Source organism: Achromobacter sp. 1011811831 (genome assembly GCF_059760905.1).
Genome location: NZ_JCBANG010000045.1, coordinates 1 through 49,172 on the forward strand (window position 1 = coordinate 1; position 49,172 = coordinate 49,172).

Below are 49,172 nucleotides of genomic sequence, written 5' to 3' on the forward strand. Positions count from 1 at the left end.
CGCCAGGCCCGCCGGCGCGATACAGGGCGCCGGGCGGGCGACGCGCCGGCGTCAGGCGCCCGGAACGCGGGCTTCGTAGTCTTGCGACAGCGTTGCCAGGACGGACCAGAACGGGCCGGGCTGGCGTCCTTCCAGCCGGGCCGACAGCACGCGCAGATGGGCATGCCAGCCGGAGGCCACGTCGACCATGGCGGCGCGGTCGGCCAACTTGCGGTGGGTCAGCGTCAGCAACGTTCCTTTGTCTTGGGCCGTCAATTCGAACAGGACTTCCGACGGCTGCCCGGGCGAGCCGCCCCAGGTGTATGCCAGCGCTCGCGGCGGCTCGCAGAGCGTGATCACGCCTTGCGTGGTCACGCCGTTCTCATAGGCGCGGAAGGGCTCGGGCGTGGGTTCGTCCACCGACGATAGCTGGTTGTGCAGGAAGCGCAGCGTGACGCCGCCGCCCACGCGCAGCTCCATGTCGCCGCTGGCCAGCCACTGGCCGCGCTTGCCGGATTCGGTCAGGAAGGCCCAGACCGTCTCGATATCGGCCGGCAGCAGGCGTTGGAAGCGGATGGTGGCGGGGTCCAGCACGGTGCCGTGGTCATTCATGGCGTTCTCCTGTTTGCGGTGTCGGACGTGGGTTCGCCAGCAGCGCGGTTTCCAGCGCGTCCAGCTTGTCCGACCAGAATCGTTCATAAAAGCGCAGCCATTGCATGGCCTCGGCCATGGGTTCGGGATTCAGGCTGCAGACGTGGTTGCGGCCGCGGATCGACCGCCGGATCAACCCTGCGCGCTCCAAGGCCTGGACATGCTTGGAGGCGCCGGCGAAGCTCATGCGCAGGGGCGCGGCCAGCTCGCCGATGGTCAGGTCGCCCTGCGACAGGCTGCGCAGCATGTCCCGGCGCGTGGGGTCGGCCAGGGCGCGGAACACGGCATCCAGATCGGGAGTGGGGAGAGCTTCAACCATGGGGTTGAATATAGTGGAGGGTCAGCCGCAAGCTCAACCATTTGGTTGAATTAATTTGTAAATGGCGCTGAGGCTCCACGCGGTCGGGCGAGACCCGTGTTGCGGCGAGGTCGCTAGGGATTGGATTCGGCCGCCGCTTCCAGCGCGCCTTCGTGCCTGGGCAGGTCGTCGGTGATCTCGAACCAGGGCGCGCGATCGGCCACGTGGCAATGCGCCGACGGTCGCACGCCGGGATCATCGTCCAGCGCGCCCAGCGGCAGCCCATAGACCTCCGGCGTCTGGTCCAGGCGGCTCAGCAGGGGCGTGCCGCAGGCCTCGCAGAAGCCGCGGTAGTTGCCCGGCGATGAGCAATACCAGGTGATGTGGTTTTCGCCGCGCGTCCATGTGAAGTCGGCCGCCTGGACCGTGGCGCGGGTGCGGAAGGCGGCGCCGTGCGCCTTGCGGCACATGCCGCAATGGCAATTGACGACGTCGGTGAGCGGGCCGGCGATTTCATAGGCCACGCGGCCGCAGAGGCAGGAACCTTTGATCATGATGTTGCCTCGCTCAGGTGTGTAAGGGCACGTCTTCGAATATACCCGCGGCGCGTGGCGCCGGCGTGGCGGCAAATGACAAGAGTCTTTCAGTCGGTTGCCTGACCCCGATTTTCGGCCAATTGTTTCCATCTTCGGGTCATCGCGCTGTCATGCCCCAAAAACAGAATGCCGACATCGACGAACACATCAAGGGGGGCGCGATGAATTACGCCATCGACGTGCAGGGCCTGAGCAAATCCTTCCATGCCGGCGCCAAGGCGCTGGACGACGTCAGCCTGCAGGTGGCCGACGGCGAAATGGTCGCGCTGCTGGGCGCGTCCGGCTCCGGCAAGTCCACGCTGTTGCGGCACCTGGCCGGCTTCGTCGCGGGCGACGCGGGCTCGGGCAGCGTCACCGTCAATGGCCAGCTGATCCAGCGTCGCGGCAAGCTCAGCCGGCAGGTGCGCGGCGCGCGCGCCAGCATCGGCTTCGTGTTCCAGCAGTTCAATCTGGTCGGCCGCCTGCCGGTCATCACCAACGTACTGACGGGCATGCTGCCGCGCGTGCCGCTGTGGCGCAGCCTGACGCGCTGGTTCCTGCGCGACGAAGTCCGCGCCGGCCTGGACGCGCTTGCCCAAGTTGGTATAGACGACTATGCATTCCAGCGCGCCTCGACCCTGTCCGGCGGCCAGCAGCAGCGCGCCGCCATCGCGCGCACGCTGGTGCAGAACGCCAAGATCATCCTGGCCGACGAGCCGATCGCCTCGCTCGATCCCGAATCCTCGCGCCGCGTGATGGACACGCTGGCGCAGATCAACCGCAGCCGCAAGGTGGCCGTGGTGGTGTCGCTGCACCAGGTCGACGTGGCGCTGCGCTATTGCCCGCGCGTGGTCGCGCTGCGGCACGGCAAGGTCGTGTACGACGGCCCCAGCGCCAACCTGACACCGGCCATGCTGAGCGAGCTGTACGGCTCGGAACTCAGCGAGCTGCTGCCCGAGACCGCCATCGCCGCTCCCGCCATGCCGGGACTGGCGCCGCTTGCCCGCCTGGCCGCCGCCTGAGCGCATTCACTTTTTCACCCGGAGCCCTTCATGCTACGCAGAACCGCCATCACCTTCATCGGCGCCATCCTCGCCGCCGCCGCGCTACCCGCGGCCGCGCAGGACGGCAAGACCCTGAACTTCGGCATCATCTCCACCGAGTCCTCGTCCAACCAGAAGCAGGTCTGGCAGCCCGTCATCGACGACCTGAGCCGCGCCATCGGCGTGCCGGTCAAGCCTTTCTTCGCCTCCGACTACGCCGGCATCATCGAAGGCATGCGCTTCAACAAGGTGCAGATGGCCTGGTACGGCAACAAGTCGGCCATCGAGGCCGTGGACCGCGCCAACGGCGAGGTGTTCGCCTCGGTCATCGACAAGGACGGCAACCCGGGCTACTGGTCGCTGCTGATCGTCAACAAGGACAGCGACCTGAAGACGCTGGACGACGTGCTCAAGCGCGGCGCCAGCCTGAGCTACGGCGCGGGCGATCCCAACTCCACGTCCGGCACCGCCGTGCCGGGCTATTACCTGTGGGCCGCCAACAAGATCGAGCCCAAGACCTTCTTCAAGACCGTGCGCGCCAGCAACCACGAAGCCAATCTGCTGTCGGTGATCAACAAGCAGGTGGACGTGGCCGTCAACAATACCGAGTCGCTGGAACGCTATCGCATCAGCACCGGCAAGGACGCCAACGACCGTGTGCGCGTGCTGTGGAAGTCGCCGCTGATCCCGGCCGATCCGCTGGTCATGCGCAAGGATCTGCCGGCCGATCTGAAGGTCCGCATCCGCGACTTCTTCGTCAACTACGGCAAGGGCAAGGACGCCGAGCGCGAACTGGCCAACCTGAAGGCGCTGACCTACAAGGGCTTCCGCGCGTCCGACGATCAGCAGCTGGTGCCGATCCGCCAGATCGAGCTGGCGCGCGCCAAGGCCAAGGTCGAGGCCGACACCACGCTGGGCCAGGCCGAAAAGCAGAAGCAGCTGGCCGAGCTGGATCGCAAGCTGGCGGACCTGGGTCAACCCACCGCCAAGCAGTAAGCGCTGGCGGCGGACCGGATCCGACATCCCGGTCCGCCGCGACGATGCCGCCGCGCCGCGGGGCGCGCCGGCATGCGAGCTTTGTTCTCTTTCATCCCCGCGGAGCGTGATCAATGAATATGGCCCTCCAGGCTTCCCGTACCACCGTCGCCCCGCGCTCGTCGCTGCCCATGCTCATCACGTGGGCCGTCATCCTGGCCCTGCTGGCCATGTCCTGGCGCGGCGCCGACATGCGGCCGATGGACCTGTTGCGCGATTCCGGCAACATGGCGCAGTTCGCCGCCGACTTCTTCCCGCCGAATTTCCGCGACTGGCGCATGTACCTGGACGAAATGATCGTCACGGTGCAGATCGCTGTCTGGGGCACCTTCCTGGCCATTGTGCTGGCCGTGCCGCTGGGCCTGCTGTGCTCGTCGAACATGGTGCCGGCCTGGGTCTACCAGCCCATGCGCCGACTGATGGATGCCTGCCGCGCGATCAACGAAATGGTCTTCGCCATGCTGTTCATCGTGGCCGTCGGCCTGGGCCCGTTCGCTGGCGTGCTGGCGTTGTGGATCCACACCACGGGCGTGCTGGCCAAGCTGTTTTCCGAGGCGGTCGAGGCCATCGATCCGCGTCCGGTGGAGGGCGTGCGGGCGACCGGCGCGAACGCGCTGGAGGAAATCGTCTACGGCGTGATCCCGCAGGTGCTGCCGCTGTGGATCTCGTACTCGTTGTACCGCTTCGAATCCAACGTGCGTTCGGCTTCGGTCGTGGGCATCGTGGGGGCGGGCGGCATCGGCACCGTGCTATGGGACATCATCCGCAGCTTCCGCTACGCGGAAACCTGCGCCGTCATGATCATCATCGTCGCCTTCGTGGTGGTGATCGACATGACCTCGGCGCGGATCCGCAAGGCCCTGGTGTAGCGGGGATGGGGCCGCGCGCCGCGGCCCCGTTCAGGCCCCGGCGCAGAGCGCCTGCAGCGCGGGCAGGGCGACCAGGCCCATCAGTCGGGCCGTGTGCAGGTCGGACGCCGAGACCGCCGGGCGCGGCATCAGGAAGTTCAGCGTGCCCAGGCAGGCGCCGTCCAGCACCACCGGCACGTTGATCACGGAGCGCAGTCCCAGCGCCTGGATGGCCGCATGGTCGTCGAAGAAGGCCTGGATCGCGTCCTCGCCTTCGCCCACGAAGACCTTGTGTTCAAGCAGGACATGCCGGCCCCACGCCGTGCCGGCCTTGTCCTTGCCGCCGCCTGGCGGATAGGCGGACGGATTCGAGCTGTACAGCCGGACCACGCGCATGCGGGCCGCATCATGCTGGTTGACCGTGAACAAGGCGTGGGCCAGCGCCGCGCCGGCGTAGGCGTCGATCGCCGCGAGCGCGGCCAGCGGATCGGCGTCGGCGTAGGCCTGCTCGATCCGCCGCAACTCGTCCTGCCCTGTTGCTGGAAGCGGCGGCTGGGCGCTCATTCGGCGGTCACTCCCAGCTCCTTGATCAGCTTGCCGTATTTGTCGGCGTCGCGCGCGAGCGTCTTGGCGAACTGCTCGGGCGTGGTGTCCAGCAGCAGCACGCCCATGTCCGCCATCTTCTTCACGACCTCGGGCCGCTTCAGGATCAGGTTGATTTCCTGGTTGAGCCGCGTCGTGAGTTCGGGCGGCAGGCCCGCCGGACCGAACGCGCCGTACCAGACCGACAGTTCGTAGCCGGGCAGGGTCTCGGCCACGGTCGGCGTGCCCGGCAGCAGCGGCGAGCGCTGTTCCTCGGTGACGGCCAGCAGCTTGAGCTTGCCGCTCTGCACATGCGGCAGCGTCTGCGTGCCGGCGCTGAACAGGACCTGGGTGCGGCCGGCCACCGTGTCCAGCACGGCGGGCGCGCCGCCCCGGTAGGGCACGTGCACCATCTTCACGCCCGCTGCCTTCTCGAACAGCGCCGCGCTTAGGTGATTGGTCGAGCCTTGTCCGGCCGAGGCGTAGGCGACCTTGTCGGGATTGGCCTTCAGGTAGTCGATGAACTCGCGCACATTGTTCGCGGGCACCGAGGGGTGCGTGACCATGGTGTTGGTCACCAGCGCCAGCTCGGCGATGGGCGTGAAGTCCTTCACGCCGTCGAACGGCATGTTGGCGTACAGCGCCTGGTTCATCGTGTGCGTGCTCATCGAGCCCACCAGCAGCGTGTAGCCGTCCGGCTTGGCGCGCGCGACGTAGGTGCTGCCGATGTTGCCGGACGCGCCCGAGCGGTTCTCCACGATCACCGATTGCTTCAGCGATTGGGTCAGTCCCTCGGACAGCACGCGCGCCAGGATGTCGGTGGAACCGCCCGCGGCCCAGGGCACGATCAGGGTGATCGGCTTGTCGTCGGGCCAGGCGGCCCGGCTCAGTCCGGGCGCCGTCAGCGCGAGACCCAGGGCCGCGGCGGCCAGCTGTTTCAGGAATGCTTGCTTCATCTTGTTTACCCCTTGCTGTGTGTGCCGGTCTCGATGCCGGCTGGAATCCGATATCCGATGGCCGGAATTCACCGGCCCACCGCGTAGCCCTGCATGCCGCGCGGATTGGCGCCCGCGCGCAGCAGCAGCCCGCCTTCCGGCGCTGCTTCGCGGGTACATGCGCTGATGCGGCCCTCCGACCAGGCCGGACCGATCACTACCTCGTGGCCGGCCTGGCGCAAGGCTTCAATGGTGGCCGCGGGCATGCGCGACTCCACCGTGACGCGGTTGCGCTTGAACGCGCGCGGCCAGAACGACCCCGGGAAGTGATCGACGTGCCACGACGGCGCTTCGATCGCCTCCTGCAGGTTCAGGCCGGCGGCATGGCGCAGGAAGAACTGCACCGTCCATTGGTCCTGCTGGTCGCCGCCGGGCGTGCCGTACACCATGTAGGGCTTGCCGTCGCGCAGCGCCAGGCCGGGCGACAGCGTGGTAAGCGGGCGCTTGCCCGGCTGCAGCTGGCCCGGCACGCCGTCGTCCAGCCAGGTCATCTGCAGCCGCGTGGTGAGGGGAAAGCCCAACGCCGGCACCACCGGGCTGGACGACAGCCAACCGCCCGAGGGCGTGGCGGCGACCATGTTGCCGTGCCGGTCGATGACGTCGATCTGGCAGGTGTCGCCCACGAATAATTCGCGTTCGGCCCATTCGGCCACGGGTGGCAGGGCGGCGAAGGTGGGCTCGCCCACGCCGAACCGGGTGTCGGACGCCGCCAGCGTGCGCGTTGCCGCGTCCTGGTCGGGCAGGCGCGGCGGCCGTCCCTCGGGCTGGCCGGGACGCCAGTCGGGGCAGGCGGTGTCATTGATCAGCGCCGCGCGCGTGCGCGCGTAAGGCTCGCTCAGCAGCGCCCGCAAGGGCACGTCCACGAAGGCGGGATCGCCGTACCAGGCGGTGCGGTCGGCGAAGGCGAGCTTGGCGGCTTCAGTGATGCGATGCACGAACTGCGGTGATTCCGGGTCCAGCCCGTCCAGGCCCAGGTGGCGCAGGATGGCCAGCTGTTGCAGATGCACGGGGCCTTGCGACCAGGGGCCGCATTTGGCGACGGTGTAGCGGCCGTACTGCACGGTCGCCGGCTCGTCATAGCCGGGCCGCCACTGTGCGAGGTCGGACTTGCGCAGCAGGCCGTGGTTGCGCTGGCCCGTGGTGTCGCGCACGGCCGCATGTGTGTAATAGGCGTCGATCTCGTCGGCGACGAAGCCTTCGTGCCAGATATGCAGCGCGGCCTCGATGCGGCCGCGGCGGTCCCGGCCCGCGGCTTGCGCCTGTTCCACGATGCGCGTGTAGGTGGCCGCGATGGCGGGCGTGCGGAACAGGGCGTCCGGCGCCGGCGCGCGGCCATTGCGCAGCCAGACCTCGGCCGAGCTGGTCCATTCGTCGCGGAACAGGGCTTGCACCGCCAGGATGGCCTGGGAGATGCGCGGCACCAATGGAAAGCCGTCGCGGGCGTAGGCAATGGCAGGCGCGAGCACGTCGGCCAGTTCCCAGGTGCCGTAGTCGCGCAGCAGCGTGAGCCAGGCGCTGAAGGCGCCCGGCACGGTCGCCGGCAAGAGACCGATGCCGGGCACCAGGTCCAGACCCAGGCCACGGAAATAGGCCGGCGTCGCCAGCGCGGGAGCGGGGCCCTGGCCGCATAGCGCGCGCATGCGCTGCTCGTCTTCGCTCCAGAACAGGATCGGCACCTCGCCGCCGGGACCGTTCAGGTGCGGTTCGACGATCTGCAGCGCGAAGCCGCCCGCCGCCGCGGCGTCGAAGGCATTGCCGCCGCGTTCCAGCACGCCCATGGCGACTTGCGAGGCGAGCCAGTGCGTGGAGGACACCACGCCGAAGGTGCCGCGGATTTCGGGGCGGGCGGTGAATGCGGAGGACATGCCGGTCTGCGCCTGAAAGAGGGGACCAGCCCAGTATAGGAGTGTGAAATAACTACGCGTATATTTGTAGGCATATCTGAATAATCAAATGGCTATGGGAGGCCTGCATGGATTGGGATGGCGCGCGGCTGGGCAACCGGCTCAAGCCCAGGCATCTGCGCCTGCTGGCCGACATCGCCCGGCTGGGTTCGCTGACGCGCGTGGCGGCGGCGGCGGGCGTCAGCCAGCCGGCCGTGACCAAGGGGCTGGCGGAACTGGAAGACATCTTCGGCGCGCCGCTGTTCGAACGCACGGGACGGGGCCTGCGGCCGACGCCGCTGGGCGAACTGGCGCTGCTGCGCGCCGGCCGCATGCGCCACGACCTGGAACTATGGGCGCGCGAGATCGCGTCGGTGCATGAGGGGCGCTCGGCCCATCTGCAGGTGGGCGCGGTGCCCTATGTGTCGGCAACCTTGCTGAGCACGGCCGCCAGTGCGCTGTACCGGCGGCACGGTGCGACCCTGACCCTGCATCGGGCCACCACCGATCAGCTGGTGCCGATGCTGCGCGGGCATGAGCTCGACTGCGTCATCAGCCGGGCCACGTCGACGCTGGTGGCGGACGACCTGACGCATCATGTGCTCTACCGGCAGCGGCCGTGCCTGGTCGCCCATGCGGCATCGGCGCGGCGGCTGGCCCGCCGCAAATCCGACTGGGCGGCCGTGGCCGACATGGACTGGGTCTTGCCGGCATCCGGCACGCCGACCCGCCGGCTGATCGCCGAGCATTTCATCAACGCGGGCCTGCGCGCGCCCGCGCCGGTGCTGGAAGCCTACTCGACCGATGTGATCGAAGACATGCTGGCGGCCGATGAGACGCTGGTTTCGGTGCTGCCGGACGACATCGCGGCGGAGGTCTGCCAGCACGGCAAGCTGGGCAGGGTGCCTTGGGATTTCGGCTGGGAGCTTCCGCCTATCAACCTGATCCGGCGCCGCGAGGCCCGGGCGCTGGTGGCGGAAGAGGCGTTCGCCGCCATCCTGCTGGAATGCTGCGCGGGGCAGAAGCGCCAGGGGCCTCGCCCCGGGCCTTAGCGTGGGGCCGCCGTGGTCGTGGTGACGGCCGCCTTCGGCGCGCCGGACAGGACCGCGCGGACCTGGTCCAGCAGGGCCGCGGCCGCGACGTCGGGCGCCTCGTTGTTGTCCAGCCGTATCAGCCGGCACTCCTCGGGTACCGGAAATTCCTGAGCGGCGCGCGCCAGCCGCTGTGCGATGTCGGCTTCGCTTTCCCGGCCGCGTCCGGCCAGCCGGCGCGCCAGCCGCGCGGATTCGACACGGATTTCCACGGCGGTCAGTGCCGGATAGCGCGCATGCGCCTGTGGCAGGTGCGCGCGCGAACCGTTGACGATGACCACGGCGCCGCCGGCCAGCCAGGCATCCATTTCCACGCCGATGCCGTAGCGCAGGCCGTGGCTGGACCAACGCAGCGCGAAACCGCCAAGCGCCTCGCGCCGCGAGAATTCATCTTCCGAGAGACGCAGTGCGTCTTCGCTGGCGCCGCTGTCGCGCGTGATGTAGCGATGCGCGACGATGACGGGTTCATCCGCGCGCAGCTGCGCGCGCAGCAGACGCAGCAAGGTGTCCTTGCCGCTGCCGGACGCGCCCATCAGATAGATCAGGCGCGCGCCGTTCATGCCGCCGCCGCTCCCTGCATATAGGCCGCGCCGGCCGCATCCTCGCGGCCGCCGTCGAAACGGTAATGGCGCGCGGCCAGGAAGTCCTCGCCGGGGCCGGGCTGCACGTAGACGCTGACGCCGTTGACCGGCATGGGCCGGCCGGCGAGCGGATCGGCGTAGCGCGCGATGCAGGCCTGCGCCTGGCGCAGCTCGGCGTCCGCCAGCTTTTCGCTCAGGGTGATGTGGAAGGTGAACTGGTCGAACACATAGGGGTAGCCCCAGCGCTCCAGCAGGGCGTGCTGGGCCGGCGCCAGCGGATGGCGCAGGCGCTTGGCCAGTTCCTCGGGCGTGGGCGGGGCGCGCAGCGGATCCAGCTCGCGCACGGCGGCGTCGGCCAGCGCGTGGATGCGCGCGCGGCCCGCCGGGTCGCTCTCGGTCAGCCGCCAGGCCAGGAAGCCGCGCAGGGGCGCGCATTCCAGTTCGATGGCGAAGGCGCTGTGCTGAGCCGCCAGTGCGGCGGCGGCCTGGTCCACGTCCGCGGGCGCGGCGCCGGCGATCAGGCGGAAGGGCGGCTTGAGCGTGGCGTGCAGGCCATAGTGGCGCGGCGCGCGCGTCCATTCCTGCGCGGCGGCGGGCATGCCGGGCTGGCGCTCAAGGGCTGCGCCGGTTTCGGCGCAGCGGCCCAGCCAGCGGCTGCCTTGTTCCTGCCAGGGACCGGAAGGCGCCAGATAGAGCGCGTAGCGATGGGCGAGCGGCATGGCGGTCAGGCCGCCTGGCGCGCGGCGGACGCGTCGTCCTGGCCCAGGAAGACGCCGGTGGCATAGCGCAGTTCGCCGCCCACGATGGTTGCGCACACGCGCGGCAGGCCGGGCACGCGGTCATCCACCACGATGGCGTCGGCCAGCAGGCCGGGCGCCAGCGCGCCGCGGTCGTCCAGCCCCGCCGCGCGGGCGGGGTTGCGCGAGATCAGGTCCCAGGCCTGCGGCAAGGGCAGCACGCCGTCGTGGGCCAGGCGCATCGCGGCGGCCAGCGGCGCGGGATAGTAGTAGTCGGATGTCAGGATGTCGCACAGTCCGGCGCGGATCATTTCGGTGGCGTTGGGCGCGTTGGTGTGGCTGCCGCCGCGCACGACGTTGGGGCCGCCGAAGACGATGGCGTCGCCCAGGTCGCGGGCCACGCCGGCCGCTTCGCGGGTCAGCGGGAACTCCGCGACGCCGCAGCCCAGCTGGTGGTAGTAGCGGCGCGTGGCGGCGTCGGGGTCGTCATGCGAGGCCACCTTCAGGCCGGCGGCTTGCGCGCAGGCGGTGAGTTCGCGCATGGCGTCGGCCACGGCGTCGGCCGCCGCCATGGCCTGGCGGATGCGCGCCTGGAAGGTGTCGAGGTCGCATTCGGCGCGGTTGGCGTATTGCAGCAGCTTGCGGTCGTCGCCCAGGCGGCGCGCCATGCTGGGCAGGTGATCGTTCAAGGCCAGGAAGCGCACGCGGCCCTGGCGGATCCATTCCTGGGCGGTCTCGACGCCGCCGACGTGGTGGGTCTCGAAGCGCAGATGCACGCAGTGCCGCGCACCCAGCGCCTCGCGCATGCGTTCCAGCGAATCGAACATGCGCTCGGCATAGGCTTCGCCGCGCAGGCCGCCTTCCCAGGACAGGGTGACGCCGTGGAATTCGGTGGTGATGCCATTGGCCAGCAGCTGGCGGTCGACGTCGAACAGGGCGCTGTCGTAGGGGAAGGTCACGCCGGGACGCGGCATGACGGCGCGTTCGAAGGCGTCGCCGTGCAGGTCGACGATGCCGGGCAGCACCAGCAGCCCGCCGGCGTCGAACCAGGGCGCGTCGGCGCTTGCATGCGGACTGTCGTCGATCCGTCCCGCGCGAAAGCGCAAGCTGGCGGGCGCGATGCCGCCGGGGGTCAGGATGCGTTGGCCTGCGATGCCGGCCAGGGGCGAGGGGGCGTGTGCGTGCGGGTTCATGGAAGCAAGTTAGCGCTTGTGCATTACAACCAGATGTCTAGATGAATTAAAGGGCCTGCCCGGTTCGTTCGATCCCCGCCGCGGCGGCCGGCTTCCGGGGCCGGCCTGCCGCCACGCCACGCTCAGTTGTCGTCGCTGACCATCAGCTGCACCAGGTCCCCCACGAACCGGGTGATGCTGTATTGCAGGGGCGCGCCCTGCTGGTCGACGTTCAGCGCCTCGACCTGCAGGATGGGGCGCGTCTTGGGCTGGCCCAGCAGCCGCGCGACCTCGGGCGAGGGCAGCGCCGCCGTGATGCGCGACCATTTGCGCGTGTAGTCGTCGATGCCGTAGTGCGCATAGACCTTGGACACCGACTTCAGCGCGGTCAGGCGTTCGGCGAAATCGGGAAAGCGCTTTTCGTCGAAGTAGTGTTCGGACGCGCTGATGGGCCGGTTCTCGGCCTTGCCCGCCAGATGCTCGCGCAGCAGCGGCGCGTTGCGCGGCAGGCCCAGGTGCTTGGCGATGTCGGCGGCGCGCAGCGTCTGGCTGCCCAGCGTCTCCAGGTGGCCCAGCACGCCCTGGCTGCGCAGGTTCTCGGAAAAGCGCGTGCGCTTGCCGATGGCGTAGTCGATGGCGTGTTCCTGCACGAAGGTGCCGCGGCCCTGCTCGATGCGGACCAGCCCGCTCTGTTCCAGCTCGCCCATCGCGCGGCGGATGGTGTGCCGGTTGACGGCGAACTTGGCGGCGAGCTCGGGCTCCGAGGGCAGCTGTTCGCCCGCGAGATAGAGCTTGTTGCGGATGTCGTCCGCCAGCGATTCGCCGATTTGCCGCCAGACGGCGATGCCGGAACCTCTTTCAACCATATGGGCGCTCGTATTGTCGCTTTGTCATCAAGAATGGCAGTGATTGTGCACCAAGCCGGCGCGCCCGTGTAGGCCGCGATTGTCATCAAAAATTCACGCCCGGCTGTTGAACTTCTCACCAGCACGGATCATACTCTGTCCAGTCGTCTAGACGTGTAGAGGAAAAAATGAATCATCCACAATCCCATCAGGCCGAGGCCAACGCGCAGCGCGCGGCCTGGATGCGCGTGCTGGCACTGGCCGAATCGTCCGAGCTGGATGGCGCCTTCGGCGCCCTGGGCAACCTGCCCGCGCACCGCATGCTGCGGCCCGCGGAATCCGGCATGGCCATGGTGCGCGCGCGCAGCGGCGGCACCGGCACGCGTTTCAACCTGGGCGAGATGACGCTGACGCGCTGCGCGGTGAGCCTGGAGAACGGCGTGGTCGGCATCGCCTATGTGCAAGGCCGCTTGTTGCGTCACGCCGAGCAGGCCGCAGTGGCCGATGCGCTGCTGCAGCTGCCTGAATGGCATGAGGCCGTGCAACGGCAGCTGATCGCGCCGCTGGCGCGGAGCCGCGAGGAACGCGTGGCGCGGCAGGCGCAGGTGGCGGCGCGTACGCGGGTGGAGTTCTTCACCATGGTGCGCGGGGGGTAGATCCCCCCCCCGAAGCGCCTGCGGCGCTTCCCCCCCAGGGGGGCGCCGGCTGCGGACCGGCGGAGCCGGATCCGCGCGGCCCCGCTTGGGACGGCCGTCGCTGCAATGTGGGGCGTCGTGAGTTGTGGCGGTGCGAGGCTGGGATGAAGGTGGTTTCGCGTGGTGGCGAGGCTGGTTGGTTGGAACGGAATCTGGAATTGGGAATGGACATGCATGCACACACATTGAGTCCGGCGTTGGCCGGGCGGGCGCCGCAGGCGGGGTTCGCGGATCCGGCGGTCGGGGCGCAGGCGGCGTTCCGGGTGGCGCTGGAGGCGCTGGCGCATCCGGGGCGGGTGTTGGAGATCGAGGCGGATTGCGGGGTGCCGGCGGGGATGTCGCCGGCGATGGTCGCGCTGTTGCTGACGCTGGTGGATGTGGATACGCCGTTGTGGCTGCCCGCCGGCGTCGATGACGAGGTGCGTGCGTTCCTGCGTTTCCACTGTGGTTGTCCGATGGTGGATGAACCTGGCGAGGCGCGGTTCGCGGCGTTGCCGCGCGGGCATCGGGTGCCAGCCTTGTCCTTGTTTAATCCGGGGGATCCGGCGTATCCGGATCAGTCGGCCACGCTGCTGATCGAGGCGGCGGACCTGGAGCGGGGGCGCGCGCTGACGTTGTCCGGCCCTGGCATCCAGGAACGCGCCGCCTTGCATGTCGATGGACTGGAAGAGGGCTTCTGGCGCGAATGGCGCCTGAACCATCAGCGCTTCCCGTTGGGCGTGGACCTGTTCCTGACGCAGGGGCGGCGCATCTGCGGCCTGCCCAGAAGCACTCGAGTGGAGAATTGACATGTATGTTGCCGTCAAGGGGGGCGAACGCGCCATCCTGAATTCCTACCGCATGCTGGATGATTACCGGCGCGGTGACCGCGCCGTGCCGGAGCTGAGCCTGGCGCAAATCCGTGAGCAGATGCCGCTGGCGGTGTCGCGGGTGATGTCCGAGGGCTCGCTCTACGATCCGCAGCTGGCCGCGCTGGCGCTCAAGCAGGCCGCCGGCGACGCGATCGAGGCGGTGTTCCTGCTGCGCGCCTATCGCACCACGCTGTCGCGCTTCGGCTACACGCAGCCGCTGGACACGGGCCGCATGCGCCTGCAGCGCCGCATTTCGTCCACGTTCAAGGACGTGCCGGGCGGCCAGATCCTGGGGCCGACCTATGACTACACCCAGCGCCTGCTGGATTTTTCGCTGGAAGCCGGGCGCGAGGCCGATGCCCTGCCGCCGGGCGAGGAAACGCTGGAATCGTCCATGCCGCGCGTCACCGACCTGCTGGCGCACGAGGACCTGATCGATCCCGAGCTGCCGCCCGACGGCGATCCCGAGCCCTTCGACCTGACGCGCCAGCCGCTGGATTTTCCCGCCGACCGCGCCGCCCGCCTGCAGAACCTGGCGCGCGCCGATGAAGGCTTCCTGCTGTCGATGGGCTATTCCACGCAGCGGGGCTACGGCAATACCCATCCCTTCGCCGCCGAGATCCGCTACGGCGCGCTGGAAGTGGAAATGCACATCGAGGAACTGGGCTTCGCCGTGACCGTGGGCGAGATCGAGGTCACCGAATGCCAGATGGTGAGCCAGTTCTCGGGCAATGCGCAGGAAGGGCCGAAGTTCACGCGCGGCTATGGCCTGACGTTCGGCTATGGCGAGCGCAAGGCCATGTCGATGGCGCTGGTGGACCGGGCGCTGAAGGCCCGCGACCTGGGGGAAGCCGGTGATTCGCCCGCCAACGACCACGAGTTCGTGCTCTATCACAGCGACAACGTCGAGGCTTCGGGCTTCGTGCAGCATCTGAAGCTGCCGCACTACGTGGACTTCCAGGCCAACCTGGAACTGCTGCGCCGCATGCGCGGCGAACGCCATGCGGCCGCCGCCGCGCCGAACGACATGATGGACGAGGCCGTCACGCCATGAACCCGCAAGCCACGCAACACACCGCGACGGTCGAACGCGACCCGCACTACAACTTTGCCTACCTGGACGAATCCACCAAGCGCATGCTGCGCCGCGCCCTGCTCAAGGCGGTGGCGGTGCCGGGCTACCAGGTGCCGTTCGGCAGCCGCGAGATGCCGCTGCCCTATGGCTGGGGCACCGGCGGCATCCAGGTCACCGCCGCCATCATCGGCCCGGACGATGTGCTCAAGGTCATCGACCAGGGCTCGGACGACACTACCAACGCCATCAACATCCGCCGCTTCTTCGGTCGGGTGACCGGCGTGGCGACCACCGAATCTACTCCGGCGGCCACCATCGTGCAGACCCGCCACCGGATCCCCGAGACGCCGCTGCGCGCCGGCCAGATCATGGTGTTCCAGGTGCCGATCCCCGAGCCGCTGCGCTGGCTCGAACCGAGCGAGACCGAGACGCGCACCATGCACGCGCTGGCCGAATATGGCGGCATGCACGTCAAGCTGTACGAGGACATCGCGCAGCATGGCCACATCGCCGCCACCTATGACTACCCGGTCATGGTGAACGGGCGCTACATGATGCGGCCGTCGCCCATTCCGAAGTTCGACAATCCCAAGCTGGACCAGAGCCCGGCGCTGATGCTGTTCGGCGCCGGCCGCGAAAAGCGCGTCTACGCGGTGCCGCCCTATACATCGGTCAAGAGCCTGGACTTCGAGGACCATCCCTTCGCCGTGCAGCAGTGGGACCAGCATTGCGAGCTTTGCGGCTCGCACCAGAGTTTCCTGGACGAGATCATCCTGGACGACGCCGGCACGCGCCGCTACGTCTGCTCGGACACCGAATATTGCAACGACAGGCAGGCGCGCCAGCGCCAGCAGGAGGAAGCGGCATGAACCTTCAGGCCGATATCGGCGCGGACGATCGTCCGCGCGGCGTCTACGGGCATCCGGTGAGCCTCCGGCCGCTGCTGTCCGTGCGCGGCATGACGCGCACCTGGGACGGGGTGCATGGCTGCCGCGACGTCAGCTTCGATCTGCACGCCGGCGAAGTCCTGTGTGTGGTGGGCGAGTCCGGCTCGGGCAAGAGCACGCTGCTGTCGGCGGTGTCGTGCCAGGCGCCGCTGGATGCGGGCAGCGTCTGGTACGACACGCGCGACCAGGGCCTGATCGACCTGTCCTCGCTGTCGCAGGCCCGCCTGCGGCTGCTGTCGCGCACCGACTGGGGCTTCGTGCGCCAGCATGCCCGCGATGGCCTGCGCATGCAGGTCAGCGCCGGCGCCAACATCGCCGAGCGCCTGATGGCCGTGGGCGACCGGCACTACGGCGACCTGCGCCGCGTGGCCGGCAACTGGCTCGCCAAGATGGAGATCGACGTCGGCCGCCTGGACGACGCGCCGGCCTCTTTCTCGGGCGGCATGCAGCAGCGCCTGCAGATCGCGCGCAACCTGGTCACGCATCCACGCCTGGTGTTCATGGACGAGCCCACCGCCTCGCTGGACGTGTCGGTGCAAGCGCGCCTGCTGGACCTGCTGCGCCAGCTGGTCAACGACCTGGGCCTGGCCGCCATCGTGGTCACGCATGATCTGGCGGTGGCCCGGCTGCTGGCGCATCGCACGCTGGTGATGCGCGGCGGCGCGGTGGTCGAAAGCGGCCTGACCGATCAGATCCTCGACGATCCGCAACATCCCTACACCCAGTTGCTGGTGTCTTCCATCCTGCAGAGCTGATTCATGTCCAACGCCATACCCATGATCGAGGCGCGGGGCCTCGGAAAAATGTTCACCCTGCACAACCAGGGCGGCATCCGGCTGCCGGTGCTGGACGCCGTCGACTTCACCGCGTCCACTGGCGAATGCCTGGTGCTGGCCGGTCCGTCCGGCGCGGGCAAGAGCACGTTGCTGCGCTGCCTGTACGGCAATTACTTGGCCACCGAAGGCAGCATCCGCGTGCGCAATGGCGAAGAATGGGTGGAGCTGGTCGGCGCGCCCGAACAGCGCATCCTGGCGCTGCGCCGCGAGGTCATCGGCTATGTCAGCCAGTTCCTGCGCGTGATCCCGCGCGTCTCGGCGCTGGACGTGGTGGCCGAACCGCTGCGGCAGGCCGGTGTGGACGCGGACGAGGCGCGCCAGCGCGCCGGCGCCATGCTGGCGCGGCTGAACGTGCCGCAGCGCTTGTGGGGCCTGGCCCCGGCCACCTTCTCTGGCGGGGAACAGCAGCGGGTGAACATCGCGCGCGGCTTCATCGCCCGCCATCCCATCCTGCTGCTGGACGAACCCACCGCGTCGCTGGACGCGGATAATCGCAACGTGGTGATCGCGCTGATCCGCGAGGCGCTGGCCGAGGGCCGCTGTCTGCTGGGGATCTTTCACGATGCCGAGGTGCGCGACGCCGTCGCCACCCGCACGCTGGCCCTGAAGCCGGCGTCCGCGGCCAGCCTGGCCGCGCTGGAAGAACTGGAGCAATGATGCAAGGCACCTATCTCACCCATGCCCGCGTGGTGCTGGAAGACCGCGTGCTGGAAGACAGCGCGGTGCTGATCGAGGACGGCCGCATCGCCGCGATCGAACCGGCCGGCGCGCGGCCTGCCCGCGAGATCGCGCTGCGCGGCCAAACGCTGATGCCGGGATTGATCGATTTGCACAGCGACGCCATCGAAAAAGAGGCCGAGCCTCGTTCGCGCGTGCTGTTCCCGCTGGATTTCGCCGTGGCCCAGGTCGACCGCCGCAACGCAGCCGCCGGCATCACCACGCCTTATCACGCGCTGTCTTTCGCCAATAGCGAATGGGGCGTGCGCAACAACCAGACCGCCGCCGAGGTGGTGCGCGCGCTGCGCGCCCACCGCCGCCACAGCCTGGTGGACAACCGCGTCCACTGCCGCTACGAAGTCACCGACCCCACGGCGGTGGACGTGCTGCGGTCGTTGATGGACGAGGGCGCGGTGGATCTGCTGTCGGTGATGGACCATTCGCCGGGGCAGGGTCAGTTCAAGACGCTGGAATCCTATCTGCAATACATGATGGGCAATCACGCCATGAGCCGCGAGCAGGCCGAAGAGGCGGCGCGGGCCAAGACGCGCGCGCTGGATGGCTCGGTGGCGCGGGTCGAGGCGCTGCTGGCGCACGCGCATGCTCTGGGCATTCCCACCGCCAGTCACGACGATGATTCCATCCAGCGCATCGCCACCATGCGCAACCTGGGCGTGGCCATGAGCGAGTTCCCGATCACGCTGGACACGGCGCGCGCCGCCGTGTCTTGCGGGTTGCCCACCATCCTGGGCGCGCCTAATGTGCTGCGCGGCCAGAGCCAGAGCGGTTCGATGCGGGCCATCGACGCGATCCGCGCGGGCGTGGCCAGCTGCCTGTGTTCGGACTATCAGCCGTCCACGATGATCGCCGTCGCCCATGCCGTTGCGGCGCAGACTGACCTGAGCCTGCCGCAGGCCGTCGCGCTGGTGACGGCCAATCCGGCCCGCGCCTGCGGCCTGGATGACCGGGGCCGCATCGCGCCGGGCTTGCGCGCGGACCTGATCGCGGTGGCGCGAGTTGGCGAGCAGCCGCTGGTCAGCCATACCTGGTCGGCCGGGCGGCTGGTGTTCTCGACCCACTATCATCCGGACAGCGCGCACGCGCCGGCCGTGGCCGTGGCCGTGGCCGCCTGATCCCACAGGAGTCGTCGATGTCACCACACGCCGTTGTGCAAGCCGTGGCCGCCAGTCCCGGACATGGCTTCAGCAAGCCGTTGCAGCCGGCCATCATGCTGCTGGCCGGGCTGGGCGTGGAGGGCGACGCGCACATGGGCGTCACGGTCAAGCACCGTTCCCGGGTCCGGGCGGATCCCACCCAACCCAATCTGCGGCAGGTGCATCTGATCCACGGCGAGCTGCTGGACGAGTTGACCGGCGCCGGCTTCCGGGTCGGGCCGGGCGTCATGGGCGAGAACGTCACCACGCGCGGCATCGACCTGCTGGGCCTGCCGCGCGGCGCGCGGCTGCGCCTCGGGCCGGAGGCGATCGTCGAGATCACGGGCCTGCGCAATCCCTGCTCGCAGCTGGACGACTATCAGCGGGGCCTGACCGCCGCCGTGCTGGGGCGCAACCCCGACGGCAGCCTGATCCGCAAGGCCGGCGTCATGGGCGTGGTGCTGGCGGGCGGCCGGGTGGCCGGGGGCGACCGTATCCTGGTCGAGCTGCCCGCGCCGCCGCACCGGGCGCTGGAACGGGTATAGCGGCGCCGGCGTCGTCCGGTTCTGTTGCGCCGCGAGGCAAAAACGTCGCCCTCGGTCACAGACGCGGCGGCGCGGTTCTGCTTAAATGGCGGGCATGGCATGTTGGCATGCCCCAGCCTTACACGGAGCCCGCGATGGCGCGATTCAATTTCACCCAGGATCCCGAAGAGCCCGATTTGTGGGCGGCCGAGCTGGTGCCGGCCGGCGCCGGACGTCCGCCCATCCACGTCATGATCCAGACCGACGGCGAAGAGCCGGGCAGCGGCGCGTCCAAGGCGGTCAAGAGCATTATCGACAAGCTGGATGACCACATCCTGGCCGCGTCCGAATTCCTGCTCGACCACTATTCCTACGAGCAGTGCAAGAAGCACGGCTACGAAGACGACCAGCTGCTGGCCGAGGAAACCGCCGAGGCCATGGCCGGCAAGGCGGTGCTGCGCGCGCTGTGGCTGTTCGACGAGGACGGCGAGGGCTACGAACTATGGTTCACGCTGCCCTGGGACCCGGTCCATACCTACGACGTGGAGTTCGAGGACGGCGAGCCGGTGGCCTGTTCCGTCAATGACTGAACTGCGCGACTGATCCGCGCGGCGGAACGGCGGTACAAGAAAAACGGGCCATTCGGCCAATGCCAGTCAGTTAAGCCAATAGTCGCTCAGAGCGTGTAAAAGGGGATCGTGTTGTACACGATCCCCTTTTATCCAGATGAGCCTGCTGCAAAACGCGTTGTATGAGACGCTGCCCCGAGTTCCCGAGCGGCTGGACCAACTGAGCGCGCTGATAGATCCGTCTTGGATAGAACAAGCGCTGGCGGCCAGCGGCAAGGCGTCGATCCGTCGGCGCAAGCTGCCGGCCGAACATGCCATATGGTTGGTAATTGGTCTGGCGCTATTTCGTGATCGCCCGTTGTGGCAGGTGGTGCAGCAACTGGCGTTGAGCCTGGATGGCCAGCGGCTACCGGTGCCCAGCGCCAGCGTGCAGGCTCGCCAGCGCCTGGGCGAGGAGCCGTTGGCTCAACTGTTTAGTTTGCTGACCCGTGCCTGGGGCCGTTGCCAGGCAGCATCGCAGCCGTTGCGGGTGTTGGCGGTGGACGGCGTGGTGTGGTCGACGCCGGACACGCCCGAGAATCGGCAACAACTGGGCAGTGGCAGTACGCAGCATGGCCCGCTACCCTGGCCACAGATTCGAGCCACCTGCCTGATGGACACGCATAGCCATGAGTTGCTGGACGCCAAGCTCGGTGCCATGGACTGCGGCGAACTGAGCCTGGCGACGCAATTGCAAGGCATGGACCACTCCATGACCCTGTTCGATCGGGCCGACTTCTCAGCGGCCTTCCTGCTGGATTGGCAAAGCGCAGGTGAGCAGCGCCATTGGCTGATGCGGGCCAGGGACAACTTGCGCCACGAGCAGCTCAAACAGCTAGCGCCCGGCGATGCGCTGATCCGCATGCCGGTATCGCAGCAAGCGCGCAAATTACGCCCGCAGCTACCAAGCCATTGGCAGGCTCGGCTCATTGAGGTGAATGTGGGTGGGCGGTTGCGCCGCTTCATCACTTCGATGCAGGATCATCGCAAGTACCCCGCTCAGAAACTGGCCGAACTGTACCGCCAGCGCTGGGAGATTGAGCTGGGGTTCCGCGAGATCAAACAATCCTTGCAGGTGGGCGAGCCGGTACTGCGCAGCAAGCGGCCTGAGTTGGTGCGACAAGAGCTCTGGGGCGTGTTGATCGCCTATACCCTGCTGCGGCGCTGGATGCGCGAGATGGCTCGCGAACTCAAGGTCGAACCCCAGCGCATCAGCTTCCACACCGCGAGCTACGCCATCGTGAATCTGCTGAACGTCGCGAGCCTGGACTCAGCCGCAAATTTACCCAAGCACTTGGCCGCTTTGCTGACACAGTCTCGCTACTTCTTACTGCCACCTCGACGAACTGACCGAGCATTCCCCAGAGTCGTTAAAAATCGGGCGCATAAGTTCCCAAACAAGAAAAATACCAGCCAGGGTTAACTGACTGGCATTGGCCATTCGGCCCGTTTTTTGTCTTACGCGTTCTGCGAGGCCGGTTTCGCCGGCGCTTCCTGCGCATCCGGCGCGGCGGCCTCGCCGGCCGTGGCCGTGGTCGGATCGTCCTCGCCGCCTTCCATCTTGGCGATCACCGCAGTGGCCAGGCTGTTGCCCACCACGTTGGTGGCGGTGCGGCCCATGTCGAAGAACTGGTCGATGCCCATGATGAGCAGCAGGCCGGCTTCCGGCAGGTGGAACATCGGCAGCGTGGCGGCCACCACCACCAGCGAGGCGCGCGCCACGCCGGCCATGCCCTTGCTGGTCACCATCAGCACCAGCAGCAGCGTCAGCTGTTGCGAGAAGCTCATTTCGATGTTGTACGCCTGCGCGATGAACAGCACCGCGAAGGACTGGTACATCATCGAGCCGTCCAGGTTGAACGAGTAGCCCAGCGGCAGCACGAAGCCCGAGATGCGCTTGGACACGCCGAAACGCGAGAGCGCCTCGATGGTCTTGGGATAGGCCGATTCGCTGCTGGCGGTCGAGAAGGCCAGCAGGGTGGGCTCCTTGATCAGGCCGCCCAGGCGGAACGTGGACTTGCCCAGGAACAGGTAGCCGACCGCGAACAGGATGGCCCACAGCAGCGCCAGGCCCAGGTAGAACTCGCCGATCAGCTTGCCGTAGCTGACCAGCACGCCCAGGCCCTCGGTCGTGATGGCGGCGGCCATGGCGGCGAACACGCCCAGCGGCGCGAAGCGCATCACATAGTCGGTGACGCGGAACATGATCTTGGCCAGTTCGTCGATCATGTTGAAGATGGTGTTGTGGCCCTTGCCGCGGATGAACGACAGCGCCGCGCCGAAGAACAGCGAGAACACCAGGATCTGCAGGATCTCGTTATTGGCCATCGCCTCGGCGATGCTCTTGGGGAAGACGTGGGTGATGAAGGTCTTGAGCGTGAAGTCGCCGGTCTTCAGGCCGGAGGTGAGGCTCGTGTCCGGCAGTGCCAGGTTCAGGTGGGCGCCGGGCTGGAACACGTTCACCAGCATCAGGCCCAGCAGCAGCGAGATGGCCGAGGCGGTGATGAACCAGAACATGGCGCGCAGGCCGATGCGGCCGACGGCGCTGGCGTCGCTCATGCTGGCCAGGCCCGAGACCAGGGTGGCGAACACCAGGGGCGCGATGATCATCTTGATCATGCGCAGGAAGATGTCGGTGATCAGGCTGAAGTACGAGGCGATCTGTTTGGCCTCCTGCGCGTTCTGCGCGTACTTGTTGCAGAGGTATCCCACCAAGACGCCGAGCACCATGGCCAGGCCGATGTAGCGCGTCAGTTTTTTCGTATTCATATCGGTAAAACGCAAAACGGAGGACCGGGTCGCCTGGCGTGGAGCCTGCCGCCGGCACGGGGCGGGACTAGCGGTCTGATGATGGAATGCCAGGGTGGGCCAGGCGGGTTCCACGGGTGGAAACGGCCGTGCGCGGCCTGCTGCGGCTGCGCGGGTTAACCCTCGGGGCGCGATGTTAACCCCGAGTAGCTGACAGTTAGTTGTAAGGTTGGGGACGGTTGAGTCATGACAAAATCATTTGTCCCCGTACCCGCCCTGGAAGGGGCGGGAGAGGGTCCGGTCCGCCGGCGCGCCGGCGGCACTCACGCAAAAATAATGGAGACAGAGCAATGCCGAAACGCGAATTGTCCGTGCTGGCCTCCGGCTATACCTACCTGGAGGGCCTGCGCTGGCGCGACGGGCGCCTGTGGGCGTCCGACTTCTACACCGAGCAGGTGATCGCCGTCGACCTCGAAGGGCGCATCGAGCAGATCTGCAAGGTGCCGCAGCAGCCGTCCGGCCTGGGCTGGCTGCCCGACGGCCGCATGCTGGTGTCCTCCATGAAGGACCGCAAGGTGCTGCGCAGGGAGACGGACGGGACGCTGGTCGTGCATGCCGACCTGAGCGCCCTGACTGGCGGTCCGATCAACGACATGGTGGTCGACGCCCTGGGGCGGGCCTATGTGGGCAATTTCGGCTTCGATTTGATGGCGGGCGAGCCCGTCGCCACCACCAGTGTCGTCCGGGTCGATCCGGACGGCTCGGCCCGCGCGGTGGCCGATGGACTGTGCTTTCCCAACGGCTCCTTCATCACGCCGGACGGCAAGACCCTGATCGTCAACGAGACTTTCGGCAATCGCATCTCGGAATTCGACATCCTGGCCGACGGCGGCCTGGGCCCGCGCCGCGACTGGGCCGACTTCGGCGCGTTGCCGGCCTCGGACGACCTGCACACGCTGATCGCCGCCTCGGCCATCGGCCCGGATGGCGGCGCGCTGGACGCCGAGGGCGCGCTGTGGGTGGCCGACGCCATCGGCAAGCGCATCGTGCGCGTGGCGCGCGGCGGCCGCATCCTGGAGCAGATCGACACCGGCGAACTGGGCATCTTCGCGGCGGCGCTGGGCGGGCCGGATGGCCGCACGCTGTTCATGGCGGCCGCGCCGGACTTCATCGAGGCCAACCGGCGCGCCAAGCGAGAAGGCCGCATCCTGGTCACCCGGGGCGGCGTGCCGCACGCGGGCCTGCCCCGAAGGGCGGCGGGGCGGGGTGGGGGAGCCCGCCTCACCCCGCCCCGGGCCGGCCGCCGTCAGGCGTTCCCCGAGGGCTTCTCCCTGCGCCGCCGCCCTCGTCCGGAAGCATGTGGACATAGGGTTGCAAGACCTTTCCGCGAATCCCCCGTAAAATCCCTCCTTATCAGCAGGTTTCAATCATCTCTCAATAAACTGCACCCTTAGGAGGACCACTCATGGCCCTAGTCTCCATGCGCCAGTTGCTCGACCATGCCGCCGAGCATGGCTATGGCATCCCGGCTTTCAACGTCAACAACCTGGAACAGGTCCAGGCCATCATGGAAGCCGCGGCGGAGACCGACAGCCCGGTGATCATGCAGGCCTCGGCCGGCGCGCGCAAATACGCGGGCGAAGGCTTCCTGAAATACCTGATCCAGGCCGCCGTGGAGTCCTACCCCCATATCCCCGTGGTCATGCACCAGGATCACGGCCAGTCGCCGGCCATCTGCCAGGGCGCCATCAACCTGGGCTTCTCCAGCGTGATGATGGACGGCTCGCTGAAGGAAGACGGCAAGACCATCGCCGACTACGACTACAACGTCGACGTGACCCGCAAGGTCGTGGACATCGCCCACAAGCTGGGCGTGACGGTCGAAGGCGAACTGGGCTGCCTGGGCTCGCTGGAAACCATGCAGGGCGACAAGGAAGACGGCCACGGCGCCGACGGCAAGCTGACCATGGATCAGCTGCTGACCGATCCCGAGCAGGCCGCCGACTTCGTGCGCAAGACCCAGCTGGACGCCCTGGCCATCGCCATCGGCACCAGCCACGGCGCCTACAAGTTCACGCGCAAGCCCACCGGCGACATCCTGTCGATCGCCCGCATCAAGGAAATCCACGCCCGCCTGCCCAACACCCACCTGGTGATGCACGGCAGCTCCAGCGTGCCGCAGGAACTGCTGGCCGAGATCCGCGAATTCGGCGGCGACATGAAGGAAACCTACGGCGTGCCCGTCGAGGAAATCCAGGAAGCCATCAAGTTCGGCGTGCGCAAGATCAACATCGACACCGACATCCGCCTGGCCATGACCGGCGCCGTCCGTCGCTTCTTCGCCGAGAACCCCGGCAAGTTCGACCCGCGCGAATACCTGAAGCCGGCGCGCGCCGCCGCCAAGGCGATCTGTGTCGCCCGCTACACCGAGTTCGGCACCGCCGGCAACGCCAGCAAGATCAAGGCCCTGCCGCTGACCGAGATCGCCGCCCAGTACGCCTCGGGCAAGCTGGCGCAAGTGGTGCAGTAAGCCATGCAAAGATGGACTGCCCTCCATGGCAGTCCTGATGTGGCATGAAGAAAAGGGCGAGTCCTGCAGGACTCGCCCTTTTTGCTGTTCCGCCGCCGCGTAGCGCGTCGGCCTCAGGTTATCGGTGGCGCGTTGCCGGGAAAACTGGGCGCGGTGGCATCGACGTGGTGCCAGGACGGCGCCGAATCCGTCCACAGGCTGACCCGCGCGCGGAAGGCTTCCGGGTCGTCCAGCGAGCCGGCGCGGACCACGTCGTAGTTGGCGCCTTCGGTGCCGCCGAATAGCGGCGTGCCACAGTCCGGACAGAAGCTGCGCATGACGGTGCGGCCCGAGCCGCCGCGATAGCGGTGCTCCTTGGCCGCGCCGCGCAGCAGCGTGACGGACCCCGCCGGGAACAGCAGCGCATGGGCCGGCGCGCCGCCGCTGGAATACTGGCAGTCGCGGCAATGACAGGTGGCGGCCGTGATCGGCTCGTCGGTTACCGCGTAGCGTATGGCGCCGCATTGGCAGCCGCCGGTGAAATGCACCTGCGCGTCAGTCTTCGAGGTGCGTTTTTGGAAAGCATCCTGCATACGACTCTGTCTCCGGGCAATGGGTATGCGCCGTTGCGCCCTGGCCTGATCCTGGGTGCCGGTCTGGGCAGGAAACGTCCGGGCGGTCGGCTCGAATGTGTGGTGCCGGCCGCCGGACCCGGCGGCCGGAACAGAGGCTAACCCGGCCCCGCGCGCGCGGCAAGGCGGGGCTATTTGCAGTAATCTATGCCCTTTGCAGGATCCGCGCTTCCGGCGCCCGCCTCGCCCCGCGGATTCCCGGTTTCGTCTTGTTCCCGCCCTGGCGCTCGGCCCGAGGCGGGAATCTTCATTTTTGCCATAGGCCATTCCCGTGACTTCTGCTTTGCATCAATCCAGCATCAAGTCCTTGCCGCTGCTGGGACGCGGCAAGGTGCGCGACATGTACGCGGTGGGCGACGACAAGTTGCTGATCGTCGCATCGGACCGCATCTCCGCCTTCGACGTGATCCTCGACGATCCCATCCCCGGCAAGGGCCAGGTGCTGACCGAACTGACCGAGTTCTGGCTGCAGAAGCTCGCCCACATCCTGCCCAACCACTCCACCGGCGTGAAGCCGGAAGATGTGGTCGCGGCCGACGAGGTCGACCAGGTACGCGGCCGCGCCGTGGTGGTCAAGCGCCTCAAGCCCATCCTGGTCGAGGCCGTCGCGCGCGGCTACCTGATCGGTTCGGGCTGGAAGGACTACCAGGCCACCGGCTCGGTCTGCGGCATCAAGCTGCCCGCCGGCCTGCAGCAGGCCAGCCAGCTGCCCGAGCCGATCTTCACGCCGGCCGCCAAGGCGGAGTTCGGCATGCACGATGAAAACGTGGACTTCGCCCACGTGGTCAAGGAAGTCGGCCAGGAAATGGCCGAGCGCATCCGCGACGTGACGCTCAAGCTGTACACCGAGGCCGCGCGCTTTGCCGCGACCAAGGGCATCATCATCGCCGACACCAAGTTCGAATTCGGCCTGGACGACGACGGCACGCTCTACCTGATGGACGAAGTGCTGACGCCCGATTCCTCGCGCTTCTGGCCGGCCGACGGCTACCGCGTGGGCATCAGCCCGCCGTCGTTCGACAAGCAGTTCGTGCGCGACTGGCTCGAGACCCAGACCTGGGACAAGACGCCGCCCGCTCCGCGCCTGCCGCAGGACGTGCTGGAAAAGACCGCCGCCAAGTACCGCGAGGCGCTGGACCGCCTGATGGCCTGAACGCCGGTCGCCGGCGCGGACACGACCCGAACCCCTCGCAGCGGAACGCGCTGCGAGGGGTTTTTTTCTGGAGTCCGTCGGGCAAAGGCGATGGCGCAGGATCGGACAAGTCCGAGATTGCCGGCGCCACCCCATGGTTTGCGCCGCATGCTCCTGCCCGCGGCCGCGTCTTCATTGATCAATAAAAACCGGAAAATCCGCATTTTTCCGTCTAATTATTTCTTAATGTGACGCTATACTCGCCAGCGCATTCCTTCCCGACGCCGGGCCGAGGCCGCGCGCGGGAGTTCTTTCGCCATCAACCGGATGCGGCCCGCAGCCGCCGCAGCAGGGCCTCGCCGCCCGCCGGAAACAAGAAAGGAGCTGCGCATGGTAATGATGTTGCCTTTCCTGACCGGACTGGTCGCTGTGTGGTTCGGCATGCTGGGAAAGCGCCGCCCCGCGGTTGCCTTCTGGATCGTCACCCTGGGGATCTTCGCCGCCTGGTGCCAGTACCACATGACCAGCCCGCTGGCGTTGTCGCTATAGGAGCGGGGCGATGATCTTCTCTCCGAACCCCGCGCGCGGCTCGCGCTTCCTGAATGGCCTGGCCCTGCTGGGCGTCACGGCCGTGCTGATCCTGGCCTTCGTCTGGCAGATCGTCCACGACGAGCCGCCATGCCCGCTATGCCTGCTGCAGCGCGTCGCCTTCATGCTGGCCGGCGTGGGCTTGCTGCTGAACCTGCGGCTGGGGCCGTCGCCCATGCACTATGCGATGGTCATCGCCGCCGCGCTGGGCGGCATGCTGGCCTCGGGGCGGCAGGTGCTGTTGCACATCGCGCCCGGCGATCCCGGCTACGGCACGACGCTGCTCGGCCTGCATTTCTATACCTGGTCGTTCATCGCCTTCGTCGCGCTCATCGCCTTCTGCGTGCTGATGCTGTCGGCCGACCGCAAATGGGGCGACAGCATGCTCAAGAAGCAGGTGCCGCTGGCGGGCTGGGTCGTCATGGCCCTGTTTTTCGTCATCGTGCTGGTCAATCTGGGCGGCACGACGCTGGAATGCGGTTTCGGGCCCTGCCCGGACAATCCGACGGGCTATCTCTGGCTGGATTCGCTGAGGCTGCGGTAGGGGGTGTCCGGCGCCGGGTAAAATACCGGGTTTCGCGGCGCGCGCCGCGGTTCCCCAACTATTTTTCACTCGACATCGGTCATGACAGCCAAGACTTCCGCAGCGGCGCAGGCCACCCCCGTGGTAGGCGTGATTATGGGTTCTTCCAGCGATTGGGAGGTCATGAAACACGCAGTCGCCATGCTTGAAGACTTCGGCGTGCCGTACGAAGCGCAGGTCATCTCCGCGCACCGCATGCCGCAGGACATGGCCGAGTACGGCGCCGCGGCGCACGCGCGCGGCTTGCGCGGCATCATTGCCGGCGCCGGCGGCGCCGCGCACCTGCCGGGCATGATGGCGGCCCTGACCGAAGTGCCGGTGTTCGGCGTGCCGGTGCCGTCCAAGTACCTGCACGGCGAAGATTCGCTGCTGTCCATCGTGCAGATGCCCAAGGGCGTGCCGGTGGCCACCTTCGCCATCGGCGAAGCCGGCGCCGCCAACGCCGCCCTGCACGTGATCGCCACGCTGGCGGGCACCGATGCCGGCCTGCACCAGAAGCTGGTGGCGTTCCGCGCGCGCCAGACGCAGGCCGCGCGCGACATGAAGGTTCCGCCCGAGGCTTGATCCGCATGACTCAATCGACCGCTTTCTCCATCGCTCCCGGCGGCTGGCTCGGCCTGCTGGGCGGCGGCCAGCTGGGCCGCATGTTCTGTCATGCCGCCCAGAGCCTGGGCTACAAGGTTGCCGTGCTCGATCCGGCCGAGGAATGTCCGGCCGGCATGGTCGCCGACCTGCACATCCGCGCGGCCTATGACGACGAGGCCGGCCTTGCGCGCCTGGCGCAGCAATGCCGCGCCGTCACCACCGAATTCGAGAACGTGCCCGCCGACAGCCTGCGCGCGCTGGCCGCGCGTTGCCGCGTCAGCCCGGCCGCCGATGCCGTGGCCGTGGTGCAGGACCGCATCGCGGAAAAAACCTTCATCGCCGCACAGGGCATCCCCGTCGCGCCGCATGCCGCGATCCGCGGCGAGGCCGACCTGCGCGCCGCGCCGGATAGTCTGTTCCCGGGCATCCTCAAGGTCGCCCGCATGGGCTACGACGGCAAGGGCCAGGCCCGCATCGCCACGCGCGAGGAAGCGCTGGCCGCCTACGCCGAATTCGGCGGCGTGCCCTGCGTGCTGGAAGCGCTGATGCCGCTGGACTACGAGATCTCCGTGGTGCTGGCGCGCGGCTTCGACGGCGCCAGCGTGGTGTTCCCGGTGGCGCGCAACGTGCACCGCGACGGCATCCTGGCGGTGTCCACCGCGTCGGCCGCCGGCCAGGACGCGGCCCATGCCGAACGGCAGGCCCGCGCCACGGCGGCGGCGCAGGCCATCGCGCAGGGCCTGGGCTACCACGGCGTGCTGTGCGTGGAATTCTTCGTCCTCAAGGACGGCAGCCTGATCGTCAATGAAATCGCGCCGCGTCCGCACAACAGCGGCCACTACACCATGGACGCCTGCCTGACCAGCCAGTTCGAGCAGCAGGCGCGCGCCATGGCCGGACTGCCGCTGGGCGGCACCGACCTGCTGGCGCCGGCCGTCATGCTGAATATCCTGGGCGACATCTGGTACGAGTCGGCCGATACGGACGCGCAGCGCGAGCCCGACTGGGCCGGTGCGCTTTCCACGCCCACCGCCAAGCTGCATCTGTACGGCAAGCGCGAAGCGCGCCGTGGTCGCAAGATGGGCCACGTCACCATCGTCGCGCCGACGCAGGCGCAGGCGCAGGCCGATGCCGCCCGCGTCGCCGCGGCGCTGGGCATGCAGGCGCCGGAGTAGGGCGCGTCCATGTCAATCCCGTCGTCCTGTTCCGCCACGCCCGAGGAAATCGCCCGCGCCGCCGGCCTGCTGCTGGCAGGCGAGCTGGCGGCCTTTCCGACCGAAACCGTCTACGGGCTGGGGGCGGACGCCGAGAATCCACAGGCCGTGGCCAAGATCTACGCTGCCAAGGGCCGACCGTCCAATCATCCGGTGATCGTGCACATCGCGCCCGGCGCCGATGTTTCGTACTGGGCCGCGCAGGTGCCGGCCGAGGCGCGGCTGCTGATGGACGCGTTCTGGCCGGGCCCGCTGACGCTGATCCTCAAGCGCGCGCCGCACATCGGGGACACCGTGAGCGGCGGGCAGGACAGCATCGGCCTGCGCTGCCCCTCGCATCCGGTGGCTCAGGCCTTGCTGGCGGCCTTCGCCGCCGGCAAGCCGAACGGACAGGGCGGGGTGGCGGCGCCGTCGGCCAACAAGTTCGGGCAGGTCTCGCCGACGCTGGCCGAGCACGTGCGCGCGGAATTCCCCGACGAGGTCGCGGCCGGCATGCCGGTGCTGGAAGGTGGGGCGTCCGACGTGGGCATCGAATCCACCATCCTGGACCTGTCGCGGCTGGACCAGGGCGCCGGTCCCGTGCTGCTGCGCCCCGGCCACGTCAGCGCCGCGCAGATCGAGGCGGTGCTGGGCGCACAGGTGTTCGCGCCTGACGCAGCCGCGCCGCGCGCCTCGGGCACGCTCAAGGCGCATTACGCGCCGCGCACCGAGCTGGAACTGGCCGGCGACGCGCGCGTGGCCGACGTTCTGCGAGGCATCGGCCTGCCCTCGGGCCAGGTGGCGCTGGTGTCGTTCGACCCCGCGCCGGCCTCGGCCGATGCCCGCGTGCAATGGCGCCAGGTGCCGTCCGATCCGGCGCGCTACGCGCAGGCGTTGTACGCGCTGCTGCGCGAGCTGGACGCCCAGGGCTATGCCCGCATCGTCGTGCAGGCGCCGCCCGCCAATGACGCATGGCATGCGGTCAACGACCGCATCGGCCGCGCCGCCGCCGCCTTCACGCTCGATACCACCGACCTGTAGTTCCCGGACAGTCCCGTCTTGCCGGCATGCGTCCGGAGCGGGACTGCGCCAGCCATGGGCCGCTGGCGGCATTTGCCGGCCCGGCTTCCGGTCTGGCCGGACACAAGGGCATTTCATCGCATCTTCTTGAGCGGGCGTCGCTGTTGCCACGGGACGACGCAGGCTGGAATTTCAATTAAGGGACGTAATGATAATGATTGTTATTTGTTATCATTTGTCCCGCAAGATTCCCAGCCCCCTTTGGTAAACGGGCTAGTCAGGGCCGGCGCAAGCCACCCTGCGGCAGTACCGGTCGCATAAGCCGAACCGCGCGTGGCCCCATCGGGATTCAGTGTTTCCTTGTTCCGCCTTGCGGACGTCCATTCCCGCCCACATCCCGACATGAAAATCCGTACTCTCGCCTGCATGGCCGCGGCCCTGCCGTGCCTGGCCCATGCGCAGTCACTGTCTCCGTCCGCAACCCCGTCCGCAACGCCATCCCAAGCCACGGCGCCCACGGTGTCCATGGACGCCATCAAGGTCGAGGCCAGCGCCGACGCCTCGGCCGGCGGCCTGGCCGAGCCCTATGCCGGCGGGCAGGTGGCGCGCGGCGGCCGCGTCGGCCTTCTGGGCACGCGCGACCTGATGGACACGCCGTTCAGCATCACCAGCTATACGAATGAGCTGATCCAGGATAAGCAGGCGCGCAGCGTCGGCGACGTGCTGCAGAACGATCCCGGCGTGCGCGTGGCGCGCGGTTTCGGCAATTTCCAGGAGTCGTATTTCATCCGCGGTTTCATCCTCAGTTCGGACGATGTGGCCTACAACGGCCTGTACAGCCTGCTGCCGCGCCAGTACATCGCCACCGAGCTGTTCGAGCGCGTGGAAGTGCTGCGCGGCGCGTCCAACTTCCTGACCGGATCGGCGCCCAACGGCGGCGGCATCGGCGGCGTGATCAACCTGGTGCCCAAGCGCGCGCCCAATGAGCCGCTGACCCGCCTGACCACCGGCATCTCCAGCGGCGGCCAGTATCAGATTTCGACCGACATCGCGCGCCGCTTCGGCCCGGGCGACAGCACCGGCGTGCGCCTGAACGTGGCGCAGCGCAGCGGCGACACCGCCATAGACGACGAACACTCGCGTACCAGCCTGGTGTCGTTGGGCCTGGATTGGCGCTCGGCCGACACGCGCCTGTCGGCCGACGTGGGCTGGCAGGAGAACAAGCTCAAGCGCGCGCGTCCCAACGTCAGCTTCGCGCCCGGCATGAAAGACCACGTGCCCGCGCCGCCCGACGCCAGCTCCAACTATGCCCAGCCCTGGTCGTACTCCAACGAACGCGATGTATTCGGCACGCTGCGCGCCGAGCATGACTTCAGCGACAAGCTGACCGGCTGGGCCGCCTTCGGCATGCGCCGCAGCGACGAGGCCAATTCGCTGGGCAACGTCACGCTGACCGACGCGCGCACCGGCGCCGGCAATTTCTACCGCTTCGACAATACGCGCGAGGACAGCGTCAACACCGGCGAACTGGGCCTGCGCGCCAAGGTCCGCACCGGTCCGGTCGGCCATGAATTCGTCGTTTCGGCGTCCTTCTTCGACTTGAAGAAAAAGAACGCCTACGTGATGGACTACGCCAACACGTTCCCGACCAACATCTACGATCCGGTCTCCTACGGCAAGCCGGCCTTCAGCGCCGGCGCGCTGCGCGGCAACGACCTCGACAATCCCGCCTTGCAGGGCCGCACGCGCACCAGCAGCTATGCCATCGGCGACACCATGTCCTTCCTGGACGACAAGGTGATGCTGACGCTGGGCCTGCGCCATCAGCGGCTGTCCTCGCGCAGCTATGCATACAACACGGGCAAGGAAAACGGCGCCTATGACGACAGCCGCAATTCCCCCGCGGCTGGCCTGGTGGTGAAGGTGGCGCCCAGCGTCTCGCTGTATGCCAACTACATCGAGGCGCTGGTCGCGGGCGACACCGCGCCGGCCAATGCCAATGGCAAACCGGTGCCCAACGTGGGCACCAGTCTGTCGCCCTATGTCTCGAAGCAGAAGGAAATCGGCGTCAAGTACGACGGCGATGGCCTGGGCGCCGGCCTGGCGCTGTTCTCGACCGACAAGCCGCGCGCCGCGTATGACGCCAACAACAACTTCACGGCGTCCGGCAAGGACCGCCACCAGGGCGTCGAACTGACTGTCTTCGGCGAGGCGAGCAAGCGCGTGCGCGTGCTGGGCGGGTTGACCTGGCTTGATGCCAGGCAGCGCGCCACCGGCAACGCCGCCATCGACGGCAACCGCGTCATCGGCGTGCCGCGCTTCCAGGCCAACCTGGGCGCGGAATGGGACATCCCCGGCGTGCAGGGCCTGACGCTGGATGGCCGGGTGGTGTACACCGGCGCGTCCTACGCGGACGATGCCAACACGCTCAAGGTGCCCGGCTGGACCCGCCTGGACGCGGGCCTGCGCTACATGATGGACGTGGACGGCCACGTGGTGACGCTGCGCGCCCGCGTCGAGAACATCGCCAACCGCAACTACTGGTCCTCGGTGGGCGGCTATCCCGGCAACGGCTATCTGGTGCTGGGCGGCCCGCGCACCTTCATGCTGAGCGCCAGCATGGACTTCTAAGGCCGCATGCGCGGCGGCGGGCCTACCAGAACCAGCCGCCGCGCGTCAGGTCCTGTTCGCAGCTCTTGTACTGCGCGGTGTAGCGCTCGGCGCGCGCCCTGACTTTCTGGGACACGGTCTTGAGCCAGGCCTTGCGGTCGTAGCTGCGGTTGCGGTAGCCGGTCCAGCCTTCGTGATAGTTCAGGTACTGGCCGTAGGCATCGGACTTGGCCACGCCGTTCAGGCGCTGCGTCTTGTGCATGTACCAGCCCATGAAATCGATCGCGTCGGCGAAGTTGTCGCGGCTGGAGCCCCAACCCCCGGCGTCCTTCTTGTAGTCGTCCCAGGTCTCGTCCTTGACCTGGGCGTAGCCGTAGGCGGAACTGACGCGGCCCCAGGGAATTAGGCCCAGGAAGTAATAGCGCGGCGGCACCGCGTCCTGCTTGAAGGAGGACTCCTGGTACATCATGGCCATGGGAATCGGGACCGGCGCGCCCCATTTCTTCTGCACCTTGAGGGCGGCGTCGTGCCAGTCCGGTTTTTCCCGGAAGATGGCGCAGATGTTGTCGGGGTTCGAGGGCGGCGCGGTGGCGCAGCCGGCGAGCGCCAGCAGCAGGGGCGGCATCAGGAGCCGGGTCATTGGCGGGGGTTCCTCCAGGCGCTCCGCCGGCGTCCCGGCGGGCTATCTGTGTCAATGTGTGCGCGGATTGTATAAAAACGTTTCGTCTTAAATGCGCCGGCTCGGTGAAAAATCGTGAAAAAGATCGCTCGGACTGTCATTTCTCATCAGACAGCGCACGATTGCGGCCGGATCCTCGGCGACAAGCTCGCGCCGGGCGCGGCGACCCGGCCCGCTCTAACAGATGGACACACGACGTCGGCGTCCGATGTTATCGGGGCCAGATACACGTGTTAATTTATGCGCCCGAGCGCAAGCGCTTGGGCCGTTTGGTCCCACCCTTCCTACTCGTCGAACACCATGCACACGAACGTTGATCGCGCCCTGGCTGTCTCCCCCCGGAAAATGCGGGCTCCGGGCATGCTCGCCCTGGCGTTGAGCGCGGCCCTGGCCTTCGTCGCCGTGCCGGGCATCAGCGCCGCGCAATCGGCCCATGGACACCAGCCGGCCCAACCCGCGGCGATCCAGCCCCCCGCGACGCTGCCGGCGCCCGCGCCCGCCGCCGCCGCCGGCGCCGAACAGTCCGCCAGCGCCAGCGCTCTGGCGCCGGTGCAGAAGACCGACGTCAAGGACCAGGCCGCGTATGAGCGGCTGCTGGGCAACAGCGGCATCACGCTGCAATGGCTCTGGTCGGCCTCGCGCGGCCATTTGACCGCCAAGGACGAGAACGGCGTGGTGCGCCTGGAAGGGACGCAGGCCAATTTCGAAGGCACGCTGAAGATCAAGGGCGAGGTCGTGTCCATCGGCGGCGACCGTTTCGTCCTGCGCGGCACCATCCTGATCCTGGACGCGCCGGACAAGGGCCGCCGCTGCGAGCGCACGGGCGACTACGAGTTCCGCGCGACAGGCAAGCGCAAGTACTGGCGCCTGCAGAAGATGGAAGCCTGCGGTGGCCTGACCGACTACGTGGACGTCTATTACTAAGCGCGCCGGCAAAGGTCCGTTGCGCCGCAAGGCGCCACGGGCGGACCGCCAGCGCTGTCGCGCGCCGCGCAAGATGAAAAAAGGCCCTGGATCGCTCCAGGGCCTTTTCGCTTGGTCCAGGCCCGCAGGCCTGGAGGGCGGCGCTTACAGCTCGACGACGTCGGCCACGTCCTTGTAGTCCGCGATCTTGTCGAAGTTCAGGTATTGATAGATCTGGTCGCCGCTCTTGTTGATGACGCCCATGTCCACCATGTATTCCTCCTTGGTCGGAATACGGCCCAGCTTCGAGCAGATGGCGGCCAGTTCGGCCGAGCCCAGGTACACGTTGGTGTTCTTGCCCAGGCGGTTCGGGAAGTTGCGGGTGCTGGTCGACATGACCGTCGCGCCTTCGCGCACCTGCGCCTGGTTGCCCATGCACAGCGAGCAGCCCGGCATTTCGGTGCGCGCGCCGGCCGTGCCGAACACGCCGTAGTGACCTTCCTCGGTCAGCTGCGTGGCGTCCATCTTGGTCGGCGGGGCCACCCACAGCTTGACCGGGATGTCGCGCTTGCCTTCCAGCAGCTTGGACGCCGCGCGGAAGTGGCCAATGTTGGTCATGCAGCTGCCGATGAACACTTCGTCGATCTTGGCGCCGGCCACGTCCGACAGCGTCTTGACGTCGTCGGGGTCGTTCGGGCAGGCCACGATGGGCTCGTGCACGTCGGCCAGGTCGATCTCGATCACGGCGGCGTACTCGGCGTCGGCGTCCGGCTGCAGCAGCTTGGGATCGGCCAGCCAGGCTTCCATGGCCTTGATGCGGCGGCCCAGCGAGCGCTCGTCTTCATAGCCGTTGGCGATCATCCACTTCAGCATCACGATGTTGCTGTTGATGTACTCGATGATCGGTTCCTTGTTCAGGCGCACCGTGCAACCGGCGGCCGAACGTTCGGCGGAAGCGTCCGACAGTTCGAAGGCTTGCTCGACCTTCAGGTCCGGCAGGCCTTCGATTTCCAGGATGCGGCCGGAGAAGATGTTCTTCTTGCCCTGCTTGGCCACGGTCAGCAGATCCTGCTTGATCGCGTACAGCGGAATGGCGTTGACCAGGTCGCGCAGCGTGACGCCGGGCTGCATCTTGCCCTTGAAGCGGACCAGCACCGATTCCGGCATGTCCAGCGGCATCACGCCGGTGGCGGCGGCGAAGGCCACCAGGCCCGAGCCGGCGGGGAACGAGATGCCGATCGGGAAGCGGGTGTGCGAGTCGCCGCCGGTGCCGACGGTGTCGGGCAGCAGCATGCGGTTCAGCCACGAGTGGATCACGCCGTCGCCCGGACGCAGCGAAATGCCGCCACGGGTGCTGATGAACTCGGGCAGCGTGTGGTGCGTCTTCACGTCCACGGGCTTGGGATAGGCGGCGGTGTGGCAGAACGACTGCATCACCAGGTCGGCCGAGAAGCCCAGGCAGGCCAGGTCCTTCAGTTCGTCGCGGGTCATGGGGCCGGTGGTGTCCTGGCTGCCGACCGAGGTCATCTTCGGTTCGCAGTAGGTGCCCGGGCGCACGCCCTTGCCTTCCGGCAGGCCGCAGGCGCGACCGACCATCTTCTGGGCCAGCGTGTAGCCCTTGCCGGAATCGACCGGATCCTTGGGCAGGCGGAACAGCGTCGACGGCGCCAGGCCCAGCGCTTCGCGCGCCTTGGCCGTCAGGCCGCGGCCGATGATCAGCGGAATGCGGCCGCCGGCGCGCACTTCGTCGAACAGCACGTCGGACTTCACTTCGAATTCAGCGATGACCGCGCCGTTCTTGATGGCCTTGCCGTCGTAGGGACGCAGTTCGACCACGTCGCCCATTTCCATCTGGGACACGTCCAGCTCGATCGGCAGGGCGCCGGCGTCTTCCATGGTGTTGTAGAAGATCGGGGCGATCTTGCTGCCCAGGCACACGCCGCCGAAGCGCTTGTTCGGCACGAAGGGGATGTCTTCGCCGGTGAACCACAGCACCGAGTTGGTGGCGGACTTGCGCGACGAACCCGTGCCGACCACGTCGCCGACGTAGGCGACCAGATGGCCCTTTTCCTTGAGCGACTCGATGAACTTCACCGGGCCGCGCTTGCCGTCTTCCTCCGGCTGGAACGCGGCGCCTTCGCGCTTGTTCTTCAGCATCGCCAGGGCGTGCATCGGGATGTCGGGGCGGGTGGTGGCGTCCGGGGCCGGCGACAGGTCGTCGGTATTGGTTTCGCCGGGCACCTTGAAGACGGTGATCGTCAGGCTCTCGGGCAGCTCGGGGCGGCTGGTGAACCATTCGGCGTCGGCCCAGCTCTGCAGCACGGCGCGCGCGTTGGCGTTGCCCTTGTCGGCCTTTTCCTTCACGTCGTGGAAGGAGTCGAACATCAGCAGGGTCTTCTTCAGCGCCTCGGCGGCGATGGTGCCGATTTCAGCGTCGTCCAGCAGTTCGATCAGCGGGCCAATGTTGTAGCCGCCGAGCATGGTGCCCAGCAGTTCCGTCGCCTTGGCGCGGCTGATCAGCGCACAAGCTTCCTTGCCCAGCGCCACGGCGGCCAGGTACGAGGCCTTGACCTTGGCGGCGTCGTCCACGCCGGCAGGCACGCGATGCGTCAGCAGCTCGACCAGGTTCTGCTCCTCGCCGGCGGGCGGGTTCTTCAGCAGTTCGATCAGTTCGGCGGTTTGTTTGGCCGTCAAGGGCAGCGGGGGGATCCCCAGGGCCGCGCGCTCGGCGACGTGTTGACGATAAGTATCCAGCATGGAAGGCCTGCTCAAAGTCGGGTTGGAAGAAGGGTTACCGGACGGATTGTAGAGGCAAGGCCGGCCGCTCGCAAATGTCTTATATCTTATATAAGACTTGCGGTGACGCGACTGTTGCCAGCAGGCGACGGCATGGCCGCCGCCGATCCGACCCCGGTTGATTCAGGCGTTGCCCTTACTCGGGCACGGCGTCGTAGACCACCGCGACGCGCTTGAAATTGGCGCCGTATTGTTTCACGTCCAGCTGGAATGGCGCGCTGTCGCCGGGCGCCAGGCGCGGCAGCCGCAGCTCCTCGGCACGGGCGCCGGTCAGCTGGTCCTGGGCGTCGTACAGGCTGATCCAGACCTTGACCTTCTTGACCGCGGCCTGGTCGTCGTTGCGCACGCGTCCGTGGACCACCACATACTTGTAGCGGAAGCGGTAGCTGAAGTTCAGCGTGCCGGTGCCGACCGCGGCTTCGGTGTTTTCGACCGTCACCGCCAGCTTGGGGCGCGGGCCGGGCAGTTCGGCGCGCTTGGCGGGATTCCAGTCCGTCTTGACCTCGGTGTAGCGCGCGAAGTCGCGCCCGACCAGCTCCACCGGCACGCGTTCGCCCGGATACAGATAGGCGGGCAGCTCCCAGGACTGGCGCAGCTCCAGCGGCTGCGAGCCGTCGAACACCGCGATCGAGGCGCGCGGCGACAGCGCGACATAGCGGTCGCTGGTGTTGCTGGCTTCGGCGTAGAGCCGGGGGCGGTCGATCTCGTCGAGCAGCCGGCGCGGCGCGCTGAGCTTGAGCTGGGCGGGATCGAACAGGGCGAAATTCTCGTCCAGCAGTTCCAGCGCGGTCAGCCGGGGCTTTGGAATCGCGCGGATGGCCGCCGGGCTGATGCGCTGCATCCGGCTGGCGGCGTTGGCCTGCGCGCTGGCGTCCTGGCCGCCGGACGCCGTGGTCTGGACCATGTATTCATAGGACGCGACCGCGCCATCGCCGTACAGCTCGCAGCGCACGTCGAAGGTGGTGGCGGCGCCGGCCGCCAGCGAGCTCGCCGCGCCGTAGCCGTTGCCGCTGCCGATCAGCTTGCCGCCGGCGTCGTACAGCATCACCGTGACCTGCGCGCTGGAGATGGCGCTGGCGCCTTCATTCTTGAGGATGCCGACCAGCCGGTGCGCGCCGTCGTTCTGGACCAGCTGCACCTTGCTGGCGGCGACCTGCCGGGTGATGGCGCTCATCGCGGGGCTGACCGAGCCGGTGCGCAGCTCGTAGCGGCTGTAGGGCTGGCTGGGCAGGTCGATCAGCACCGGGCTGTACTCGCCGGGCAGCAGGGTGCGCGACAGCGGCGAGCCGCTGGCCGAGTTCTGCGCCAGGTCGCCCTGGTAGAACTGCGCGCTGACGCTGGGCGCGTTGATGGCCTTGCCGGTCTCGTTGCGCATCATCATCAGCAGCTGCTTGCGGCTGCCGTTGCCGATTTCCCGGGTGTCCGTCAGCTTCACCAGCGAGGCGTCGATGGGCGGGATGCGTGGCGCCGCCTGATACGAGGTGCGCGAGGAACCGTTCATCAGCGAGATGACCACGGGAATAGAGATCACGGCCACCGCGATCGCGGCGGCGGTGATGGCCAGATTGGGTTTGACGCGCGGCGTTGCCGGCGCCTGCATGCCACGCAGGATCTGTTCCAGCCGCTCGGCGACGTTGTCCTCGACCAGCGTCACGGCCTGGCAGTGGGTGCAGCGGTATTCGTTCTGGTCCAGCTTGGTGAAGTGGCCGCTGCCGCAGTTCGAGCAGGTCAGGGTCACGGTATTGATGGTGGCGTGTTTGGCTGTCATGGACGCGGGCTGCGGGCGTATGGGTGTCTGGTGCGCACGCGGCGCCTGGGAGGGCGGGCGCGGCGGCTGCGCTGGCCGGCAAGGATAGCGGTGGAGCGGCCATCAGACATGGACGCTCGCATCCATTTGTGACAAAAGATGTGGAGCTGTCCGCTGGGGGGCCAGGCAAGGCCCGGTGCTATCATCGCGTCCTTCTCCACACGCCATCTGGCAAGCGCGTCCGCCGTTCCCAATCGTTTCCTACCTGGCCGCGCCGCGCGGCGGGCAGAGCCGAGGCAGGTCAGGCTCTTTCCCCGCATGAGCATCTACCAACATCTGCTGTTCCTGGCCTGCGTGGCACTCGCCACCTATGCGCAGACCATGACCGGTTTCGCCTTCGGCCTGGTGCTGCTGGGCCTGTCCGGGGTGTTCCAGCTGGCGTCGGTGTCCGAGGTGGCCAACGTGGTGAGCGTGCTGTCGCTGGTGAACGCGGCCGTCACGCTGGCCCGCGCCAAGCCGCAGGTCAACTGGCGGTTGCTGGCGCCGGCGCTGGGCAGCAGCCTTGTCGGCGTGGTCGCGGGCGTGTTCGCGCTGGCCTGGATCAGCGGTTCGATGACCGTGGCGCTGCAATTGCTGCTGGGCGTGACCATCATGGCCTGTGCCGTCCTGCTGGTGGCGCGCGCCGAACCCTTGCCGCGCCTGTCCTCGCGCGGCTCCTTCGTCTTCTTCGGCAGCGTGTCCGGCCTGCTGGGCGGCCTGTTCTCCAGCGCCGGGCCGCCCATGGTCTATCACCTGTATCGCCAGCCGCTGCCGCTGGCGTCCATCCGCAACAGCCTGCTGATCCTGTTTTCGTTCAACGCCCTTGCGCGGCTGGGCCTGGTGACGAGCCAGGGCCAGTTCCAGGCCTCATCCTTCTGGCTGAGCGCGCAGGCATTGCCGCTGGTGATCGCCGTGACCTGGGCGGCGCGCCGCTACGGCAGCGCCGGATCGATGAAAACCGTCAGGCGCATGGTGTTCGTGCTGCTGCTGGCGGCCGGGGCGGGGCTGGTCGTGCCCGCCGCCCGCCAGCTGGCGGGCGGATAGGCGATGCGGGCGCGCTAGCGGTGTTCGCCGCTGATGTAGCGCTCCAGCTCGGTGATGATGAATTTCTGCTCGCTCATGACGTCCTTGACCAGGTCGCCGATCGAGACCAAGCCGACCAGCTTCTGTTCATGGATGACCGGCAGGTGCCGGAAATGGCGTTCGGTCATGAGCGCCATGCAGTGCTCGCGGGTGTCTTCCGGTCGCACGTAATAGACCGATTCAGTCATGATGTCGCGGACCTTGGTGGTGCGCGAGGAGCGGTCCTGAAGCACGATCTTGCGGGCGTAGTCGCGTTCGGTCAGCATGCCCAGCACCGTCTCGCCATCCACCACGACCACGGCGCCGATGCCGCGTTCGGCCATGGTGCGGATGGCGTCGTAGACGGAGGATTCCGGCGCCACCGTCACGACCGCCGGGTTGGACTTTTCCCTGAGAATCTCAGCCACTTTCTTCACGATGCGCTCCCGAATCGCTGCCTGGGTTCAAACCCTGGCCGCCCCGCGCGGCTGATGCCGTCATCGCCGCGAGGCGCGGTCCTGGCTCCATCCTAAGCCCGAGCCCCGACTTGCCGCAAGCGCGCCGGCGGAGCCGGGCGTCCGGGCGACTCGGACCTGTCATCCGGCGGCAACATCGCGCGTCCGGGCGTCGGCGGGTCGGGTAGCGATCCGCCGACGCCTGCTCCGGCTCAACGGATCAGGAAGCCGGCGCCGACCGGATCGTTCTGGTCGATCACCCAGCGCGCCGTGCCCAGGATGCTGGCCGTGCCCTTGACCGTGGGACGCACCGCGCGGGTGCCGTTCAGGTCGACCTCGCCCAGCAGGCAGCCTTCGAAGGTGCCGCTGCCCAGCAGGCCCTCGGAGCGGATCGGCTGGTTCAGGCCGAGTTTGCCGCGGGCCTCGAACATGGCCATCATCGCGCTGGTGCCGGTGCCGCCGGGCGAGCGGTCGAGCTGGCCGGCGCTGAACACGTGCACGTTCTTGTAGAAGGCGCCCTCGATGGTGGGCTCGTGCCAGAACGTGATGAAGTTCAGGTTGTTGATATGGGACTCGGTCGGGTGCTGGATGCGCTGGCGGGCATTGAGCTGGTCGCGCACGATCAGGCCCATGCGCGACAGCTCGGTGCCGTTGTCCGGCGAGATGCGCAGGCCGCAGCGCGACAGGTCGACGATGCCGAAGTAGTTGCCGCCCCAGACGATGTCGGCCGACAGCGTGCCGTAGCCGGGCAGTTCCACCGGGATGTCCTGCGCGGCCACGTAGGCGGGCACGTTCTCGAAGCGCGTCCACAGCACCTGCTCGCCTTCCGAGGCGACTTCCGACACGACCAGGCCGGCGGTGGTCTCGAAGCGGATGCGGGTGATGCCGTCGGGGCCGCGCGGCACCAGGCCGTTGGCCACCATAGCCATGCTGACCGCGATGGTGCCGTGGCCGCACATGTGCGAATACTCGGTGCCGTCGATATAGATCAGGCCGGCGTCGAACTCGGGGCTGGACGGCGGCGTCAGGAACACGCCGAACATGTCCTTGTGGCCGCGCGGCTCGCGCATCAGCGCCTTGCGCAGCCAGTCATAGCGCTGCTCCAGGAAGGCGCGCTTTTCCAGGATGGTCGAGCCGGCGGGATAGGGGATGCCGCTGTGGACGATGCACAGGGGCTCGCCCTCGGTGTGGGTATAGATGACGTCGAACGCGTCTTGCTTGCGCATGGCGTGTGCTCCAGGCTTGGGGGTAGGGTAAGGGTTCATTTGCCGCGTTCGGACAGCATGTCCAGCCCGACGGTCAAATCGAGGATGACGATGGCGATCACCGCTGCCGCGATCGTGGCGCCCGAGACGGCGGCGATGGTCGGATCGATCGTGTACTGCACGTAGTTGAAAAGCTTGACGGGAATGGTGTTCAGGTCCGCCGTGGTGTTGAAGATCGACAGCTCCACGTTGATCCACGACGAGATGAAGGCGAAGATCGATCCGGTCACGATGCCAGGCCGGATCTGCGGCAGCGTCACCAGGAAGAACGTGGTCCAGGGATTGGCGCCCAGGTCCGCCGAGGCTTCCTCCAGCGCGCGCTGCTCCGGCGTCAGGAGGCCCAGCGTGGCGCGCAGCACGAAGGGGGCGATGATGACGACGTGGCCGATCAGCAGCGACAGGAAGCTGCGCGTCAGGCCGAAGTACGCGCCGTACTGCAGCAGCGCCGCGCCCAGCACGATGTGCGGCAGGACCAGCGGCGACATCAGCACTGACGATAGCGCCGCCTTGCCCGGGAATTCGTGGCGCGCCAGCGCCAGGGCGGCGGGCACCGTAAGCAGCACCGCAGCCGCGGTGGCGGCCAGCGCCAGCACGGTGCTGGTGGCGAAGGCCGCCGCGTAGCCGGGTTCGGCCAGCATGGCGCGGTACCAGTCCAGCGTCCATCCCTGCGGCGGGAAGGCCAGGTAGGGCGTGGCGGTGAAGGACGCGCCCAGGATCACCAGCAGCGGCAGGGCCAGGTAGGCGAGCACGCCCAGGGCGGACAGGCGGATCAGGCAGCGGGCGATCATCGTGCGCCTCCGGGCGGAACGGCGGCGCGGTTGGCCAGCGCCACCAGGATCAGGGTCAGGACCAGCAGCACCATGCTCAGCGCGCCGCCGTAGTGGAAGTCGAACACCGTGCTGTACTGCTGGAAGATCAGCATGGACAGCACCGTGACGCGTCCGCCGGACAGCAGCGCCGGCGTCACATAGGCGCTGACCGCCAGCGTGAAGACGATGATGGCGCCGGATATCACGCCCGGCAGCGTCAGCGGCCAGGTGACGTGCACGAAGGTGGCCGCAGGGCTGGCGCCCAGGTCCGCCGAGGCCTGCTCGCAGGCCGGATCGACGCGCGCCAGCGCATTGCCCACGGCCAGCACCACGAAGGGCAGCAGCACGTAGACCATGCCGATCAGGATGCCCAGCTCCGCGCCGATGAAGCGCACCGGCCGGTCGGCGGCGCCGGTCGCCATCAGCGCCTGGTTGACCAGCCCGTTGCGGCCCAGCAGCACCATCCAGCCGAAGGCGCGCACGATGTTGCTGGTGAACAGCGGCACCACCAGCAGGATCACGCAGGCCCGGCGCCATGCCCGCCAGCGCACCACCCGCACCAGATACCAGGCCAGCGGATAGCCCAGCGCCACGCAGATCACGGTGGTGTAGAAGGCCAGCCGGAACGTCACCAGGATCACGTCCCAGTGGTACTGGTCGGCCAGCACGCGCAGATAGTTGGCCGGCGTCAAGGCCGTGCCCGACGGACCACCGGTGATGCTGGCCAGCGCCACCACGGCCAGCGGGGCCAGGAAGAAGGCGGCGAAGAACAGCGCGGGCGCGGCCAGCAGCAGGGCGGGCGCGCGCAGGGAGCGGCGCGTCATGATTGGCCGCCGATCAGGTGCAGGTCCGTGGCCGCGAAGGCCAGCGTGGCGGCGTCGCCCGCGCGCAGCCCCGCCGGCGCGGCGCTGCCGTGCCGTGCCACCAGCGTCTGTCCGTCCACGTCGACATGGATCATGCAGTGGCTGCCCACGTTGATCACGTCGCGCACCGTGCCGCGCAGCGCGCAGTCCGCGCCGGAGCCGTCTTGCGCGAGGCGCAGGTCTTCCGGACGCAGCAGCGCCAGGCCGCTGGCCGGCGCGTCGCCGGCCGCGCGCGTCACATGCAAGCCCTGTGCCTGCAGCCGCAGCGAGCCGTTCGCCTCGATGGCGTAGGGGATCAGGTTGGCGTCGCCGATGAACTCGGCCACGAAGCGCGAGGCCGGACGCCGGTAGATGTCGGCGCCCGCGCCGGCCTGTTCGATGGCGCCGGCGCGCATCACCACCACGCGGTCGGCCATGGTCATGGCTTCTTCCTGGTCGTGCGTGACGAAGACGAAGGCGATGCCCAGCCTGGCTTGCAGGTGCTTGAGCTCCAGCTGCATGCGCTTGCGCAGCTTCAGGTCCAGCGCCGACAGCGGCTCGTCCAGCAGCAGCAGCTTGGGCCGGTTGACGATGGCGCGCGCCAGCGCCACGCGCTGCTGCTGTCCGCCGGACATCTCGCGCGGATAGCGCGGCCCGAACTCGGCCAGGCCCACCATGTCCAGCGCCGCCCGCGCGCGCTCGGCGGCCTCGGCGCGCGACGCGCCCTGGCGGCGCGGGCCGTAGGCCACGTTGTCCAGCACGCTCATGTGCGGAAACAGCGCGTAGTTCTGGAACACCGTGTTCAGCGGGCGATGGTGGGGCGGCAGTCGGCTGACGTCGCGGCCTTCGATCAGGATGCGGCCGGCATCCGGCGTGAGGAAGCCGGCGATCGAGCGCAGCAGCGTGGTCTTGCCGCAGCCGCTGGGGCCCAGCAGCGCGACGAACTCGCCCTGGTTGATGGCCAGATCGATGCGGTCCAGCGCCTGGTAGGCGCCGAAGCGCGTCGACACGCCTTCTATGGATAGCAAAGCGGACATGACGGTTCCTGCGTTCAGCGCTTGCGGGCGACCTGGCGGTTCCAGGCCTCGGTGACTTCGGCGCGGCGGCTGTTGATCAGGTTCCAGTCGAACAGGCTCAGGTTCTGCACCGAGCCCTCGGCGCCCCAGGGCAGCTTGCGCGCCACGTCGGGCGGCACCTGGGTGTTCTTGACGGCCGGACCGAGGTAGAGCCGCTGCGCCAGGCAGGCCGCGGCCTGCGGCGTGAGCGCGGTGTCGATGAAACGCTGCGCGGCGGCCTTGTTCGGCGCGCCCTTGACCAGGTGCAGCCGGGCGTCGGTGGCCCAGGCGCCTTCCTTGGGCACGGCGAAGCCGATCGGCAGGCCCTTGTCGATCAGGTCCCAGGCGCCCACGTTGAAATGCGCGCCGATCACCGCCTCGCCGCTCTGGTAGGCATTGGTGGCCGCGCCCGAGCTGTCGAAGTACAGCGCCGTGTCCAGCGTGGCGAGCTTGGCGTAGAGCGGAGCCAGGTTGGACGGATCCACCGACCAGACGCGCGCCAGGAAGAACACGAAGGGCACGCCCGAGGAATTGGCGGGTGACGGCAGGGCCACCGCGCCCGCGTACTCGGGGCGCCACAGGTCCTTCCAGCTGGAGGGCGGCTGCTTGACCTCGCGGGTGTTGTAGGCGATGCCCAGCGAGTAATAGCCGGAGCTGACCGCGTAGGCGGCGCCGTCCTTGCGGTACACGCCCTGGTCGATCACGTTCTTCAGGTTCGGGATGGCCGCCGGGTCGAGCGTGTCCAGCACGCCGGCCTGCTCGGCCAGCTCGCTGATGCCGCCGTCCAGCCAGGCCACGTCGATGGTGGGCGCCGCCTTCTGCTGCTGGAGCTTGGCCAGCGTCGTGGTCGAGGTGCCGACCTCCGGCGACACCTGCACGCCGGTCGCCTGGGTGTAGGGCTCGGCGACGCAGGCGCGGAACGCGTCGCCCCAGTTGCCGCCGTACCAGGCGACGGTGATCTTCTGCTGCTGCGCGCCAGCCAGCGGGGCCGTGATCAGCCCCGCGGCGAGCAAGGCGGCGCCAGCGGCGCCGCGGACGAATGTTGCCATGTCGGATTCCCCTTGTAGTTTGTCGATCCGTGATCTGGACACTGTCTAGCCACATCAACATCTTGGTGGATGCCCGGGAAAACCAGCTTGAAGGCGCGGGACATAAATTTGAATAATTGCGTCATGCAGCCGCCGCTCTCCGCCTCTACCGAGCCCGTTCCCTATGAAGACGATGCCGATGCCCCGGCTCGGGGAAAACCCGCGCTCGCGGTCGGCATCGTGCTGCTGGACCAGTTCACGCTGGCCGCCTTCGCGGGTTTCGTCGACGCCTTGCGCCTGGCCGGCGATCACGGCGGACGCAGCCGGCAGATCCACACGTCCTGGCGGGTGATGAGCTGGGACGGCAAGCCGCGCTGCTCCAGCGCGGGCCTGACCATCGACGTGGCGGCGGGCTTGCCGGACGATCCCGAGCAGTTCGACTACGTGGCGGTCTGCGGCGGCAATGACTACATCAACGGGCGCATGCCGGAGCCCTTGCGGGACTGGCTCCGGCTGGCCGCCGAGCGGCGCGTGCGGTTGCTGGGCATCTGCACCGGCACCTTCGCATTGGCGCAGGCCGGCGTGGTCGGGCCGCGCACGGTCTGCGTGCACTGGAACGTGCTGGAAGCCTTTCGCGAACGCTTTCCGCAGACCCGCGCCGTGGTCGACCGGCTGTTCATCGACGAGGGCGACCTGATTTCCTGCGCGGGCTCGACCGCCGCGATCGACCTGGGCCTGTATCTGGTGGCGCGCCATTGTGGCCGCGACAAGGCGCAGCAGGCCATGCGGCACATGATGCTGCAGGGCGTGCGGCCGGCGCGCGTGCCACAGGCGCATTTCCGCAGCGACCTGTCCGGCATCCAGGATCTGCGCGTCAGGCAGGCCGCGCATTTCATCGAGCAGCGCATCGACAATCCGCCGCCGCTGGACGCCATCGCCCGTTATGTCGGCGTCGGGCGCAGGCAGCTGGAGCGGGCGTTCCGCCTGGCCACGGGTTTATCGCCGATGGCATTCCAGCGCCAGTTGCGCCTGGAATATGGCTGCTGGCTGCTGCTGAACAAACCCGGCAGCATTACCCAGGTTGCGCTGGATTGCGGTTTTGCCGACGGCGCGCATTTCTCGCGGGATTTCCGCGCGCATTTTGGCGTGTCCCCGCGCCAATATCTGCAATCCGGGGCGGCCGTCGCGCATGAACCCGATTCCATGGGCGGTCTGGCGACGGTCTGAATCAATCAGGTTTTACCTGGCGCGTATGCCGGTTGCTCGCCGGCATATACGGGGCACACCCGTGATAACCCTAGGAAATTAATGTATTTTCAGCTTGTCGCAAGCCTCGCGCGGCCGGTTTTCCTATTTTTGTAACCTGTTGATATTTTTTTGGAATCCATGGCCTGGAAAATATTGAGAATGGCGCCTTTTTGAGATTAAATATTTTCGACTGGATACATTCTGCTGTTTTTTGTTTTCAGTAGACCTACCGTCATCGCGGGGATGGCGGAAAACGTAGGCGGCCTGTGGCGCGGCGCGGCGCGCACAGCCGGATCGCGGGCGCGCAGACGGTTTTCCTGATTGTTTTGCGGTTGTTTGTCGGTGTCAGCAGTTTCGTCCATCCCTCGCAGGAGGCGTCATAATGCATTGGCTTACCCTCAACCGCCTGCTCCGCGCTGAACGCGGCATGCAGAAGGCGGATCTATACGGTCAGATCGCAGCAATCCACAAAGCCCAGGCAGTCATCGAGTTCGATCTTCAGGGGCATGTCCTGATGGCGAACCAGAATTTCCTGGACACCATGGGTTATTCCCTGGACGAGGTCCTGGGGCAGCATCACCGCATGTTCATACGTCCGGAAGAACGTGATTCCGCGGCCTACGCCGAGTTCTGGGAAAAACTGGGGCAGGGCGCCTACGACTCCGGTCGCTATCGCCGCGTGCGCAAGGACGGCAGCGATATCTGGCTGCAAGCCACCTACAGTCCGATCTGTGACAAGCGCGGTCGCCCGTTGAAAGTGATCAAGTACGCGACCGATATCAGCGAACAGCAGCAACGGCAGGCCGATTTCGAAGGCCAGCTGGCGGCGATTTCCAAAGTCCAGGCGATTATCGAGTTCGAGCTGGATGGCACGATATTGCGCGCCAACGAACTGTTCCTGGACGCGATGGGATACCGCGCCGACGAGGTCGTGGGCCGTCATCACAGCATGTTCGTCACGCCGGAGGAGGCGCGCGGCGCCGCCTACCAGGAGTTCTGGCGCAAGCTGCGCGAAGGCCGCCATGACGCCGGGCAGTATCTGCGTATCGGCAAGGGCGGCCGGCAGGTCTGGATCGAGGCCAGCTACAACCCCATTCTCGATGCCGAAGGTCGGCCCTTCAAGGTGGTCAAGTACGCCACCGACATCACCAGGCGCTTTACCGCCGCGCAGACGCTGCGGGTCACGGTGCAGGGCTTGACCGAGAATGCCGAACGCGCGTCCCAGGCCAACACGCTGGCGCAGGATGCCTGCAAGGTGGCCGAAGAGGGCGGCCGCACGGTGCAGGACGTGGTGCGCACGATGTCCGCCATCACCGACAGCTCGCGTCGCATTTCCGAAATCATCGGCGTGATGGACGGCATCGCCTTCCAGACCAACATCCTGGCGCTCAACGCCGCGGTCGAGGCGGCCCGGGCCGGCACGCACGGCAAGGGCTTTGCAGTGGTTGCCGCCGAAGTACGCAGCCTGGCGCAGAACAGCGCCGCGGCGGCCAAGGAGATCAAGGGGTTGATCACCACATCGGTGGAGCAGATCCAGGCGGGAGCGGTACAGGTCCAGTCGGCCGGCAGCACAATGGATGACATCGTCATGTCGTCGCACCGGGTCACCGAGATCATGGGCGAGGTGGTCCAGGCGTCGCTGGCGCAGTCGTCCAAGCTCGGCGACGTGACCGAAGACATCACTGCGATGACCGCCGACGCCGCCCAGGTGCTCAGGCAATCGACGGCCGAGCGCGAGGTGCGGCCGGTCTCCGTGGTCAAGCCGGTGGCGCAGGGTGTGCGGGCGCGCCCCGCGGCCAATACGCCCATGCCGTCCAAGCCGGTGCTGGAGTACGTCCGCTACTGAGGGGCGCGGCGGGCAGAGGGCGGGATGCGCTATAAAGTGCGTCTTGCCTGAACTTCGCGGGCCCGGGCGGCAAGAT

The 49,172-nt window shown here is 67.8% G+C and carries 47 protein-coding genes and 1 pseudogene; 27 read left to right on the forward strand and 21 right to left on the reverse strand.

The features are described from left to right. Positions 1-51: 51 nt before the first annotated feature. The 3 genes from AC6LJ9_RS17450 to AC6LJ9_RS17460 form a co-directional block, all read right to left on the reverse strand. Positions 52-591, reverse strand: a complete 540-nt coding sequence (locus tag AC6LJ9_RS17450) for an SRPBCC family protein (RefSeq protein ID WP_498148549.1) — start codon at positions 589-591, stop codon at positions 52-54. Continuing rightward, positions 584-949: an ArsR/SmtB family transcription factor gene (locus AC6LJ9_RS17455; protein WP_498148550.1), complete on the reverse strand. Its 366-nt coding sequence runs from the start codon at positions 947-949 to the stop codon at positions 584-586. The genes AC6LJ9_RS17450 and AC6LJ9_RS17455 overlap by 8 nt, the downstream gene beginning before the upstream one ends. Before the next feature lie 113 nt (positions 950-1,062). After that, positions 1,063-1,482: a GFA family protein gene (locus AC6LJ9_RS17460; protein ID WP_498148551.1), complete on the reverse strand. Its 420-nt coding sequence runs from the start codon at positions 1,480-1,482 to the stop codon at positions 1,063-1,065. A 203-nt stretch (positions 1,483-1,685) separates the two neighbouring features. On the opposite strand from AC6LJ9_RS17460, the gene phnC reads away from it, so the two are divergent. From phnC to phnE, 3 genes are all read left to right on the forward strand, one after another. After that, entirely contained in the window at positions 1,686-2,525 is an 840-nt protein-coding gene (phnC, locus tag AC6LJ9_RS17465; protein ID WP_498148582.1) for a phosphonate ABC transporter ATP-binding protein, read from the forward strand. Between the two features lie 30 nt (positions 2,526-2,555). Beyond that, the gene (gene phnD / locus AC6LJ9_RS17470; protein WP_212313025.1) at positions 2,556-3,542 is read left to right on the forward strand and encodes a phosphonate ABC transporter substrate-binding protein; all 987 of its coding nucleotides are present in this window, start codon (positions 2,556-2,558) and stop codon (positions 3,540-3,542) included. A gap of 113 nt (positions 3,543-3,655) precedes the next feature. Beyond that, the gene (phnE, locus tag AC6LJ9_RS17475; protein ID WP_498148552.1) at positions 3,656-4,450 is read left to right on the forward strand and encodes a phosphonate ABC transporter, permease protein PhnE; all 795 of its coding nucleotides are present in this window, start codon (positions 3,656-3,658) and stop codon (positions 4,448-4,450) included. 30 nt (positions 4,451-4,480) lie between these two features. Here the strand turns inward: phnE and AC6LJ9_RS17480 are convergent, their stop codons facing one another. The 3 genes from AC6LJ9_RS17480 to AC6LJ9_RS17490 all read right to left on the reverse strand — a co-directional run bounded on the left by AC6LJ9_RS17480 (position 4,481) and on the right by AC6LJ9_RS17490 (position 7,871). Beyond that, complete coding sequence (locus tag AC6LJ9_RS17480; RefSeq protein WP_498148553.1) at positions 4,481-4,993, reverse strand: GAF domain-containing protein; 513 nt, start codon at positions 4,991-4,993, stop codon at positions 4,481-4,483. Then, positions 4,990-5,967 carry a Bug family tripartite tricarboxylate transporter substrate binding protein gene (locus AC6LJ9_RS17485; protein WP_498148554.1) on the reverse strand — a complete coding sequence of 326 codons (978 nt, stop codon included), beginning with the start codon at positions 5,965-5,967 and terminating at the stop codon, positions 4,990-4,992. Before AC6LJ9_RS17485 ends, AC6LJ9_RS17480 begins: the two co-directional genes overlap by 4 nt. Before the next feature lie 68 nt (positions 5,968-6,035). Then, positions 6,036-7,871 (reverse strand): gamma-glutamyltransferase family protein, encoded by a 1,836-nt coding sequence (locus AC6LJ9_RS17490; protein WP_498148555.1) that lies wholly within the window; start codon positions 7,869-7,871, stop codon positions 6,036-6,038. A gap of 107 nt (positions 7,872-7,978) precedes the next feature. On the opposite strand from AC6LJ9_RS17490, the gene AC6LJ9_RS17495 reads away from it, so the two are divergent. Continuing rightward, the gene (locus AC6LJ9_RS17495; RefSeq protein ID WP_498148556.1) at positions 7,979-8,941 is read left to right on the forward strand and encodes a LysR family transcriptional regulator; all 963 of its coding nucleotides are present in this window, start codon (positions 7,979-7,981) and stop codon (positions 8,939-8,941) included. Here AC6LJ9_RS17495 and phnN read toward each other — a convergent pair. From phnN to phnF, 4 genes are all read right to left on the reverse strand, one after another. Beyond that, complete coding sequence (phnN, locus tag AC6LJ9_RS17500) at positions 8,938-9,540, reverse strand: phosphonate metabolism protein/1,5-bisphosphokinase (PRPP-forming) PhnN (protein ID WP_498148557.1); 603 nt, start codon at positions 9,538-9,540, stop codon at positions 8,938-8,940. The two genes, AC6LJ9_RS17495 and phnN, sit on opposite strands and share 4 nt — an antisense overlap. Further along, the gene (locus AC6LJ9_RS17505; protein WP_498148558.1) at positions 9,537-10,280 is read right to left on the reverse strand and encodes a DUF1045 domain-containing protein; all 744 of its coding nucleotides are present in this window, start codon (positions 10,278-10,280) and stop codon (positions 9,537-9,539) included. The genes phnN and AC6LJ9_RS17505 overlap by 4 nt, the downstream gene beginning before the upstream one ends. A gap of 5 nt (positions 10,281-10,285) precedes the next feature. Further along, positions 10,286-11,491, reverse strand: coding sequence for an alpha-D-ribose 1-methylphosphonate 5-triphosphate diphosphatase (locus AC6LJ9_RS17510; protein WP_498148559.1), 1,206 nt, complete (start codon positions 11,489-11,491; stop codon positions 10,286-10,288). A 122-nt stretch (positions 11,492-11,613) separates the two neighbouring features. Further along, positions 11,614-12,336, reverse strand: a complete 723-nt coding sequence (phnF, locus tag AC6LJ9_RS17515) for a phosphonate metabolism transcriptional regulator PhnF (RefSeq protein ID WP_498148560.1) — start codon at positions 12,334-12,336, stop codon at positions 11,614-11,616. A 167-nt stretch (positions 12,337-12,503) separates the two neighbouring features. On the opposite strand from phnF, the gene phnG reads away from it, so the two are divergent. From phnG to AC6LJ9_RS17565, 10 genes are all read left to right on the forward strand, one after another. Further along, entirely contained in the window at positions 12,504-12,971 is a 468-nt protein-coding gene (phnG, locus tag AC6LJ9_RS17520) for a phosphonate C-P lyase system protein PhnG (protein WP_498148561.1), read from the forward strand. Between the two features lie 209 nt (positions 12,972-13,180). Then, positions 13,181-13,798 carry a phosphonate C-P lyase system protein PhnH gene (gene phnH, locus AC6LJ9_RS17525; RefSeq protein ID WP_498148583.1) on the forward strand — a complete coding sequence of 206 codons (618 nt, stop codon included), beginning with the start codon at positions 13,181-13,183 and terminating at the stop codon, positions 13,796-13,798. 1 nt (position 13,799) lies between these two features. Further along, positions 13,800-14,915, forward strand: a complete 1,116-nt coding sequence (locus tag AC6LJ9_RS17530; protein WP_498148562.1) for a carbon-phosphorus lyase complex subunit — start codon at positions 13,800-13,802, stop codon at positions 14,913-14,915. After that, positions 14,912-15,805 (forward strand): alpha-D-ribose 1-methylphosphonate 5-phosphate C-P-lyase PhnJ, encoded by an 894-nt coding sequence (locus AC6LJ9_RS17535; protein WP_212313042.1) that lies wholly within the window; start codon positions 14,912-14,914, stop codon positions 15,803-15,805. Before AC6LJ9_RS17530 ends, AC6LJ9_RS17535 begins: the two co-directional genes overlap by 4 nt. Positions 15,806-15,861: 56 nt before the next feature. Beyond that, a complete protein-coding gene (gene phnK / locus AC6LJ9_RS17540; RefSeq protein WP_498148584.1) occupies positions 15,862-16,638 on the forward strand; it encodes a phosphonate C-P lyase system protein PhnK in 777 nt (258 codons plus the stop codon). Positions 16,639-16,641: 3 nt separating this feature from the next. Then, positions 16,642-17,376: a phosphonate C-P lyase system protein PhnL gene (phnL, locus tag AC6LJ9_RS17545; protein WP_498148563.1), complete on the forward strand. Its 735-nt coding sequence runs from the start codon at positions 16,642-16,644 to the stop codon at positions 17,374-17,376. Further along, positions 17,376-18,569: an alpha-D-ribose 1-methylphosphonate 5-triphosphate diphosphatase gene (locus AC6LJ9_RS17550; protein ID WP_498148585.1), complete on the forward strand. Its 1,194-nt coding sequence runs from the start codon at positions 17,376-17,378 to the stop codon at positions 18,567-18,569. The genes phnL and AC6LJ9_RS17550 overlap by 1 nt, the downstream gene beginning before the upstream one ends. 17 nt (positions 18,570-18,586) lie before the next feature. After that, positions 18,587-19,135 carry an MOSC domain-containing protein gene (locus tag AC6LJ9_RS17555; RefSeq protein ID WP_498148564.1) on the forward strand — a complete coding sequence of 183 codons (549 nt, stop codon included), beginning with the start codon at positions 18,587-18,589 and terminating at the stop codon, positions 19,133-19,135. A 134-nt stretch (positions 19,136-19,269) separates the two neighbouring features. After that, positions 19,270-19,704 carry a hypothetical protein gene (locus AC6LJ9_RS17560; RefSeq protein ID WP_212313048.1) on the forward strand — a complete coding sequence of 145 codons (435 nt, stop codon included), beginning with the start codon at positions 19,270-19,272 and terminating at the stop codon, positions 19,702-19,704. A 136-nt stretch (positions 19,705-19,840) separates the two neighbouring features. Next, positions 19,841-21,145 carry an IS4 family transposase gene (locus tag AC6LJ9_RS17565; RefSeq protein ID WP_498148565.1) on the forward strand — a complete coding sequence of 435 codons (1,305 nt, stop codon included), beginning with the start codon at positions 19,841-19,843 and terminating at the stop codon, positions 21,143-21,145. A 35-nt stretch (positions 21,146-21,180) separates the two neighbouring features. On the opposite strand, the gene AC6LJ9_RS17570 is transcribed toward AC6LJ9_RS17565, so the two are convergent. Next, the gene (locus AC6LJ9_RS17570; protein WP_498148566.1) at positions 21,181-22,491 is read right to left on the reverse strand and encodes a dicarboxylate/amino acid:cation symporter; all 1,311 of its coding nucleotides are present in this window, start codon (positions 22,489-22,491) and stop codon (positions 21,181-21,183) included. Positions 22,492-22,820: 329 nt separating this feature from the next. Between AC6LJ9_RS17570 and AC6LJ9_RS17575 the strand changes: the two are divergent. Continuing rightward, positions 22,821-23,717, forward strand: a pseudogene (locus tag AC6LJ9_RS17575) (SMP-30/gluconolactonase/LRE family protein); the annotation flags it as partial. A gap of 218 nt (positions 23,718-23,935) precedes the next feature. Next, complete coding sequence (gene fba / locus AC6LJ9_RS17580) at positions 23,936-25,000, forward strand: class II fructose-bisphosphate aldolase (RefSeq protein ID WP_212313054.1); 1,065 nt, start codon at positions 23,936-23,938, stop codon at positions 24,998-25,000. Positions 25,001-25,113: 113 nt separating this feature from the next. Here fba and AC6LJ9_RS17585 read toward each other — a convergent pair whose 3' ends face one another. Beyond that, positions 25,114-25,572, reverse strand: a complete 459-nt coding sequence (locus tag AC6LJ9_RS17585; RefSeq protein ID WP_498148567.1) for a GFA family protein — start codon at positions 25,570-25,572, stop codon at positions 25,114-25,116. Positions 25,573-25,882: 310 nt separating this feature from the next. On the opposite strand from AC6LJ9_RS17585, the gene AC6LJ9_RS17590 reads away from it, so the two are divergent. From AC6LJ9_RS17590 to AC6LJ9_RS17620, 7 genes are all read left to right on the forward strand, one after another. After that, positions 25,883-26,764 carry a phosphoribosylaminoimidazolesuccinocarboxamide synthase gene (locus AC6LJ9_RS17590; protein WP_103275802.1) on the forward strand — a complete coding sequence of 294 codons (882 nt, stop codon included), beginning with the start codon at positions 25,883-25,885 and terminating at the stop codon, positions 26,762-26,764. Between the two features lie 369 nt (positions 26,765-27,133). Then, positions 27,134-27,292: a DUF5993 family protein gene (locus tag AC6LJ9_RS17595; RefSeq protein ID WP_212313058.1), complete on the forward strand. Its 159-nt coding sequence runs from the start codon at positions 27,134-27,136 to the stop codon at positions 27,290-27,292. A gap of 10 nt (positions 27,293-27,302) precedes the next feature. Next, entirely contained in the window at positions 27,303-27,875 is a 573-nt protein-coding gene (locus tag AC6LJ9_RS17600; protein WP_498148568.1) for a disulfide bond formation protein B, read from the forward strand. 81 nt (positions 27,876-27,956) lie between these two features. Then, a complete protein-coding gene (gene purE, locus AC6LJ9_RS17605; RefSeq protein WP_498148569.1) occupies positions 27,957-28,478 on the forward strand; it encodes a 5-(carboxyamino)imidazole ribonucleotide mutase in 522 nt (173 codons plus the stop codon). Positions 28,479-28,483: 5 nt separating this feature from the next. Continuing rightward, positions 28,484-29,674: a 5-(carboxyamino)imidazole ribonucleotide synthase gene (locus AC6LJ9_RS17610; RefSeq protein WP_498148570.1), complete on the forward strand. Its 1,191-nt coding sequence runs from the start codon at positions 28,484-28,486 to the stop codon at positions 29,672-29,674. Between the two features lie 9 nt (positions 29,675-29,683). Continuing rightward, positions 29,684-30,733 carry an L-threonylcarbamoyladenylate synthase gene (locus AC6LJ9_RS17615; RefSeq protein WP_498148571.1) on the forward strand — a complete coding sequence of 350 codons (1,050 nt, stop codon included), beginning with the start codon at positions 29,684-29,686 and terminating at the stop codon, positions 30,731-30,733. Between the two features lie 381 nt (positions 30,734-31,114). Further along, positions 31,115-33,343: a TonB-dependent receptor gene (locus AC6LJ9_RS17620; RefSeq protein WP_498148572.1), complete on the forward strand. Its 2,229-nt coding sequence runs from the start codon at positions 31,115-31,117 to the stop codon at positions 33,341-33,343. A gap of 22 nt (positions 33,344-33,365) precedes the next feature. On the opposite strand, the gene AC6LJ9_RS17625 is transcribed toward AC6LJ9_RS17620, so the two are convergent. Next, positions 33,366-33,962: a transglycosylase SLT domain-containing protein gene (locus AC6LJ9_RS17625; protein ID WP_212313068.1), complete on the reverse strand. Its 597-nt coding sequence runs from the start codon at positions 33,960-33,962 to the stop codon at positions 33,366-33,368. 399 nt (positions 33,963-34,361) lie between these two features. Between AC6LJ9_RS17625 and AC6LJ9_RS17630 the strand changes: the two genes are divergently transcribed. Next, entirely contained in the window at positions 34,362-34,925 is a 564-nt protein-coding gene (locus AC6LJ9_RS17630; protein WP_498148573.1) for a hypothetical protein, read from the forward strand. 144 nt (positions 34,926-35,069) lie between these two features. Here AC6LJ9_RS17630 and acnB read toward each other — a convergent pair whose 3' ends face one another. Next, positions 35,070-37,661, reverse strand: coding sequence for a bifunctional aconitate hydratase 2/2-methylisocitrate dehydratase (gene acnB, locus AC6LJ9_RS17635; protein WP_212313070.1), 2,592 nt, complete (start codon positions 37,659-37,661; stop codon positions 35,070-35,072). Between the two features lie 175 nt (positions 37,662-37,836). Beyond that, the gene (locus AC6LJ9_RS17640) at positions 37,837-39,468 is read right to left on the reverse strand and encodes an FxLYD domain-containing protein (protein ID WP_498148574.1); all 1,632 of its coding nucleotides are present in this window, start codon (positions 39,466-39,468) and stop codon (positions 37,837-37,839) included. 297 nt (positions 39,469-39,765) lie between these two features. Here AC6LJ9_RS17640 and AC6LJ9_RS17645 point away from each other — a divergent pair, with 297 nt between their 5' ends. Beyond that, entirely contained in the window at positions 39,766-40,530 is a 765-nt protein-coding gene (locus AC6LJ9_RS17645; RefSeq protein ID WP_498148575.1) for a TSUP family transporter, read from the forward strand. 14 nt (positions 40,531-40,544) lie between these two features. Here AC6LJ9_RS17645 and AC6LJ9_RS17650 read toward each other — a convergent pair whose 3' ends face one another. The 6 genes from AC6LJ9_RS17650 to AC6LJ9_RS17675 form a co-directional block, all read right to left on the reverse strand. Further along, positions 40,545-40,985, reverse strand: a complete 441-nt coding sequence (locus AC6LJ9_RS17650) for a CBS domain-containing protein (protein ID WP_212313073.1) — start codon at positions 40,983-40,985, stop codon at positions 40,545-40,547. Between the two features lie 230 nt (positions 40,986-41,215). Beyond that, the gene (locus AC6LJ9_RS17655; protein ID WP_498148576.1) at positions 41,216-42,229 is read right to left on the reverse strand and encodes a proline racemase family protein; all 1,014 of its coding nucleotides are present in this window, start codon (positions 42,227-42,229) and stop codon (positions 41,216-41,218) included. A 35-nt stretch (positions 42,230-42,264) separates the two neighbouring features. Next, positions 42,265-43,056, reverse strand: a complete 792-nt coding sequence (locus AC6LJ9_RS17660) for an ABC transporter permease (RefSeq protein ID WP_498148577.1) — start codon at positions 43,054-43,056, stop codon at positions 42,265-42,267. Then, a complete protein-coding gene (locus AC6LJ9_RS17665) occupies positions 43,053-43,901 on the reverse strand; it encodes an ABC transporter permease (RefSeq protein ID WP_212313078.1) in 849 nt (282 codons plus the stop codon). Before AC6LJ9_RS17665 ends, AC6LJ9_RS17660 begins: the two co-directional genes overlap by 4 nt. Continuing rightward, entirely contained in the window at positions 43,898-44,956 is a 1,059-nt protein-coding gene (locus AC6LJ9_RS17670) for an ABC transporter ATP-binding protein (protein ID WP_498148578.1), read from the reverse strand. Before AC6LJ9_RS17670 ends, AC6LJ9_RS17665 begins: the two co-directional genes overlap by 4 nt. A 14-nt stretch (positions 44,957-44,970) precedes the next feature. Beyond that, complete coding sequence (locus AC6LJ9_RS17675; protein WP_498148579.1) at positions 44,971-46,023, reverse strand: ABC transporter substrate-binding protein; 1,053 nt, start codon at positions 46,021-46,023, stop codon at positions 44,971-44,973. Positions 46,024-46,146: 123 nt separating this feature from the next. Between AC6LJ9_RS17675 and AC6LJ9_RS17680 the strand changes: the two genes are divergently transcribed. Together AC6LJ9_RS17680 and AC6LJ9_RS17685 are read left to right on the forward strand one after the other, a co-directional pair. Further along, positions 46,147-47,229, forward strand: coding sequence for a GlxA family transcriptional regulator (locus AC6LJ9_RS17680; RefSeq protein ID WP_498148580.1), 1,083 nt, complete (start codon positions 46,147-46,149; stop codon positions 47,227-47,229). Between the two features lie 403 nt (positions 47,230-47,632). Then, entirely contained in the window at positions 47,633-49,096 is a 1,464-nt protein-coding gene (locus tag AC6LJ9_RS17685) for a methyl-accepting chemotaxis protein (RefSeq protein WP_498148581.1), read from the forward strand. Positions 49,097-49,172: the final 76 nt, after the last annotated feature.

What these genes read in the sequence shown, in the direction of transcription:
- AC6LJ9_RS17450 (WP_498148549.1), bottom strand. Translation starts at nt 591, where the DNA reads ATGAATGACCACGGCACCGTGCTGGACCCCGCCACCATCCGCTTCCAA.
- AC6LJ9_RS17455 (WP_498148550.1), bottom strand. Translation starts at nt 949, where the DNA reads ATGGTTGAAGCTCTCCCCACTCCCGATCTGGATGCCGTGTTCCGCGCC.
- AC6LJ9_RS17460 (WP_498148551.1), bottom strand. Translation starts at nt 1,482, where the DNA reads ATGATCAAAGGTTCCTGCCTCTGCGGCCGCGTGGCCTATGAAATCGCC.
- phnC (WP_498148582.1), top strand. Translation starts at nt 1,686, where the DNA reads ATGAATTACGCCATCGACGTGCAGGGCCTGAGCAAATCCTTCCATGCC.
- phnD (WP_212313025.1), top strand. Translation starts at nt 2,556, where the DNA reads ATGCTACGCAGAACCGCCATCACCTTCATCGGCGCCATCCTCGCCGCC.
- phnE (WP_498148552.1), top strand. Translation starts at nt 3,656, where the DNA reads ATGAATATGGCCCTCCAGGCTTCCCGTACCACCGTCGCCCCGCGCTCG.
- AC6LJ9_RS17480 (WP_498148553.1), bottom strand. Translation starts at nt 4,993, where the DNA reads ATGAGCGCCCAGCCGCCGCTTCCAGCAACAGGGCAGGACGAGTTGCGG.
- AC6LJ9_RS17485 (WP_498148554.1), bottom strand. Translation starts at nt 5,967, where the DNA reads ATGAAGCAAGCATTCCTGAAACAGCTGGCCGCCGCGGCCCTGGGTCTC.
- AC6LJ9_RS17490 (WP_498148555.1), bottom strand. Translation starts at nt 7,871, where the DNA reads ATGTCCTCCGCATTCACCGCCCGCCCCGAAATCCGCGGCACCTTCGGC.
- AC6LJ9_RS17495 (WP_498148556.1), top strand. Translation starts at nt 7,979, where the DNA reads ATGGATTGGGATGGCGCGCGGCTGGGCAACCGGCTCAAGCCCAGGCAT.
- phnN (WP_498148557.1), bottom strand. Translation starts at nt 9,540, where the DNA reads ATGAACGGCGCGCGCCTGATCTATCTGATGGGCGCGTCCGGCAGCGGC.
- AC6LJ9_RS17505 (WP_498148558.1), bottom strand. Translation starts at nt 10,280, where the DNA reads ATGCCGCTCGCCCATCGCTACGCGCTCTATCTGGCGCCTTCCGGTCCC.
- AC6LJ9_RS17510 (WP_498148559.1), bottom strand. Translation starts at nt 11,491, where the DNA reads ATGAACCCGCACGCACACGCCCCCTCGCCCCTGGCCGGCATCGCAGGC.
- phnF (WP_498148560.1), bottom strand. Translation starts at nt 12,336, where the DNA reads ATGGTTGAAAGAGGTTCCGGCATCGCCGTCTGGCGGCAAATCGGCGAA.
- phnG (WP_498148561.1), top strand. Translation starts at nt 12,504, where the DNA reads ATGAATCATCCACAATCCCATCAGGCCGAGGCCAACGCGCAGCGCGCG.
- phnH (WP_498148583.1), top strand. Translation starts at nt 13,181, where the DNA reads ATGCATGCACACACATTGAGTCCGGCGTTGGCCGGGCGGGCGCCGCAG.
- AC6LJ9_RS17530 (WP_498148562.1), top strand. Translation starts at nt 13,800, where the DNA reads ATGTATGTTGCCGTCAAGGGGGGCGAACGCGCCATCCTGAATTCCTAC.
- AC6LJ9_RS17535 (WP_212313042.1), top strand. Translation starts at nt 14,912, where the DNA reads ATGAACCCGCAAGCCACGCAACACACCGCGACGGTCGAACGCGACCCG.
- phnL (WP_498148563.1), top strand. Translation starts at nt 16,642, where the DNA reads ATGTCCAACGCCATACCCATGATCGAGGCGCGGGGCCTCGGAAAAATG.
- AC6LJ9_RS17550 (WP_498148585.1), top strand. Translation starts at nt 17,376, where the DNA reads ATGCAAGGCACCTATCTCACCCATGCCCGCGTGGTGCTGGAAGACCGC.
- AC6LJ9_RS17555 (WP_498148564.1), top strand. Translation starts at nt 18,587, where the DNA reads ATGTCACCACACGCCGTTGTGCAAGCCGTGGCCGCCAGTCCCGGACAT.
- AC6LJ9_RS17560 (WP_212313048.1), top strand. Translation starts at nt 19,270, where the DNA reads ATGGCGCGATTCAATTTCACCCAGGATCCCGAAGAGCCCGATTTGTGG.
- AC6LJ9_RS17565 (WP_498148565.1), top strand. Translation starts at nt 19,841, where the DNA reads ATGAGCCTGCTGCAAAACGCGTTGTATGAGACGCTGCCCCGAGTTCCC.
- AC6LJ9_RS17570 (WP_498148566.1), bottom strand. Translation starts at nt 22,491, where the DNA reads ATGAATACGAAAAAACTGACGCGCTACATCGGCCTGGCCATGGTGCTC.
- fba (WP_212313054.1), top strand. Translation starts at nt 23,936, where the DNA reads ATGGCCCTAGTCTCCATGCGCCAGTTGCTCGACCATGCCGCCGAGCAT.
- AC6LJ9_RS17585 (WP_498148567.1), bottom strand. Translation starts at nt 25,572, where the DNA reads ATGCAGGATGCTTTCCAAAAACGCACCTCGAAGACTGACGCGCAGGTG.
- AC6LJ9_RS17595 (WP_212313058.1), top strand. Translation starts at nt 27,134, where the DNA reads ATGGTAATGATGTTGCCTTTCCTGACCGGACTGGTCGCTGTGTGGTTC.
- AC6LJ9_RS17600 (WP_498148568.1), top strand. Translation starts at nt 27,303, where the DNA reads ATGATCTTCTCTCCGAACCCCGCGCGCGGCTCGCGCTTCCTGAATGGC.
- purE (WP_498148569.1), top strand. Translation starts at nt 27,957, where the DNA reads ATGACAGCCAAGACTTCCGCAGCGGCGCAGGCCACCCCCGTGGTAGGC.
- AC6LJ9_RS17610 (WP_498148570.1), top strand. Translation starts at nt 28,484, where the DNA reads ATGACTCAATCGACCGCTTTCTCCATCGCTCCCGGCGGCTGGCTCGGC.
- AC6LJ9_RS17615 (WP_498148571.1), top strand. Translation starts at nt 29,684, where the DNA reads ATGTCAATCCCGTCGTCCTGTTCCGCCACGCCCGAGGAAATCGCCCGC.
- AC6LJ9_RS17620 (WP_498148572.1), top strand. Translation starts at nt 31,115, where the DNA reads ATGAAAATCCGTACTCTCGCCTGCATGGCCGCGGCCCTGCCGTGCCTG.
- AC6LJ9_RS17625 (WP_212313068.1), bottom strand. Translation starts at nt 33,962, where the DNA reads ATGACCCGGCTCCTGATGCCGCCCCTGCTGCTGGCGCTCGCCGGCTGC.
- AC6LJ9_RS17630 (WP_498148573.1), top strand. Translation starts at nt 34,362, where the DNA reads ATGCTCGCCCTGGCGTTGAGCGCGGCCCTGGCCTTCGTCGCCGTGCCG.
- acnB (WP_212313070.1), bottom strand. Translation starts at nt 37,661, where the DNA reads ATGCTGGATACTTATCGTCAACACGTCGCCGAGCGCGCGGCCCTGGGG.
- AC6LJ9_RS17640 (WP_498148574.1), bottom strand. Translation starts at nt 39,468, where the DNA reads ATGACAGCCAAACACGCCACCATCAATACCGTGACCCTGACCTGCTCG.
- AC6LJ9_RS17645 (WP_498148575.1), top strand. Translation starts at nt 39,766, where the DNA reads ATGAGCATCTACCAACATCTGCTGTTCCTGGCCTGCGTGGCACTCGCC.
- AC6LJ9_RS17655 (WP_498148576.1), bottom strand. Translation starts at nt 42,229, where the DNA reads ATGCGCAAGCAAGACGCGTTCGACGTCATCTATACCCACACCGAGGGC.
- AC6LJ9_RS17660 (WP_498148577.1), bottom strand. Translation starts at nt 43,056, where the DNA reads ATGATCGCCCGCTGCCTGATCCGCCTGTCCGCCCTGGGCGTGCTCGCC.
- AC6LJ9_RS17665 (WP_212313078.1), bottom strand. Translation starts at nt 43,901, where the DNA reads ATGACGCGCCGCTCCCTGCGCGCGCCCGCCCTGCTGCTGGCCGCGCCC.
- AC6LJ9_RS17670 (WP_498148578.1), bottom strand. Translation starts at nt 44,956, where the DNA reads ATGTCCGCTTTGCTATCCATAGAAGGCGTGTCGACGCGCTTCGGCGCC.
- AC6LJ9_RS17675 (WP_498148579.1), bottom strand. Translation starts at nt 46,023, where the DNA reads ATGGCAACATTCGTCCGCGGCGCCGCTGGCGCCGCCTTGCTCGCCGCG.
- AC6LJ9_RS17680 (WP_498148580.1), top strand. Translation starts at nt 46,147, where the DNA reads ATGCAGCCGCCGCTCTCCGCCTCTACCGAGCCCGTTCCCTATGAAGAC.
- AC6LJ9_RS17685 (WP_498148581.1), top strand. Translation starts at nt 47,633, where the DNA reads ATGCATTGGCTTACCCTCAACCGCCTGCTCCGCGCTGAACGCGGCATG.